The following is a 56,552-nucleotide window of genomic DNA, read 5'->3' on the forward strand; positions in this document are numbered from 1 at the left end:
CGCCGGTTCTGGTGGCATCCACAGCGGTATCGAGGCTGATTCGCGACGGATTCATGGACCAACCCTAGATCTCGTGGCGGTACGGTTGCCGCATGAACGTCTGGAAAGCTCTCGGTCTCGCCGGGATGGCCGGGGTTGCGGCCACCGGGGCGTTGGTGGTGCGGTCCGAGCGCAAGCGGCGCGCGTATGCGCCCGACGAAGTGCGCGATCAGCTGCACCGGCGGTTCGCCGCAATCTCCGCTGAGCCGGAACCCGAACCTGCTCCCCCGCTCTCGCGGGGGAAGCAGCTGTTGAGCAGACTCCGGTTCAGCCGAGCGCACTGAGGATGCGCGAGGCCATATCCTCGATCTCGGCGTCGGTCATGACGAACGCCGGCGAGATCTGCATTGCACCCTGTCCGGCCGCGCGGCCCGAAACACCATGAGCTCTCAACGTTTTCACGAACGGTAATGCCTCCGCCGGGTCGGCGAGCTGAACGGCAGCGACAGCGCCGATGCCGCTGCGGACTTCCGCGACCCGATCGTGGTCGGCCAGGGGCGCGAGGTGGGTGTGCAGTGCGGCTTCGATGCGCTTGGAGTGACTCAGCAGGTCCTCGCGCTCGATGATGTCGAGATTGGCCATCGCTGCGGCGGCTGCACCTGCGTGGCCACCGTAGGTGTAGCCGTGACGCCACCAGACTCCGCCTGCGAAGAACGGTTCGGCGATCTTCGGAGCGATGAACACGGCGCCCATCGGGACGTAGCCCGATGTCAACCCCTTGGCGGTCGTCATCAGGTCGGGTTCGAGCTCGAAGCGGGTGGAGGCGAACCAACTACCTCCGATCCGGCCGAATCCGGTCACCACTTCGTCGGCGACGAACAGCACGTCGTTGTCGCGGCAGATCTGCCGTACCTCACGTAGGTAGCCCTCGGGAGGCAAGTAGATTCCACCCGCTCCGATCACCGGTTCGCAGAAGAAGGCGGCGACGTTCTCGGCTCCGACCTCTTCGATCAGCGCGAGAAGCGATTTCGCGTCGTCCCACGCCACTGTTCTGGCGTCCGGCATCAGCTCGCCGTAGTTCTCCTTGTTGACCGGAATGCCGGCGAGCGCGGTGCCCGCGACGTGCATGCCGTGGTAGGCCTTCTGCCGGCCGACGATGATCTTCTTGGACGGCCGTCCCATTTCGACCCAGTAGCGGCGCGCAAGCTTCGCCGCGGTGTCGATGGAGTCCGATCCGCCCGAGGTGAAGAAGATCTTGCTGCCCGGCACCGGTGCGATGGCGGCGAGACGATCGGCCAGTGCCAACGTGGTCTCGGGCACGAAGTCGCCGAAGTTGGAGTAGTGCGCGATCGAGCTCAGCTGCGCGGCAACGGCGTCGGCGATCTCGCGGCGACCGTGACCGACGTTGGTGAACCACAGACCGGCGGTGGCGTCGAGGTATCGGTTGCCCTCGTTGTCGAAGATGTACGCACCCTCGCCTCGCGAGACGACGAACGGCCCATTGGCGGTGACGTTGCCCATGTCGGCGAAGCCGTGCCACAGCGCGGAGGTGTGTGTGGAGGCGGCTGGATCCAGGTCGGAAGACATGCGCTACACAGTAGTCACGTCGAATTCGGCGAGTGCATCGGTTCGTTCCCGGACGGAGTTCGGGTCAGTACCGCGTAACGGATATCCTGGTACGAGTATGTCTACCTCGAATTCGTCCGGTGATCGACGAGCACTCGCCGCACGTGTTGCACAGCTCACCATCCGCGACGAGAACCGGCTCCGACGACGTCTCGACAAGGCCCGCACCGAGGACGCCGTCGCCGCGCTCGAACGCGACGTAGCTCGCGCGGAAGCCGTCATCTCCACACGTCGAGCGGCAGTGCCCACCCTCGAATATCCGCAGGCGTTGCCCGTCAGCGCGCGCAAGGACGACATCGCCGCAGCGATCGCTGCCCACCAGGTCGTCATCGTCGCCGGTGAAACCGGGTCCGGCAAAACCACCCAGATTCCCAAGATCTGCCTCGAACTGGGGCGCGGAATCCGCGGCTCGATCGGTCACACGCAGCCCCGAAGGTTGGCGGCGCGCACCGTTGCCGAGCGCATCGCCGAGGAGGTGGGTCAACCACTGGGCGAATCGATCGGCTACAAGGTTCGATTCACCGACCAGTCCTCGGATTCGACCCTCGTCAAGCTGATGACCGACGGCATTCTGCTGGCCGAGATCCAACGCGACCGACTGCTCCGCCAGTACGACACCCTCATCATCGACGAGGCGCACGAGCGCAGCCTGAACATCGACTTCATCCTGGGATACCTCGCGCAACTGCTCCCCCGGCGACCCGATCTCAAGATCGTCATCACGTCGGCGACCATCGATCCGGAGCGATTCGCGCAACACTTCGCACGCGACGGGGTCGCAGCACCGATCATCGAGGTATCCGGCCGTACGTTCCCGGTCGAGATGCGGTATCGACCTCTGACGGTCGACGCGGGAGAAACGACGATCGACCTCGATCCCGTCGAGGCCACCTGCCAGGCCGTCGACGAGCTGATGTCCGAGGGTGACGGCGACATCTTGGTGTTCCTGTCCGGTGAACGCGAAATTCGCGATACCGCGGACGCGCTGGCCGATCGCAATCTCCGCAACACCGAGATCGTGCCGCTGTATGCCAGACTCTCTGCCGCCGAACAGCATCGGGTGTTCTCACCGCACTCGGGACGCCGGGTCGTGCTGTCGACGAACGTGGCAGAAACGTCGCTGACGGTCCCCGGCATCCGCTACGTCGTGGACCCGGGCACCGCGCGCATCTCGCGATACTCGTTGCGCACCAAGGTGCAGCGGCTGCCCATCGAACCGATTTCACAGGCGTCTGCGCGCCAGCGGGCGGGTCGCTGCGGACGCGTCGCCGACGGGATCTGTATCCGGTTGTACTCGGAGGAAGACTTCGAGTCTCGTCCGCAGTTCACCGAGCCGGAGATTCTGCGCACCAATCTGGCCTCGGTCATTCTGCAGATGACCGCGCTCGGATTGGGCAAGATCGACGCGTTTCCCTTCGTCGAGCCGCCGGATCCACGCAGCATCCGCGACGGTATCGGCTTGCTGGAAGAACTCGGAGCACTGAAGCCGGCCACGAAGGACGGCACTGCCGAGCTCACCCCGATCGGCCGCGAACTGTCCGCCCTTCCTGTCGATCCTCGAATGGCACGAATGTTGGTCGAGGCCAACGGCAACGGATCGCTTCGTGACGCGCTGGTGGTGGTGGCGGCGTTGTCGATTCAGGACGTGCGGGAGCGTCCCGCCGAGCACCAACAGGCTGCAGACGAGAAGCATGCCCGTTTCGCCGTCGAGAATTCGGACTTCCTGGCGTACGTGCAGCTGTGGAAGTACCTGCGGCAGCAGCGAGACGATCTGTCTTCCAATCAGTTCCGACGCATGTGCCGCACCGAGTTCCTGCACTACCTGCGGATCCGCGAATGGCAGGACCTGCACGGACAACTCCGCCAGATCACTCGCGGCCTCGGATGGACGGTGCCCGACGCAGAGTCGAGCGAGAACGCACTGCATCAGTCCCTGCTGTCGGGCCTGCTCTCGCACGTCGGCCTCAGAGAGGGCGACAAGCGTGAATTTCTGGGTGCCCGCGGAGCACATTTCGCGATCTTCCCCGGGTCAGGTCTGTTCAAGAAGCCACCGCGCTGGGTCATGGCTGCAGAACTGGTCGAGACCGGACGATTGTGGGGCCGGATGGCCGCCCGCATCGAACCGGAATGGGCCGAACGGTTGGCACCGCATCTGGTGAAGCGCACGTATTCCGAACCACACTGGTCGATCAAACGGGAATCGGCGCTGGCCTACGAACGGGTGACGTTGTACGGCATTCCGTTGGTGACGCAGCGCCCGGTCAACTATCACCGCATCGATCCCGAGGCGTCTCGAGAGCTCTTCATCAGGCATGCACTGGTTCAGGGCGAATGGAAGACCCAGCACGGGTTCTTTCACAAGAACAGGGCTCTGCTCGACGACGTCGGCGAGCTCGAACATCGTGCTCGCCGACGGGACATCGTCGTCGACGACGACGCACTGTTCGATTTCTACGACGCTCGCATCGCCCCGGAAGCCGTGTCTGCGCGACACTTCGACACCTGGTGGAAGAAGGCCCGCCGGCAAGATCCGTCCCTGCTCGACTTCACTACGGACACCGTCGTCAACTCGGACGCCGCGTCGGTACTGACGGGTGCGTATCCGGACGCGTGGCGACAGGGTGACATTCAATTCCCACTGACGTATCAATTCGAGCCCGGCACGGCCGCTGATGGCGTCACCGCGCGGATTCCCATCGCACTGCTCGCTCAGGTACAGCCGGTCGGCTTCGACTGGCTGGTGCCCGGGATGCGCGCCGAGCTCGTCACCGCCTTGATCAAGACTCTACCGAAGGCATTGCGACGCAACGTGGTTCCGGCTCCGGACTTCGCTGCGGCAGCGTTGGCAGTGATGAAACCGCGGGCCGAAACACTCGTGACGGCTCTGGCCCGAGAACTCTCACGGGCCGCACAGTGCCACATCACCGCGAAGGACTTCGACACTGCGGCGCTACCCGATCACCTGCGAATGACGTTCGCCGCGGTCGACCCGTCCGGGACCGTGCTCGGCAGCAACAAGGATCTGACTGCGCTGCGCGCCGGTCTGGCCGGTGAGGTCGGCCGACAGGTCGCACGTGCGGTCGGCGACGCGGAGCGCGCCCCGACGCTGGCGTGGACCTCGGGCACGTTGGGCCGCTTGGAACCCACGGTCACCCGAGACGTGGGCGGGCAGAAGGTCACCGGGTACCCGGCGTTGGTACCCGAGGGTTCGGGCGTGGCGGTGCGAGTGCTCAGTACCCCCGCCCAGCAACGAGCAGCCATGCGCGCGGGCACCCGCACTCTGCTGCTCGCTACGGCACCGAAGGGAACGAAGGCGCTGTTGGCCGGGCTGCCGACCGCCGAACGTCTTGCGCTCGGCCAGAACCCGTACGGCGGCGTCGATGCGCTGCTCGAGGAATGCCGTGCGCTCGCTGTGGAAGAAGCGATGGACGCGCACGGCGGACCGGTTCGCGATCCGGCCGAGTTCGACAAGCTCAGGGCACTGGTGGACGCGGAGGTTCCGCGGCGTACTGCTGCTGTTCTCGCACTGGTTCGACCGGTCCTGACGGCCGCGTTGGCTCTGTCGGCCCAGTTGCAGACCGCATCGGGTGAGCCGGCCGACGATGTCCGAGAACAGCTCGACGGCTTGATCTTTCGCGGTTTCGTCACCGAATTCGGTTCTCGACGGTTGGCAGATCTGCCACGCTATCTCGCTGCGGCGACGAAGCGGCTGTCCACTCTGCCGAGCAGCGCGGGCCGCGACGCTGCGGCGATGGACGTTCTCGACCGGGTGTACGGCTCGTACGGGCGGCTGTTGGATTCGCTTCCGGAGAGCAGGAAGAACAGCCCGGGTGTGCAGGAGCTGTTCTGGATGATCGAGGAGCTGCGGGTGGGGCTGTTCGCGCAGGGAATTCGTACCGCGTATCCGGTATCGGAGAAGCGCATCGAGAAGGCGATCGCCGATCAGTCTCGCTGATCGGCCCGCGGTTCACTCGACGTCGGCGGACTCTCGATGTTTGCGGAGTTCGTGAATTTCCTTCTCGAAGTCCTCTGCCGAACTGAACGAGCGGTAGACCGATGCGAAACGGAGGTAGGCCACTTCGTCGAGATCGCGTAGCGGTCCGAGAATGGCCAGGCCCACTTCGTTGCTGGGAATCTCGGCCGAACCGGCCGCGCGAATATTGTCTTCGACTTGCTGAGCCAGCAGGTTCAGCGCGTCGTTGTCGACGTCTCTGCCCTGGCAGGCGCGACGAACTCCTTTGACGACCTTCTCCCGACTGAACGGCTCGGTCACACCACTGCGTTTCACGACGGCGAGCACGGCAGCCTCCACGGTGGTGAAGCGTCGACCGCACTCGGGGCAGGACCGGCGTCGCCGTATTGCCTGACCCTCGTCCATTTCACGCGAATCCACCACGCGTGAGTCGGGGTGCCTGCAGAACGGGCAATGCATGAGGGAGCCTCCGTCGTAGCCGATACTCCGACGACGAATGTGCGCGTCGGGGCAGTCTTCGAGGATACTCAGCCACGCTGGGCACCATGGTGCCGGTGGTCATCTGCTGGGTGCGTACTCGACGAGCGCTCCGTCGTGAACCATGACCGCGCCGGCGGGCTGAGTGGACGCGTCGGGTGTGGTCGCGCTCAGATTCGCGATGCCGATCAGACCGCCGGCCACGACGACCACAGCCAACATCCACAGAACGAGAGAGCGTGGGCGCACGGTCTGGCTCGCGAAATGGGCCGAGGTGTCGTCGAAGTCTCGATCCGCCATCTCACGATCGGTGACGTCGGTCCAGGACTCGTCCACGACAGGCAAGCACGGGCCGTTCTGCGTCCGACGCGCGTGGTTCTGCAACACGGGCCGCGAGCGCCGACGACGCTCGACGACACCGGATCGCGAACGCATACCGGCAGTGGTGGGACGATCGGTGGTGATGGTCATCGGAACCTCGTCTTCGCTCGTTGGATCGATTGTTCGATCAGGCGTTCGATGGACGCTTGTTCGAAGTTCTATCACGCGCCTCCGACAAAGTCTGTAGAAAACGCGACACGAGTCGAACAGATGTTTGATTCAACAGCTGATACACGCTAGATTCGTGTCAGAAACCACACGCCACACGAGTCGACATCATCAACTCCAGTCCGCGTGGATCGATACCGCGTAGACCGAATCCAGCCGCATCAGCAGGAGGCCGACAGCATGAAGGACGAGACCTCGACGAGGTCCATCACCGGTTCCAGTACGACGGGTTCCACGAAAGCTGGTTCCACGCGAGCCGGATCCTCGACGGTCGGCAAGGCTGCAGCCGGAAAGCCGGCTGCCGAGCCGACCCCGAAGGCCATGGAGGTGGGCACCGACATCAGTGCAGGGCTCACCGAGCGCCAACGGAAGGTGTTGGAGGTCATCCGGGCCTCGGTCACCGAGCGCGGATACCCACCCAGCATTCGAGAGATCGGCGATGCCGTGGGCCTGACGTCGACGTCGTCCGTCGCACATCAGCTTCGCACCCTCGAACGCAAGGGGTTCCTGCGGCGCGACGCCAACCGCCCTCGCGCTGTGGACGTCCGCGGACTGGACGAGGTGCAGGCCGACCAGGCCGCGGCGGCGGTGGACGGTTCGGCAGCGTCCGACGAGCAGGATCGGTTGCCGACGCCGACGTTCGTGCCGGTTCTCGGACGGATCGCCGCGGGTGGACCGATTCTGGCGGAGGAAGCCGTCGAGGACGTGTTCCCACTCCCCCGCGAGTTGGTCGGTCAGGGATCGTTGTTCTTGCTCAAGGTCGTCGGCGAGTCCATGATCGACGCGGCGATCTGTGACGGCGACTGGGTGGTGGTGCGTCAACAGTCCGTGGCCGACAACGGCGACATCGTCGCGGCGATGATCGAGGGTGAGGCCACGGTCAAGACGTTCAAGCGTTCCAAGGGTGAGGTATGGCTCATGCCGCACAACCCACTGTTCGAGCCGATCCCGGGCAACAATGCCGCCATTCTCGGCAAGGTCGTCACCGTGATGCGCAAGCTCTGAACTCTGTTCGGACACAACGAAGAAGGGCCGCAGCACAGATGCTGCGGCCCTTCTCTTCGGTCCTGAACGATGGAAAGAATCAGAGATTCAGTCCGCGACCGATGATCTCCTTCATGATCTCCGTGGTGCCGCCGTAGATGGTCTGTACCCGAGAATCCATGTACGCCTTGGCAATCGGGTACTCCTTCATGTAGCCGTACCCACCGTGCAGCTGAAGGCACCGGTCGATGAGCTTGACCTGGTTCTCGGTGGTCCACCACTTGGCCATGGCAGCTTCCTGCACGGTCAACTTGCCGTCGTTGAGCAGTTCGATGAATTTGTCGACCATGATGCGGGTGGCGGTGGTTTCGGTAGCGAGTTCCGCCAACACGAATCGCGTGTTCTGGAACTTTCCGATCGACTTACCGAATGCCTTGCGGTCACGGCAGTACTGAATGGTCATTTCCAGTGCCGATTCCATGGCCGCAGCGGCGACGACGGCAATCGAGAGCCGCTCCTGAGGCAAGTTCTGCATCAGGTAGATGAAGCCCATACCTTCTTCGCCGAGCAGGTTGGCGGCGGGAACCCGAACGTCGGTGAAGCTGAGTTCCGCAGTGTCCTGGGCCTTCATGCCGATCTTGTCGAGGTTGCGACCACGCTCGAATCCGGGCATGTCGCGCTCCACGACCAACAGGCTGAAGCCCTGGGCACCTTTCTCGGGGTCGGTGCACGCTACGACGATGATCAGATCGGCATTGATGCCGTTGGTGATGAACGTCTTCGAGCCGTTCAGTACCCAGTCGTCGCCGTCCCGAACGGCCTTGGTCTTGATGCCCTGCAGGTCGCTACCGGTACCCGGCTCGGTCATGGCGATCGCGGTGATCAGCTCACCGGAGCAGAATCCGGGCAGCCACCGCTGCTTCTGCTCGTCGTTGGCCAACTCGATGAAGTACGGCGCGACGACGTCGTTGTGCAGGGTGAAGCCGATGCCGCTGTAGCCGCCGCGGGTGGTTTCCTCGGTGACGATGGCGTTGTAGCGGAAGTCCTTGACGCCGCCGCCGCCGAACTCCTCCGGTGCGGCAGTCCCGAGGAAGCCCTGCTTGCCGGCCTCTACCCAGACGCCGCGGTCGACGATGTTCTGCTCTTCCCACTTCGCGTGATTGGGGGCTACGTGCTGTTCGAGAAACTTCCGGTACGACTCCCGGAACAGCTCGTGCTCGGGCTCGAAAAGTGTGCGTTCCACGCGGGTCTCCTTGTTCGGTGCGCACCGTCGTCGACCGCGAGAAAGGGGTGTCACAGCGCGGTCGTCGGTGCGACTGACGTCACGGTTCAACAGTACGTTCGCGGTGCACCGAGGGTCGATGACCAAAACGCGCGCGATCCGTGACCGCCCCTGCTAGCGTCGTCGAGTCGTTCTCCCTCGGGCCAACGCCGAGACGATCGGGTATCCCACGAGGATGCCCAGCGATCCCCACGCGATACCACCGAGTTCGACCGATCCGACGGAGAGCGTCAGGTCGCCGATTCCGGCGACGAGTGCGGCGGCGACGACGGTGAGGTTCACGGGATCGGTGAAATCCACCTTGGCATCGGTCCAGATTCGAACGCCGAGCAGTCCGATGAGTCCGTAGAGCACGAGTGTCGCTCCACCGATGACACCGTCCGGGACGGTGAAGATCAGCGCACCGAACTTGGGCGAGAACGCCAACACGATCGCGGTGATCGCGGCAACCCAGTACGCGGCGGTCGAGTACACGCGGGTAGCGGCCATGACGCCGATGTTCTCCGCGTACGTGGTGGTTCCCGATCCACCGGCGGCCCCGGCGAGGGTGGTCGCCAACCCATCGGCGATCAGAGCGTCACCGGCAACGTCGTCGAGGTTCTTTCCGGTCATCGCCGCGACGGCTTTGACGTGTCCGACGTTCTCGGCGACGAGGACGATCACCACCGGCAGCGCCACCAGAATCACCGACAGCTGGAAGGACGGGCCACGGAACTCGGGTAACCCGATCCAGCTCGCGGCGCTCAGAGCATCGAGTCGTGGTTGCGCGATACCGCCGGTGACGGCAGCGAATACCCAGCCCACGACGACGCCGAGCAGGATTCCGAGCCGACCCACCAGACCGGGACCGACGGCCGTCGCGAGGAGAATCGCCACCAGGGTGACGGCCGCGACGAGCGGTTGCGCCTCGAACGAGGTCGTCGCGGCAGGGGCCAGATTGAGCCCGATCAATACGACCACCGCACCGGTGACGACGGGCGGCATCGCTGCGTCGAGTACCCGCGCTCCGGCGAACTTCACGACGAAGCCGATCGCAGCCAGCACGACGCCGACACACAGAACGGCACCGAGCTGCGCGGCGGGTCCGTCGGCTGCGGTCGCACCGAGCGGGGCCAGGAAGGCGAACGACGACCCGAGGTAGCTCGGCACCCGCCCGCGCGTGATGATCAGGAACAGCGCAGTACCGATGCCCGAGAACAGCAGCGTCGTCGAGACCGGGAACCCGGTGATGGTCGGAACCAACAGTGTGGCCCCGAACATCGCGACGACGTGCTGCATCCCGATGCCGACAGTGCGTGGCCACGACAACCGTTCGTCCGGTGCGACCACCGCCCCCGCGTCGACGGTTCGTCCGTTTCCGTGCAGCGTCCAACCCATAGTTCTCATGATGGGAAGAGACTATTGCGTCACCCGAGGATCGCGCTCACTGCCTCACGGGCTGCGGCCGTGCTGTCGGTCTTCAGTGCAGCGGCAGCAGCGGCCTTGCACTGATCGAGGGTCACGGTCGCCAACTTGGACCCGACGTGGGCGACGGCGGCGGAGGCCGCGGACAACGACGTGATGCCCATTCCTACCAGCACACAGGCCAGCAGGGGGTCGGCGGCAGCTTCGCCGCAGACACCGACGGGCTTGCCCACCTTCGCGCCGGCCGCGGCCGTGTGCGCCACCAGTGCGAGCACGGCCGGTTGCCACGGATCGGTCAGACCGGCCAGCTGCGCCGACATCCTGTCGGCGGCCATCGTGTACTGAGCCAGATCGTTGGTGCCGATGGACAGGAAGTCCACGTGCTCGAGGATGTGCTCGGCGAGCAGAGCGGCAGCGGGAATCTCGATCATGACGCCCGGGGTCAGTCCGCGTTCGCGCACATCCGCGGCGAAGTCCTGTGCCTCCTGCGCGGTGGCGATCATCGGTGCCATCACCCACGGGGACGAATCGGTCGCCTTCGCTGCCGCGGCGATGCCGTCGAGCTGGCGGTACAGAATGCCGCGGTCGGCTTCGGCGATACGGATACCGCGGATGCCGAGCGCCGGATTGGCCTCGTCGGGGTGGTTGGCGAATCGAAGGGGCTTGTCCGAGCCGGCGTCCAGGGTGCGGACGACGACCTTCTTGCCTGCGAAGGCGTCGAGGACCTGGCCGTAGATCTCCGCCTGCTCGTCGACGGTCGGTTCGGAATCGCGGTCCAGGAAGCACAGTTCGGTGCGGAACAATCCCACCCCGTCGGCTGCGCTGGAGCGCGCTGCGCGGGCACCGGCACCGTCCTGAACGTTGGCGAGGATATCGACGGAATGCCCGTCGGACGTCGCGCCCGGCCCGATCCACCGAGACACTCGGTCCAATTCGTCCCTGGCCGAGACGACTGCCGCGCGGGCGGTGTCGGCATCCGGTTCCAGTTCGATGCGTCCGCTGGTTCCGTCCACGGATGCATGCGTGCCGGCGGCGATGTCGTCGAGACCTGCGACGGCCACGATGCAGGGAATCCCCAGCTGCCGCGCGATGATCGCGGTGTGACTGGTCGGGCCGCCCAGTGAGGTGGCGAGGCCGACGATGAGGGTGGGGTCGAGGCCCGCGGTGTCGGCGGGTGCCAGATCGTCGGCGAACAGTACCGACGGTTCGGCCGGCACGGGAACACCCGGCTCGGGCACACCGAGAATTTCGGCGATGACGCGATCGCGAATGTCGCGCAGATCGGTCACTCGTTCGGCCATCAATCCGCCGAGCTGGGTGAACATGGCGGCGAACTTCTCGGTCGCGGCAGCAGTGGCGGTGACGGCGGTGCTGCCCTTGGCGATCGAGGATCGTGCGGCCCCGAGCCAACCACGGTCCGATGCCATGGCCGCATTCGCCGACAGCACCTCCGACGCTGCCCCGGTCGCCAACTCTGCACGGCCGCGCAGCCGCGTCGCGACGGCGTTCGCGGCCGAGTCGAAGATGTCCTTCTCCGCATCGCGATTCGCTTCGGCCACCTCACCGGTGTCGGCCGGGATGGCCGGACGTGCCCCGGGACGGATGACGGGTCCGTAGCCGACTCCGGGCACGACGGGTGTGCCGCGCAGTGTCGTGGACTCCCCTCCGATCGACGACATCCCATCTGCAGCAGGTGCTGCATCGGTGTGTCCGGTCGATGCGGTGCTGACCGATCCCGTCATGTGGTCCTCCTCGGATCCTGCGTGTACGTCTGTCGTCCCGGATGTCAGATGAGTGTGCCGCACCTGGCTTCCCGATGATGTTGTGACCGAGATTACTCCAAACCCTTGACATGTCAACACACACGGGCGTAAAACAACATAAAGCAACATCAACCGGGAAGGAGACGCAGGTGTACGCAGAAGAAAGACAGCACGCCATCGCTGAGCTGATCAGCACGCAAGGACGCGTCTCCGTCAACGACCTGGCCGCCAACTACGGCGTCACCACCGAGACCGTGCGACGCGATCTGGCCACCCTCGATCGACTCGGAGTGGTACGCCGCGTGCACGGTGGAGCGGTACCCGCCTCGGCGCTGACCACACTCGAGCCGGGCGTTTCGGAGCGGGAATTCACCCGCGCAGACCAGAAGGACGCGATCGCAGCTGCTGCGTTGTCGTTCCTCCCACCCGTCGGCGGCAGCGCCGTCTTCGATGCGGGCACCACCACCGGCCGCCTGGCGGGACTGCTACCGCACGATCGCGAACTCACCATGGTCACCAACTCCGTACCGATCGCAGCCCGGGCCGCAACCATGCCGAGCATCAGTCTTCGATTGCTCGGCGGGCGTGTTCGAGGAACGACACAGGCCGCTGTGGGCGACGAGGCACTGCGCGCCCTCGAATGGCTACGGGTGGACGTTGCGTTCATCGGAACCAACGCCATCAGCGTCGGACATGGACTGTCCACCCCCGACAGCGACGAAGCCGCGGTCAAGCGCGCCATGGTCGAGGCCGCAAATCATGTTGTCGTGCTGGCAGATTCGTCCAAGATCGGCCGCGAGCACCTGGTGAGTTTCGCCCGAGTCGACACCATCGACGTCATCGTCACCGACAGCGACATCTCGAACGAAGACCGTAAACAACTCAGCAACAAAGGAATCGAGGTGGTGATCGCATGATGGTCACGCTCACGGCCAATCCGAGCATGGACCGCACGGTCACGCTCGAGACGCCACTGACCCGCGGCGGCGTGCACCGGGCGTCGTCCTCGGCCGTCGACCCGGGCGGCAAGGGCGTCAACGTCGCTCGCGTCATCGGCGGATCGGGAGTAGAGGCGCTGGCCGTCCTGCCGGCCAACGTCGGCGATCCATTACTCGACGCGATGTCCGCCAAAGGAGTTCGATACTCGGCAGTTCCGACGTCCGGACCGGCGCGCACCAACATCACCGTCAGCGAAATCGGTGGCACGACCACCAAGATCAACGAGCCGGGTGCAACGGTGTCGGAGCAGACACGCGCCGAGCTGCGAGACCGGATTCTCACTCTCGCTGTCGATGCCGAGTGGGTGGTGCTGTCGGGTTCGCTTCCTCCCGGCCTGCCCGTCGACTGGTACGCGGAACTGGTTGTCGCCCTTCGCGCTACCACGGCCAAAGTTGCGGTGGACACCTCCGACGAGCCGCTGCTCGCTCTCGCAGATCGGTTTCCGGAATCGGCACCCGACCTGATCAAGCCCAATTCGGAGGAACTCGCCCAGCTCACCGGGCACGATTCCGAGGAGTTGGAAAGCGCTGCGGCACAGGGTGATCCATCGGCCGCTGTCGCCGCCGCAACCATTCTTCTCGGCCGAGGAGTAGGTGCCGTACTGGCGACGCTCGGCAGCGCCGGAGCAGTCCTGGTCACCCAGGGCGGTGCCTGGTACGCCAGCCCACCTCCGATCACTGCCGTCAGCACCGTCGGCGCAGGAGACTCCTCGCTGGCCGGCTACATTCTGGCCGACGTCGAGAACTGTTCCGACGCAGACAAACTTCGCCGCGCCGTCGCCTACGGAACGGCAGCCACCGCACTTCCAGGCACCACGCTTCCCCTGCCCGAGCAGACCCATCCGACTTCGGTGACGGTTCGCGCGCTCGACATCTCCACGTCCGTCACCCCGTCCACGCTCTCCCCTTCTTCGAACCGTCTCTAGGAGCCCCCATGTCCAGCCCCACCGAAGATCAGCCGATCATCGCCGAGGATCTGATCCTCCTCGACGCCGATCTGGGCGAATCCAAAGCTGCCGTCATCGAACGCCTCGCAGGCGTGCTGTCCCACGCGGGTCGCGCAACCGACACCGACGCCCTGCGCGACGCAGCCCTTGCTCGCGAAGCTCAGTCGGCCACCGGCCTGCCCGGCGGCATCGCAATTCCGCATTGCCGTTCCGAGGCGGTCACGAGCGCTTCGCTCGGCTTCGCCCGCCTGAACCCCAAGGTCGACTTCGGTGCCCCCGACGGCCCCGCCGATCTCGTCTTCCTCATCGCTGCACCGGCCGGAGCCGGTTCGGCGCACATGAAGCTGCTCTCGAGCCTGGCTCGGGCACTGGTCAAGCCCGAGTTCGTCACCTCACTGCGTAACGCGTCCTCGCCCGCCGAGATCGTCTCGCTGGTCGACGGAGTCATCAACCCGGCCGCCAAGCCGGTTGCCGCAACCGCTGCAGCAGCGCCGGTCGACACCGCGAAACACAGTGCGCCTGCAGCCACCCCCGAGACGGCAACAACCGCCTCGCCCAAGCACATCGTGGCAATCACCGCCTGCCCCACCGGAATTGCGCACACCTACATGGCTGCCGATTCACTCGTCGCCGCAGGTGAGCGCGCGGGCGTCACGGTGCACGTGGAGACTCAGGGCTCGAGCGGCAGCACGCCCCTCGACCCCGCACTCATCGCCGGTGCCGAGGCCGTCATCTTCGCCACCGACGTGGGCGTCAAGGGCCGTGAGCGATTCGCCGGTAAGCCCGTCATCTCTTCCGGTGTCAAGCGCGCCATCAACGAGCCCGACGTCATGGTCACCGAAGCGCTCCGCGCAGCTCTCAATCCGGATGCTGCCCGCGTCGGCGGCACCGCCGTCGCGGCCGGCTCCACCGACTCTGCCGGTGAGCTCGGATGGGGCACCCGCCTGCGTCAGATCCTGCTGACCGGTGTCAGCTACATGATTCCGTTCGTCGCCGCCGGTGGACTCCTGATCGCCCTCGGATTCCTGCTCGGTGGGTACGAAATCAAGGATGTCGCCGAAGACATCGTCGTCAACAACTCCATCACCTCGCTGCCCGAAGGCGGAATCGCCGCCTACCTCGGTGCCGTGCTGTTCCAGATCGGCGCGCTGTCCTTCAGCTTCCTGGTGCCCGCGCTGGCCGGTTACATTTCCTATGCCATTGCCGACAGACCAGGTCTGGCACCAGGTTTCACCGCCGGCGCAGTGGCTGTATTGGTGGGCGCAGGCTTCATCGGCGGTCTCGTCGGTGGCCTCATTGCCGGCTTCGTCGCACTGTGGATCAGCAAGTGGAAGATCCCCGCAGTTCTGCGTGGCCTGATGCCCGTCGTCATCATCCCGCTGTTCGCCACCCTCATCGTCGGCGCGATCATGTTCCTGCTGCTCGGCAAGCCGCTCGCCGCGATCACCAGTGGACTGACCGACTGGCTCAACGGACTCAGCGGTTCCTCGGTCATCATCCTCGGCATCATTCTCGGCCTGATGATGTGCTTCGACCTCGGCGGACCGGTCAACAAGGCGGCCTACGCCTTCGCCACTGCAGGCCTGTCGGTCACCGACACCGCATCACTGCGCATCATGGCAGCGGTCATGGCGGCCGGAATGGTGCCGCCCCTGGCCATGGCACTGGCCTCCACCGTTCGTTCGCGTCTGTTCACCGAGGCCGAGCGCGAGAACGGTAAGGCTGCATGGTTCCTCGGAGCAGCATTCATCTCCGAGGGCGCCATCCCGTTCGCCGCGGCCGATCCGTTCCGCGTCATCCCCTCGATGATGGCCGGCGGCGCAGTCACCGGTGCCATGATCATGGCCTTCAACGTCACCCTCAGCGCGCCCCACGGCGGGATCTTCGTGTTCTTCGCCATCGGAAACATCCTGTGGTTCATCGTCTCGCTGGCCGTGGGCACCATCGTCTCCGCATTCCTGGTGGTCTCCGCCAAGCAGTTCATCAAGGGCAAGAACGCACCGACCGACGCCGAACTCGACCCGGCACTCGCCACCGTCTGACGCTCGATACGATCCAACGAACCCACTACGCAAGGAGCAGCACATGCCCAGCACCACAGTCGCAGTCGGATCCTCGATCGGCCTGCACGCCCGCCCCGCAGCACTGATCGCCGATGCCGTCGCCGAAGCCGGAGTCGACGTCACGCTGGCAACAGCGGACTCCGAGCCGGTGGACGCCGGTTCGGCCCTGATGATCATGACCCTCGGCGCCACCAAGGGCACCGAAGTCACCGTCACCAGCGACGACCAAGCAGCACTCGACAAGGTTGCAGCACTCGTCGAAGCAGACCTGGACGCCTAACCGGAGCGCATCGATCGCCGGACGGTGAATCCCACCGCTCCGGCGATCAGCACCACCCCGGCAGCGACGGCAGCTCGGAATTCCCATTCCGAGTCCGTCGCTGTCGTCGTCTGTGCAGGAGCCGCAGGAGCAGCAGGATCGCGGGTCGGCGACGCCGGCGCAGCTGAGACGGATGCGGGTGTCGACAGCTCCACCGACGTCAGGTTCGGAATCTTCAGAATGGGCGGCAGCGTTCCGTCGGTCGGTCCGAACCCGGCTTCCGACGCGAGCAGAAGGGAACCGTCGTCCAGGAACGCCACCGCCTCGCCCTGTGGCTGAGCCGGCAGCGCGAAAACGGCTCGGGGTGAGGTGGGGTCGACCAGCGCCGACGCGACGTCCCCCGCTGGCGGACGGAATACGTACGCATCGGTGTACGTGCGCACCACGGCGGTCGAGCCGTCTGCACTCACCGCGCCACCGGTCGCCAGGATCGAGCCGACCACGAAGGGCGGCCCACCGGCCGTCTCGGTGGCCGTGAAGGCCAGTTCGCCGACCTTGCGCAGCGGCGTCGGACCGGGACTGCTCAGATCGGTGACGGATTCGTCTCCGGCAGGGACGTACACGCCGCTGATACCGGAGAGTTCCTTCGTGACCACGATGGGTCGACCACCGGGTTCGATGAGCAATGTCTCGGCGTCGTGTGCGCCGTCCGGGTAGGTCAGTCGATACAGCTCGCCCGCGCCTGTTTCCGGGTCCATTCGCGTCAGTGCCACAGTGTCGCGGCGCAACTGATTGTCGCCGATGTCGGCCAACCACAGTGAGCCGTCGTACGACGCCATGTCCTCCACGTCGTACGGGTCGACGGGAACGTCGATCCAACGCTGCACCGCACAGTTCGCGTCGAGCACCGCGACCCGATCGTCGGCACCGCTGTCGCCGATCCCGTACACGGTGCCGTCGAGCACCGTCGCACCGGACAGCTCTTCGAGTCCGGGATCGGTTGGTAGACAGTGGGTTACAACGTCGACCGGCGCGGCCAGGGCGGTCGAAGCACAAGTCAGCACGATCGCCGTGCCGACCACGGCCGCGGCGCCACCACGCACCACTGCGCGCGGATTCACCGAACTCAGGCGCTGGGTACGGTCGCGGTGAACTCGACGAGGGCGGCCGCAAGTGATTGCGGCACACGAGCTTCGACGCGCGTGCCGTCCGCCTCGTGCGTCGATTGCACTATTCGGCCGTCGGTGTGGATCCGGGCGACCAGGTCGCCGCGGGTGTACGGGACGAGGACGTCGACCAACACATCGGGCTCGGACAGAATGTCGCCGAGGTGATCCCGCAGTGCATCGATGCCTTCACCGGTCTTGGCCGAGACGAATCGTGCGCCGTCGAGCAGGCCACGCAACTGCGTCAGCTGGACCGGATCTGCGGCGTCGATCTTGTTGACCACCAACAACTCCGGTGGCATCTTCGCGTCCTGCTCGCGGACCACCTCGGTGATCACTTCGCGTACTGCTTTGATTTGATCGATCGGTAGCGGATCGGAACCGTCGACCACGTGCAGCAACAGGTCGGCGTCGGTCACTTCCTCCAGCGTGGAGCGGAAGGCCTCGACCAGCTGGGTCGGCAAGTGCCGGACGAATCCGACGGTATCGGTCAGCACGATGGCGCGGCCGTCTTCGAGCGTCGACTTCCGGGTCGTCGGATCGAGGGTTGCGAACAGCGCATTCTGAACCAGCACACCGGAACCGGTCAGCGCGTTCAACAGACTCGACTTGCCCGCATTGGTGTATCCGACGATCGCGATCGACGGCACCGTGCCACTGAGCCGCTGCTCGCGTTTGGTGTCGCGAGCCTGCTTCATGCCTTTGATCTCACGGCGGAGCTTGGCCATGCGCTCACGGATGCGTCGGCGATCGGTCTCGATCTTCGTCTCACCCGGTCCACGAAGACCCACGCCGCCGTTGCTACCGGCGCGTCCACCCGCCTGACGCGACATGGATTCACCCCAGCCGCGGAGCCTGGGCAACATGTATTCCATCTGGGCGAAGGCGACCTGTGCCTTGCCTTCTCGTGACGTCGCGTGCTGCGCGAAGATGTCGAGGATCAGTGCGGTTCGATCGATGACCTTGACCTTGACGACCTTTTCCAGCGCATTGAGCTGGGCGGGCGTCAGTTCGCCGTCGCAGATCACGGTATCGGCCCCGGTCGCGAGCACGATGTCGCGCAGTTCCTTGGCTTTGCCCGAGCCGATGTAGGTTGCAGCGTCGGGTTTGTCCCGGCGCTGCATCAGCGCCTCGAGTACTTCGGAGCCTGCAGTCTCGGCGAGCGCGGCCAGTTCGGTCATGCTGGATTCGGCCTGTGCCGCAGTACCGGTGGTCCATACTCCGACCAGTACGACGCGTTCGAGGCGCAACTGCCGGTACTCGACCTCGGTGACGTCGGCGAGCTCGGTCGACAGTCCGGCGACTCGTCGCAGCGCAGTCCGCTCCTCGAGTTGCATATCGCCCGAGGACGGGGAGTCATCGTCGAGGGGTGAGCGCGCCATCCGCCTCGACCATGCGTCGGACTCCTCGCGGGTCCATGCAGATGCGGTATCGGGTGAACGGTCGGCATCATGGTCGACCGGTTCGCCCGCAGGTGATGTTTCATGTGAGTTCGTCATACAACTCCCATGATCCACGAAAAGCCCAGCGTGTGCACGCGGGTTTCGCTCGGAGCCGGCGCGACGGTCAGGACTGACCGGCGAACCAACGGTCGTCGACCTCTCCCCGGGCGAGCAGTACCGACGGTCCGCGCAGGGTTGCACCGACGTGGTCGATGGCCACTCGGACCCGACCGCCGAGCACACCGACACTCACGTCTCCGGTCTCGAGCCCCTCGTAACTGAGCGCGGCAGCGGCGGCAGCGACGGTTCCGGTGCCACACGAGCGTGTCTCTCCGACGCCGCGTTCGAAGACGCGCATCTCGACTGCACCGTCGTCGAGCCGGGTCAGAATCTCGACGTTCGCACCGTGGGGAAAGAACTCGGAATCGAGAGTCGGCGAAGCGGTGAAGTCCAGCGCCCGCAACGCGGTGCGGTTCAGCGTGGGATCGACGCAGGCCAGATGCGGGTTCCCGACATCGACGCCGATCCCCTCGTACGCTGCACCGGCCAGGGTCGTCGCGCTCGAACCCAGCAGGGTGACGTCGCCCATGGCCACGGTCACGTCGGCATCGGTCTCGTCGTACGAGTGCACCGTCACCGCACGTGCGCCTGCGCGAGAGCCGACCACGAATTGATCGCGCTGCTCGAGATCGTGGACTCGCAGGTAGTGCGCGAAGACTCGGACCCCGTTTCCGCACATCTCGGCGATGGTGCCGTCACCGTTGCGGTAGTCCATGAACCAGTCGTCGGCCTCGACACCGGCCGGGATTCGATCGAGTACACCCGCGTCCCGCAGCACCCCGGCGCGCGCGACACGCAGTACCCCGTCGGCGCCGATCCCCTGCCGTCGATCACACAGCACCGTGACCGCCGACCTGGTGAGTTGGAGCTCGGCACCGGGATCCGGCAGCACGACGAAATCGTTCTGCGTTCCGTGGCCCTTGGCGAATTCCATGTCGGCGAGTCTACGGGGACCGACCTAGCCGAGTTCGATCGCGGACAGCGCATCCGACCGCAGGGTGGGCGATGCGCCGTCGAGCCACCGCACTCGTTCGTCGCGGCGGAACCACGACCGCTGGCGGCGCACATAGCGCCTGGTGCCGATGAACGTCCGCTCACGTGCATGGTCGACGTCGTACTCCCCGGCCAGCACATCGAGCGCCTGGGCGTATCCGATCGCCCGTGACGCCGTCACTCCGTCGCGCAGGCCGAGATCCAGCAACGCTTCGACCTCGTCGAGCAACCCGGAATCGAACATGCGCCGAGTACGCAGATCGATCCGCTCGTCCAACTCTGCGGTCTCACGGTCGACGCCGAGCACCACCGTGCCCCAGCGCGGTTCACCGATGACGGGGGCCGAGGCCGCGAAAGGCCGACCGGTCAATTCGACCACTTCCAAGGCCCGCACCATTCGCCGTCCGTCCGTGGGCAGGATCGACGCGGCAGCGTCCGGATCGACCTCCGTCAGAGCGCGGTGGATCGCGTCGACTCCGTCGCGTTCGAGCACCGCCTCCCACTTGGCCCGGACGACCGGGTCCGTGGCGGGAAAGGCCCATTCGTCGAGCAGTGATTGGACGTACATCATCGAGCCGCCGACGATGATCGGCCGACGGCCACGGGATCGAATGTTCTCGACGTCGGCGACGGCAGCCGATTGGTAACGCGCCACCGTCGCGATATCGGTGACCTCGAGCACATCGAGCTGATGGTGCACGATGCCGCGGCGCTCCGGCACGGTCACTTTCGCGGTACCGATGTCCATCCCCCGGTATTGCTGCATCGCGTCGATGTTGACGATCTCCCCGCCCAGCTCCTCGGCCAGGTCCAGCGCCAGGTCCGATTTGCCCGCAGCGGTCGGTCCGATCACTGCCACCGGTGTCGTGGCCGAATCCTCGGCGGTCGCCCCGGTTTCGTCAGCCACGGGACCAGACTCCGACGAAGTATCCGACACCGAACGGTGCGCCCCGATACAGCTCGGTCGTCGAGACGTCGTCGGTTCCCACGAGTGCGGCGAGCATCTGCACGGCCGGTCGGCCCCGAACACCGACGGCTGCGCAGAGGCCCTCGTCGAGCTCCGCGAGGGCGTCGACGTCGGCGGTGGCAAGAGCATCGTCGATGCGACGCTGCACGTCCGCGGCGCGCGAATCGAACGACCCCGGTGCCTTCGGGGTGAGGGTGTTCGCGCCGTCTGCCAGCACCAACACTCCCCACCTGTCGTCGGACGCGTCGAGTTCGCGGCGCAGTTCCATCCCGGTGTGCGAGCACCACCGTGCGCTCGCGTCCGCGGGTACCGTGCGGACCTCGATTGCCCTGTCGGCCGCCGCCGCACCGCGCAGCCAGCCGGCGAGGAGAACCGCCAGCGGCAACTCGGGGTCCGGCCCGGACCGTGCCGGCGAACCGGACAGCCGCACCTCCACATCGACGCCGTACCCACGCAGGGTGCCGACCGTTGTCGCGTCGTACCGCCCCTCGCCGTCGTCGACGCCGACCGCGAGCCACCTGTCGGCCACCGCGGACAGCTGCTCGACAGCAGACACAGCAGCTGCCCGAAGCTCGGTTGCCTCGGCTGCTGCCCGGCCCATCAGTTCGGGGACCAGTAACGGCGGAGAGGGCACCAGGGCCGCGGCACAGAACACACGTATCACGCTAGTCGGTGACGCGACTTGGCCCGACGAGTCCACCTCGAACCGTCTGAGCTGTTTCAATGGTCCGATCGGTCGTCACCGAGTTCAATGGTGTCCAGATCGCGATCGTAGGCAGCCGTGACGCGCGGCAGAGATGAGGAACAATGACCGACCCGAACGCCGGTACCCCCACCACCCCCGACGCCCCGTCGTCGGTTGCACCCGCCGATCACTCCGGCGGTGACGCGACCGGTACACCTCCGACCGGAGGACCCAAGCCAGGTGGCGGCCCCAAGCCCGGCGGCGGACCGAAGCCCGGCGGCCCGAGTTCTGCTTCTCCTCGTCCCGGCGCACCCCGCCCCGGTGGCTCCTCGGCAGCCAAGCCACACCCGACGGCCGCGCATGTGCCCACCGTGGTCGCGCCGGCGAGCGATCCGAGCAAGTACGGCCGGGTCGACGACGACGGCACCGCGTGGGTGAGCACCTCGGACGGCGAGCGTCAGGTCGGCTCCTGGCAAGCGGGCGACGCAGCGGAAGGCCTCGCGCATTTCGGGCGGCGCTACGACGATCTGGCCACCGAGGTCGGACTGCTCGAAGCCCGGCTGACGTCGGGTACCGGTGATGCCAAGAAAACCAAGGCTGCGGCCTCGGCGCTGCTGGAGAGCCTGCCGACGGCTGCGGTGATCGGCGACCTCGATCTGCTGGCTCGCCGACTCCACGCCGTCGTCGAGCACTCCGACGCAGCAGCGGCGGTCGCCAAGCAGGAGAAAGAGCTCGAACGCGCCGAGCACACTGCCCGCAAGGAAGCCCTCGCCGCCGAGGCCGAGCAGATCGGCAGTGAATCGACGCAGTGGAAGCATGCCGGGGATCGGCTGCGCGAAATTCTGGACGAATGGAAGACGATCCGCGGGGTGGATCGAAAGATCGACGATGCGCTGTGGAAGCGGTACTCGAAGGCCAGGGAGAACTTCAACCGGCGTCGTGGAGCGCATTTCGCCGATCTCGATCGGGAGCGAGGAGCAGCCAAGACCCGCAAGGAGGAGCTGGTCGAGCGCGCAAAAGCGTTGTCCTCGTCCACCGATTGGGGTCCCACTGCAGCCGCATTCCGAGACCTGTTGGTGGAGTGGAAAGCGTCGGGCCGAGCTCCGCGGGACGCCGACGACGCATTGTGGAAGAACTTCAAGGCCGCCCAGGACGTGTTCTTCGCGGCACGCAACGCCGCGGCGTCGGAGCGGGACGCGGAATTCGAGGCCAACGCCGAGGCCAAGGAAGCGTTGTTGGCGAAGACACATATCGATCCGAGCAAGGACCTGGACGCTGCTCGTGCGGCGCTGCGCGATCTGCAGGACAAGTGGGACGCCATCGGCAAGGTTCCGCGCGAGAAGATGCAGGAACTCGAAGGCAAGCTCCGGGCGATCGAGAAGTCCGTCCACGACGCCGTGGAGTCTCAGTGGCGTCGTTCCGACCCCGAGGCGGTTGCCCGCGCGGCCCAGTTCCGTGAGCGAGTGGCCCAGTTCGAGGATCAAGCGGCCAAGGCGACGGCGGCGGGCAAGACCAAGGACGCCGAGCGGGCGCGTGCGCAGGCCCAGCAGTGGCGTGAATGGGCCGATGCCGCGGAAAGTGCCGTCGACGAGTTGTGACCTGCAGTGCGGGCGGCCACACGAACTCAGGGGTTCGAGTGGCCGTCCCACAGGCGTAGCTTCTGCTCGCCCGACGCCGCCGCGATACGGCGCTGTTCCTGAGCGGCGAGCTGAGAGTTGGTCTTGTTCCATACGGCTTTGAGCCAATGGAACGTCAGCACCATCACCGCGATCCACGCAATGACGAGACCGATGCCCGGTCCGCCGCCCTGCAGGTTGTCCGGCACGGTCTGCCGCGTCCAGATCGAGAGCATCCCGTACACCGACGACACCGCACACCCGGCGAGGGCGGCCCAGGCCAGCGCCCAGACGCGGGTGACCAGCGCGAGCACCGACATCACCACACCGAACGTCAGCACCAGCACGACGAAAACGCGCGACGGCAGGGCAATCGATTCCGCGACCGCTGCGTCGCTGCCCGTCAGCACGTCGAATCCGGTGGCCGATCCGGTGTGCGGCAACGCGAACGTGACCAACAGAACCAGCACAAGACCGGCCACCACCATGGCTCGCGCTCCCGGATCCAGCTCGGTCATCACCGCTCGCTCGGTTCGTCCGAGTTCCTCGGCGGTTCGCGAGGGTACGACGCGATCGGGTCCATCTGTGTCTGTCATACGGTGCATCCTGTCTGAACCGGAAGCGGTGCCGGGGCACCGATCGAGGGAAGTCCGAGACCGACCCCGATCGGGGCCGTCTTCGGCATGATGCCGCGTTCGCGGGCGTCGCCTGCCGCGGTCCGTCGGTGCGTCAGCACTCCGGCGTCGGCGATCAGGTGGTACGGGGCCGCGGCGGTCAGGGTCGTCGTGACGACGTCGCCCGGGCGAATGTCGCCCGCCCGCTCGGCGTCGACGGCGAAGTGCACCAGTCGGCCGTCCCTGGCGCGTCCGCTCATCCGATGAGTTGCGTTGTTCTTGCGCCCCTCACCGGTGGCGACGAGCAATTCGACCTCGGTGCCGATCAGGGCCTGATTCGCGGCCAGGACGATCTCCTCCTGCAACGCGATCAACCGCAGATACCGTTCCTGTACAACCTCTTTCGGTACCTGATCGGGCATGTCGGCCGCCGGGGTGCCCGGCCGCTTGGAGTACTGGAAGGTGTACGCGTTGGCGAACTTCGCACGCCGCACCACCTCGAGCGTCTGCTCGAAGTCTTCTTCGGTCTCACCGGGGAAACCGACGATGATGTCGGTGGTGATGGCCGCGTGCGGCATGGCCGCGCGAACCTTGTCGATGATGCCGATGAACTTCGTCTGTCGATAGGACCTGCGCATCGCCTTGAGGATTCGGTCCGAGCCGGACTGCAGCGGCATGTGCAGAGTGGGACAGATGTTCGGGGTCGATGCCATCGCCTCGATGACGTCGTCGGTGAACTCGGCCGGATGCGGAGACGTGAACCGCACTCGCTCGAGTCCGTCGATGGATCCGCACGCGGTCAGCAGCGCGGCGAACGCCCCGCGGTCGCGAGGCAGATCGGGGTCGGCGAACGAGGCACCGTAGGCGTTGACGTTCTGCCCCAGCAGCGTCACCTCGAGCACGCCCTGGTCCACCAAAGCCTGTACCTCGGCGAGGATGTCGCCCGGCCTGCGGTCGATCTCCTTGCCGCGCAGCGCCGGAACGATGCAGAACGTGCAGGTGTTGTTGCAGCCCACCGAAATCGATACCCAGCCGGCGTACGCGGACTCCCGCTTGGCCGGCAGGGTGGACGGGAAGGCGTCGAGAGACTCGAGTATCTCGACCTGAGCCTGCTCGTTGTGCCGGGCGCGCTCGAGCAGTACCGGCAGCGACCCGATGTTGTGCGTACCGAAGACCACGTCCACCCACGGAGCCCTGTCCACGACGGTGTTGCGGTCCTTCTGAGCCAGGCAACCGCCGACGGCAATCTGCATGTTGGGGTTCCGCGTCTTCGCGGGCCGGAGCATGCCGAGGTTTCCGTACAGCTTGTTGTCCGCGTTCTCGCGTACAGCGCACGTGTTGAACACGACGAGATCTGCGTCGGTACCGGCGTCGGCGGGCACGTAACCGGCCTCTTCGAGCAGCCCGGACAGGCGTTCGGAATCATGAACGTTCATCTGGCAGCCGTGTGTGCGCACCTCGTAGCTGCGGGCACCTGCCGCAGATGGGGCACTGGCCGTCTCGGGGTCGACGCTCCCGCGATCGGTCACGTCCACGGTCGAAAAAACACTCGTTTGCACCTCTTCAGGGTACGTCCATCGCACGGGCGGACACGCCGGGGTCACGGGGCCCTCCGCGGACTGTGCAGGCGCTATGCGTGCCGACAGTAAAGTTTCCATTACATAATCGAAGACTGCGGGCGAAAACGCCGGTCGGCGAGGAAACTACGCATAGGGTTTCCACCTATGACGCACGCCACCGACGCCCCGGCAGCGACACCACCGCCGGGCGCCCCTTCGATGATCTCGCTCAAATCCGTCGACAAGCACTTCGGTGATCTGCACGTACTCAAGGACATCAATCTCGAAGTGCCGGCCGGCCAGGTCGTCATCGTCGTGGGTCCGTCCGGATCCGGCAAGTCGACGCTGTGCCGGACGATCAACCGGTTGGAGCCGATCGATTCCGGTGCCATCGAGGTCGACGGGGATCTACTCCCCGCCGAGGGCAAGGCCCTCGCTGCACTGCGTGCGGATGTCGGCATGGTGTTCCAGTCGTTCAACCTCTTCGCACACAAGACCATTCTGCAGAACGTCATGCTGGCACCGATGAAGGTGAGAAAGCTCAAGAAGGACGAGGCCGAGAAGAGCGCACTGGCTCTGCTCGAACGCGTCGGCATCGCCAACCAGGCAGACAAGTACCCGGCTCAGCTGTCGGGTGGTCAGCAACAGCGTGTGGCCATCGCCCGCTCACTCGCCATGAACCCCAAAGTGATGCTCTTCGACGAGCCCACCTCGGCCCTGGATCCGGAGATGGTCAACGAGGTACTCGACGTCATGACCTCGCTGGCCAAGGAGGGCATGACAATGCTCGTCGTCACCCACGAGATGGGCTTCGCCCGCAAGGCAGGCGACCGAGTCATCTTCATGGCCGACGGTGCCGTCGTCGAGGACACCGATCCCGAAACCTTCTTCAAGTCCCCGAAGTCCGAACGCGCCAAGGACTTCCTCGGCAAGATCCTCGGTCACTGATCAGATTCACCGCTCGTCCCCGTACGTACGACCTATCCGAAGGACATTCACTGTGAGAATCACCCGACCGCTTCGCCTCGGTGTCGCCATCGCCGCTCTGTCCATCGTCGCCACCGCCTGTGGCGGCGGCGAAGAAGCGCGCACCATCTCGAGCAGCGCCGAGAACGGCAGCCTCATCGTCGGCATCAAGTTCGATCAGCCGGGCCTCGGCCTCCGCAATCCGGACGGCTCGTTCAGCGGCTTCGACGTCGAGGTGGCCAAGTACGTCGCAGGCAAGCTCGGTGTCGACGAGGCGAACATCGAATTCAAGGAATCCCCGTCCGCGCAGCGCGAGACGCTGATCCAGAACGGTGAGGTCGACTACATCGTCGCCACCTACTCCATCACCGACACCCGCAAGGAGAAGGTCGGCTTCGCCGGACCGTATTTCGTGGCAGGTCAGTCGCTCCTGGTGAAGCAGGACAACACCGACATCACCGGTCCCGATTCACTCGAGGGCAAGAAGCTGTGCTCGGTCACCGGTTCCACCCCGGCACAGAACATCGCCGACGAGTACCCGGGAGTCCAGCTTCAGCCGTTCGACACCTACTCCGCCTGCGTCGAAGCACTGCGCAACGGCACCGTGGACGCCGTCACCACCGACGACATCATCCTTGCCGGTTACGCCGCTCAGTCCCCCGGTCAGTTCAAGGTGGTCGGTGAGCCCTTCACCACGGAGAACTACGGCATCGGCCTGAACAAGGACGACACCGACGGACGCAACAAGATCAACGACGCCATCGAAGAGATGGTGACCAGCGGTGCCTGGGAGCAGGCGTTCAACGACACCGTCGGCGCGTCGGGCTACCCGCTGCCGAGCCCGCCCACCGTCGACCGCTACTGATCGACTGCTACTGATCGACCACGCCGTCGTGTCCCGCTCGTCGCGGGCGGGACACGACGGCTCGATCTCGCCGAGCCGTGAGGATCAACAAGCACCGTGAACCTATTGAGCAAGTACGGCGATCAACTGATCGACGCGTTCCTCTCGACCATCTACCTGACGTTGGCATCCCTCGTCGGTGCATTGGTCATCGGAACGATCATCGCCGCGATGCGCGTATCACCCATTCCGATTGCGCGCGGCATTGCGGCGACGTACGTCACCATCTTTCGTAACACCCCCTTGACCCTGATCATTCTGTTCACCTCGTTCGGGCTGTATCAGACAATGGGCGTTTCTCTGGCGTCGGAGTCCTCACCGACGTCACTCGACGACAACAACTTTCGATTGGCAATCCTCGGGCTGAGCATCTACACCGCGTCGTTCGTGGCCGAGTCACTGCGATCGGGCATCAACACCGTCCCGGTGGGGCAGGCCGAAGCGGGCCGCTCGCTGGGAATGACGTTCACCCAGAACATCTCGATCGTCGTTCTTCCTCAGGCGTTCCGCGCGGTGGTCGGCCCGCTGGGAAGCGTCGTGATCGCGTTGACGAAGAACACGACCATCGCATCGGTCATCGGCGTCGCCGAGGCGTCGTTCCTGATGAAGAACATGATCGAGAACGAGGCCGCGATCTTCGTCGTCGGCGGAATCTTCGCGCTCGGCTTCATGATCTTGACGCTCCCGACCGGGTTGCTGTTCGGCTACATCAGCAAGCGATTGGCGGTGTCATGATGAGTGATGCAGTAGCAGTTCTGTACGACGTTCCCGGACCCAAAGCGGTACTGCGATACCGCATTCTGACTGTCGTCGTCGCGGTGATCTCGATCGGAATCGCATTTCTGATCTACCGCGCCCTCGACTCGAAGGGGCAGCTCACTGCCGAGAAGTGGGACCCGTTCCTCGAATCGACAACGTGGACCACGTACCTGTTGCCCGGTATTCAGGGAACTCTGGTCGCGGCGGCATTGTCGATCGTGTTCGCCCTGATTCTCGGTGCCGTCCTCGGCATCGGCCGCCTCTCGGATCACCGCGCTGTACGAATCGTCAGCGGTGCGATCGTCGAATTGTTCCGTGCAGTTCCCGTGCTGATCCTGATGATCTTCCTGTACGCGGTGTACGCCGATTACGAGGTCTTCAAGGTCAAGTACCTGGCGTTGGCCGCGGTGGTCACCGGCCTCACTCTGTACAACGGATCGGTGATCGCCGAGATCGTACGTGCCGGAGTCAATTCACTGCCGAAGGGTCAGCGCGAAGCCGCCTCGGCGCTGGGCATGCGCAAGAGCCAGGTCATGACCCTGGTACTGCTCCCCCAGGCCGTGACCGCGATGCTGCCCGCCATCATCTCGCAGATGGTGGTGGCACTGAAGGACTCGGCGCTGGGATACATCATCGGGTACGTCGAAGTCGTCCGTTCCGGTCAGCAGGTCGGCGCGTTCTACAGCAACTACCTCCCGTCGCTGATCATCGTCGCCGTCATCATGATCATCATCAACTCGGCGTTGACGAAACTGGCGACCGTGGTCGAGCGGCGTCTGCGATCGCGAAAGCGTAAGGGCGGCACCGCCGCTGTCGTGCCTGCACTCGACGGCGGTCAAGCGGCCTGAGCTCCGCACCGTTCGGCTACATAGCAGTATGGCCCGCAACACCGATGGTGTTGCGGGCCATACTGTTTCTCGACTACCTGGACTCGATGTGGACGATCACATCGAATCTGGGCCGTCGAAGTCTTCGGTGTCGGCTCCCACGCGATCGAGTTGTTCCTTGACCACGGCGAATGCCATTCCCTGCGAGTAGCCGCGGCGGGCCAGCATCCCGACCAACTTGCGCACCACTTTGTCGCGTTCGGCTCGTGCGTCGGGCCCGTTCGGATCCGGCAGATGCAGCGTTCGGAATCGTTTGCGCACCAACTCCGCAGCACGCTGCCGCTCGTCTTCGGCATCGATCAGATCCAGGGCGTTCACGGCCAACTCGTTGCTGACACCTTTGTTCCGCAGCTCCATGCTCAGGGCGCGTTTGCCCTTGCCGGAGTACTTGTGCCGAGATTGAACCCACTGCTCCGCGAACGACTCGTCGTCGACGAGTTTCGCCTTCTCGAGTCGGTCGAGCACTGCGGTGGAGACCTCGTGGGTGAAACCCTTCTTGGACAAGCTGGCTTCGAGTTCGTGTCTGCTGCGTGCCCGGTCGGTCAGCAGCCGAAGGCAGACGTCTTTCGCCTGCGCTTCGGTGCCGCCGCCGTTGTCTCGCTGCTGCACAGCGAACCCAGGTTAGAAGTCGACCGGAGCAGCTGCGGGCTCCTCTGCGGTGACGTCCGCACCGATCTGCAGCTTCTCCATGATCTTCTTCTCGATTTCGTCACGCACATCGGGATTCTCGAGCATGAACTTACGGGCGTTCTCCTTGCCCTGTCCGAGCTGATCGCCTTCGTAGGTGAACCACGAGCCCGACTTGCGGATGAACCCGTGCTCGACACCCATGTCGATCAACGAGCCTTCACGGCTGATGCCCTTGCCGTAGATGATGTCGAATTCGGCCTGCTTGAAAGGCGGGGCGACCTTGTTCTTGACGACCTTGACACGGGTGCGGTTACCGATGGCCTCGGTTCCGTCCTTCAGCGTCTCGATCCGACGGATGTCCAGACGTACCGAGGCATAGAACTTCAATGCCTTACCACCGGTGGTGGTTTCGGGGGAACCGAACATGACGCCGATCTTTTCGCGCAACTGGTTGATGAAGATCACGGTGGTGCCGGAGTTGCTCATGGCACCGGTGATCTTGCGCAGCGCCTGGCTCATCAGACGAGCCTGCAGACCCACGTGACTGTCACCCATCTCGCCTTCGATCTCGGCGCGCGGTACCAGTGCGGCCACCGAGTCGACGACGAGGATGTCGAGGGCACCGGAGCGAATCAACATGTCGGCGATTTCCAGGGCCTGCTCACCGGTGTCGGGCTGCGAGACCAACAGTGCGTCGGTGTCGACACCGAGCTTCTTCGCGTAGTCGGGGTCGAGCGCGTGCTCGGCATCGATGAACGCGGCGATTCCGCCGGCACGCTGAGCGCTGGCCACCGCGTGCAATGCGACGGTGGTCTTACCCGAGGACTCAGGACCGTAGACCTCGATGACTCGGCCGCGGGGCAGACCTCCGATGCCGAGTGCCACGTCGAGCGCGATCGATCCCGTGGGGATGACGGCGATGGGCTGACGGACCTCGTCGCCGAGGCGCATCACCGAGCCCTTACCGAAATTCTTGTCGATCTGCGCGAGTGCGAGATCGAGCGCTTTGTCGCGGTCGTATGCAGCCATCGTGAGCTCCCTGTGTCGTTTCGTTCAGCTGTGTCTGTCGATCAGCTTGTTGGCGGTAACGCTAGAACGGGGTACCGACAAGAAGTTCTTCGAGACCGGCCAGCAACCGTTGACATCAGCATAGGCGAACACGTGTTCGAGTCAACTACCACGGCTTTCGACACGCCGAGCGACTCGAGCCGATGCGGTGGAGCTACCAACGTTCCTTGGGCACATCGAACTCGTAACAGATCGACCGCCATACTTCCCGCGGGTCGACACCGTCTTCGATGGCCTGCGCGCCCGTCCGTCCGATACCGGACAGCACATGATCGGCGAGCAGGGAATTGCCTCGAACGGAGCCGAACTCCTCGGTGAGCAGTTCACGAAATTCGGTCAGACGCACATCGATCAGCCTAACGCCCGCCCTCGGCGTCGCTACCGGCGAGCACCTCGCGGCAGACCGAGACAGGATCCTCGACGTGATGCGCGCCTGCAGCCGCCGAGGTCGCTGCCGCCGCATGACGAGGGTCGGACAGCACGGCGGACACGGCGTCGGCAATTGCACCCGCGGTGGCGGGACGCACCAGTACGGCACTCCCCTGCCGAGCGGCCCGGTTCGCCAGCTCCCATTGATCGCCGCCGCCCGGCACGGTGACCACTGGAACTCCGTGGATGAGCGCCTTGGCCAACATGCCGTGACCACCTCCGCACACCACGACATCGGCGCGGCGCAGCAATTCGTCCTGGCGACCGAGTCCGGCATTCGCCCATTCCGGCACGTCGTCGGGCCCCCCGTCGAGCACCGAGGCCACTACCCGGACGCCTGTGCCGTCCAATCCCTTCAGAGCCATCTCCAACATTCCCTCGGCCCCGGTGAACGCCGTCGACGGGGCCACCATCACCAGCGGCGTATCGCCGGCGGGGACGTCGAGCAATTCGTCGGTGGGCTCCCACAGCAGTGGGCCCACCACATGGGCATCCCCCGGCCAGTCGGGCCGCGGCACTTCGAGTGCGGGAATGGTGGCGATGAGCCGAGCAGCCGGCCCGGGATCGCGTGCGGGTAGTCCGATGCTCACTCGGGCGTCGGCGCGCTGTTGCTGCCCGCGGGCGATAGAGCGCGCCGTCAACGCGCGCATCACCGTATCGCGAAGACGACCCCGAACACCGCGTCCGGGCGCGAGCCCACTTCCGATGGGCGGCAACCCCTTCGATGGCGAATACAGCGGGTGGGGCGAGAGCTCGACCCAGGGAATTCCCAATCGCTCGGCAGCCATTCCGCCTCCGGCCGTGAGAATATCGGAGACCACCAGATCGACGTTCTCGCGCTCGAGGTCCGGCAACAGTTCTGTCGCGACAAAGGCTGCGCGCGAATGAATGCGCTGCCCGGCATCGAGATCGTCGTCCTCCGGTCGCGGCAGCAGGCCACCCAGTGGGAGCGTGCGAAGACCGGCCGCTCTGGCGTCGCCGACCCACCGGCTTCCGGTGAACAGGACCGGATCGTCACCCGCCCGCTCGAACAACAGCGACAAGGCGATAGCGGGAAACGCATGTCCTGGGTCCGGGCCGGCCACCACTGCTACTCGCACGCGCTCAGCGTGCCACATCGCCGCGCTGGACGATCACCGATCGTGCCGGGCAGCGGCACCGACGGTCAGGCTTTGTCGGGACGAAGGTAGGCGTCGACGGCGTCCGCCATCTGGCGTACCACCTCGCCACCCGGAACCCGTTCGGACACCATCTCGGCGGACTGGACGGCGGACTGGACCATGAGCAGGACGAGCGTCGCCAGGGTATTCGGATCCCCGTCGCGGATCGACGAATCACGTTGTCCCGCTTCGACAAGACGCGCAACCGCATCGATGATCAACGATTGGCTGGTACCGAGGCGGTGCAGAATGTAGGTCGCGAGCACGTCCGAGTCCGACCGCAGAATCTTGACGAACAGCGGATGCTGCCTTATTCGATCTCCCGCCTGAACCACAGCAACGACGATCTGCTCGCGTCCGGACGCGGTGGCGTCGAAGTCGGGAATCAGGGCAGCGATCTCACGGGTGAGCAGGCTCGACACCACTGCTCGGGTATCGGCCCACCGCCGATACACCGTGGGCCTGCTGACTTTGGCGCGTCGTGCGATCTCGGCGAGGGTCGTGCGCTTGACTCCTCGTTCGAGGATGCACGAGCGTGCGGCGTCGAGAACGGTGTCCTCCACCGACTTCTCGGGTGCTGCCTCCAGGGAGGACTCGACCGAGGCGGGAGTCGACACCTGCTGCTCGATCACAGATCACCCTTCGCACAACGGTCGGAAGTAAAGTACTTCACTCGGAAACATTTCGTGTCGTTACTATACCTCACAGTAACAGCGACACCGTGTTGCACAGTGACCGTCGGCCCGTCCGTCCGTATTCTTCGGTGCCATTGTCGGGTGCCGATCACGCCGCCGACCTGCGCAGGAAACCTCGACCCTGGCAAGCTGATCGAGTGACCGACGAATTCGAGCTTGCATGACGCGATCGGTGACCGTTCTGACCAATCCCACGGCCGGCGGTGGTCGAGCAGTCCACGCAGCACGGCGCGCCGTGACGCGTCTGCGCGAGCGTGAACTCGACGTCTCGACCGTCGAGGGCCGAACGGCGGGTGATGCGCTGGAGTTGTTGAAGCGAGCCGTCGGGTGCGGGACGGATGCCGTCGTTGCCGTGGGCGGCGACGGGGTCGTCAATCTCGCGTTACAGGTGATCGCGGAAACCGACACTCCGCTCGGACTGATTCCTGCGGGCACAGGCAACGATTTGGCCCGGACGCTCGGGGTCCCCCTCGACGATCCCACCCGCGCAGCGGATCTCGTGGTCGACGGAGTCGTGACGTCGATAGATCTCGGTAGGGTCGGGACGCGCTGGTTCGGTACGGTCCTGTCGAGCGGCTTCGATTCACTGGTCACCGAGCGCGCCGGCCGCCTGCAGTGGCTTGCCGGCCCGGTGCGGTACAACGCGGCCATGATATTGCAGTTGGCTGCTCTCCGAACACTTTCTTACACAATAGAATTGGATGACGCCGAGCTGCACCTGGATGCCGTTCTCGTCGCCGTCGGAAATGGCAGCAGCTACGGCGGCGGCATGGCCATCTGCCCGACCGCACGAGTGGACGACGGGCTGTTCGCCATCACTGTCGTCCGGGATGTGAGTCGAACGCGATTGCTTGCGCTGTCGCCGACGTTGTATCGGGGTGCCCACGTCGACCTTCCGGAGGTCGAGGTCTACAGCGCCCGGAACGTGACAGTGCACTGCGACGACATGGTGGCGTACGCAGACGGCGAACGCATCGCAGAATTACCCGTCACGATCGAATGCGTGCCGCGTGCGTTGCGAGTGTTCGTCGGAGCGGATTCCCCACTGCGCACGTAACGCGGTCGGCAGTCAGTATTTCAGCGACGAACGGTCGTGACCGGAGGAGATGGCCTTGTACAGCCACACCAGCCCGAAGACGATGGCCCCGGCCACGACCAACCAGAACAAGCCCTTGATGATGCTGCCCAGCAAGGCAAGTGCGATCCAGACGAGAACGATGAATCCGAGAATTTTCCAGAACATGAACGGCTCCTACCGTGTGACGCGCACCGGGTCGTATCGCGTTATGTCGATACTGGCAGCCGATCACGGCGAACACATCGGGGTGAACCCTGATCTTCTCACCGGTGTCGTGACCGGATTTCGTCGAGTTCGGTGAGCGCGTCGGCCCACCCTTGCAGTCGATCGGTGGCAGACAACAATTCTCGGCGATGAGATTCCACCACGTTCTTCGACGTGGACCCGGCCGGTCCGGTCATCCGTGCTGCAGCGGCGACGAGATCCTCGTACTGATCCACTCCGGCAGCGAGATCGCTTGCCGCAGCCTCGATTCCGGGCCGCAGATGCGTGCGTGTCGACGAGCTTGCCGCTCCCGCACGTTCGAGGGCCGCAATATCGACGGCAACACCTTCCAAGCCCCTCACCGCATCCGAGGCAACGCCGATCATCTCTTCGACGTCCTCGGCGGCGATGGTGCCCGATCGCGCCAGAATTCCGAGCAGCTCGAACAGACTCTGCTCTGCGCCTGCCAAACGTGACATCGGCTCGAAGGCGGCAGATCCACGCTGCGGTAACGAACGCCTGCCGGGCAGTCCCACCGGAACCGGTTGACCTCGCAGTCGCCGCAAACGACCGAAGGCGAACACAGCAGGAACGGCCAAGAGCGCGGCAGAACCACCACCGACGAACAGAGTCCATTCCGGAGCCGACAAGGCTGCGATCCCCGCAGTACTCACCGCAGTGGTCGTCGACGCGGCCCCGAACCTGATACTTCGCCGGCGAGCCCGTCGAATCTTCTTCAGGTGCTTGGCACGTGGATCCTTACGACGGCCGGCGGCATCGAGCAGTGAGGTTCCTGCGGCCCGCGCTGTCTCGGCCAGAGACCGGACCACCGCTCCGGATTCGGCAACGGCGGCTGTCACCGTCTCCCTGTCCAGCGAAACGGCCGGCCGCTTACGCGACCGGCCGGGTTCGTGATTCTTGTTGCTCATGCGTCGGAACTACTGTCTACTCGAACGAACTTCGCGTTCGGTCGATCACGCCTGTGCCGGCGGCTCGGGCGTTGCGTCCGGGGCCTTGGCGATCGACGGCTTGGCGGCGGAATTACCCGTGGGCAGGGAGTCACCGGCCATGGAGGCACGGATCTGCTCGAGCCGGCTGTGACCGGCCATCTGCACAGATGCCTGCTGAACCTCGAGCATGCGTCCGGACACGGAGTTCTGAGCGAGCTCGGCGGAACCGAGCGCGTCTGCGTAACGACGCTCGATCTTGTCGCGTACCGCATCGAGACTCGGGGTGTTTCCCGGTGCCGACAACGTGCTGTCCATCGAGCGCAGCGATTCGCTGACCTTCTCCTGCATCTTCGCCTGCTCGAGCTGGCTGAGCAGTTTGGTGCGCTCGGCGACCTTCGATTGCAGGGCCATCGCGTTCTGCTCGACGGCTTTCTTGGCCTGTGTAGCAGCCTGCAGAGACTGGTCGTGCAGAACCTTGAGGTCCTCGACGCTCTGCTCGGCGGTCACGAGCTGAGCCGCGAACGCCTCGGCCGCGTTGGTGTACTGCGTGGCCTTCTCGACGTCACCTGCAGTGGCGGCCTGATCGGCCAGCGTCACGGCCTGACGAGCGTTGGCGTTGAGCTTCTCGACCTCGTCCAGCTGCCTGCTGAGCTTCATCTCGAGCTGACGCTGATTGCCGATGACGGACGCCGCCTGCTGCGACAGCGCCTGGTGCTGCCGCTGCGCGTCTTCGATCGCCTGCTGAATCTGAACCTTGGGGTCGGCCTTCTCGTCGATCTTGGAATTGAAGAGCGCCATCATGTATTTCCAGGCCTTGACGAAAGGATTAGCCATGGGGTGGTCCTGCCTCCATCTGTTGCGCCGCGGTGGCCGCGTACGGGTCGGCTGCTGTCGCAGTGACCGAAATGAACCTGTCAGTGCAGTGATGTTCGGGTGATTCGGTGGGGCCGGCAGCCGACTTCGGCTACTCGTTCGATCTTAGGCGGCGGCGAGAGCTCTGGCAGCAGGTGCCGGAATCACGACTCGTGTATCTCCGTCGATGCGGGTGGCCACAGCCGATTCCTCGGCACGCACAGCGGCGGTGGATGCGTCCGACAGCGTGATACTCACGTCGCTCATCACGTCGGAGAGAGGAACGGCGAGAGCATCGCAGATCGCTGCGAGCAGTTCGCTCGACGCTTCCTTGCGACCACGCTCCACCTCGGAGAGGTAGCCGAGGCTCACACGCGCGGTGTTCGAGACTTCACGCAGGGTGCGGCTCTGTGCGACGCGAGTACGCCGCAAACTGTCGCCGAGTGCTTCACGCAATAGCAGCGCCATCTCGCTCCTCCTCGTTGGTGCTTTTGCCGACGACTGTGCCGTCGAGACGACCACGTTCGTATCGTTCGTTCGGAGCCGTCGTAGGGTCAACGTCCCAGCCGGCCCGATTGGTTCCCGACCCTATATGCCCGTCGCCTCCGACACGTGCCGAAGGGGCTCCGACACGGCTGTCAGAACTGTAACTTCCCGCATCGCCTCGTGGACGCCCGTCGAATGCACTCACACCGAGGACACACCCCGGCGCAACCGAATCGCCTGAACCACGTAGTCCAGGCCGGTGTACACGGTCAGCAGAACCGCCAGAGCCATCAGCGCGACCGCCACTGGATCGACCGCGCTGGGCAGCGGACACAGATACACGCCGATCGCGAATGTCTGGACCAGTGTCTTGACCTTGCCGCCACGACCGGCCGGAATGACTCCGTGACGAATGACGGCGAACCGGACAGCGGTGATGCCTATTTCGCGTACCCCGATGATCGCCGTCACCCACCAGGACAGATCGCCCAACATCGACAGCCCGACGAGGGCAGCGCCGATCAGCGCCTTGTCGGCGATGGGGTCGGCCATCTTCCCGAAATCGGTGACGAGTCCGTACTTGCGGGCGAGTTGGCCGTCGATCCGGTCGGTGATGGCCGCTGCGGCGAAGATCGCCGTCGCCGCCAACCGCCACGAGGTGTCGTGACCGTCTCCGACGAAGAGTGCCGCAAGAAAGACCGGAACCAGAGCGATGCGCAGCACGGTCAACACATTGGCGATGTTGAGCAGCGGGACGGCGTCCGATCCGCCCGGAGCAGCGTTGCCGTGCGGCAGCCCCGGACTGCGCGAGGCACCGCCGGACGGAACACCGTGGCCCGGCGCTGTCGGGCCGGTCACGAAGCCGCTTCTCGGCCGCGGACCGGGCCTTCGATGGTGTGTCGGCGTTCGGGCAGCACCGACCCGTCGAGACGGGGACACTGCTCGCTGAACGACACACGGAAAGTTTATCGGTTGCATCGGTGACTACTGTTCACCACATGACTTCTGGGCCGAATCGGGCGAGTCGCGACACTGCCGATCCCGAATCCGACGAGTATTCCGACACCGTGGACGGCACGTCCATCGGCGACGCCACCCTGGTCGTGCGTCGAGCCCGAACCTCCGACATTCCCGAGATCAAGCGGCTGATCGACATCTACGCGGGCCGAATCCTGCTCGAGAAGAACCTGGTGACGCTGTACGAGGCAGTGCAGGAGTTCTGGATTGCCGAGCGCGCAGGCGAAGTCATCGGATGCGGAGCTCTGCACGTGCTCTGGGCGGACCTGGGTGAGGTACGCACGGTGGCAGTCGACCCCGCAGCCAAGGGGCACGGAGCCGGCCACCTGATCGTCGCCAAACTCATCGAGGTGGCACGCGAGCTCGCGCTGCAGAAGGTGTTCGTGCTGACCTTCGAGGTGGATTTCTTCGCCCGGCACGGCTTCTCCGAAATCGAGGGAACGCCCGTCACTGCCGAGGTGTACGCGGAGATGTGCCGGTCCTACGACACCGGCGTCGCAGAGTTTCTCGACCTGAGCTACGTCAAGCCGAACACATTGGGCAACACGCGCATGCTGCTCTCGCTCTGACAGAATTCTCCGGACACCCCTCGAATCCGGAAGTGAGCTCCATGCCCCTGATCGCCGTCACCTACACGTACTCCCCCACGACCACCGAGGGCCGCGACACCCATCGCGCCGCACACCGGGCGTGGCTGGCCGACTTGTTGGAGAAGAAGACGCTCGTCTCCAGTGGCCCGTTCGCCGACGACAGCGGCGCTCTGCTGCTCGTGGACGGCCCGGACGCCGCATCCGTGGAATCACTGTTCGCCCAGGATCCCTTCGCGGTCGAGAACCTCATCGAGTCGGCAGACTTCCACGAATGGACACCGGTGATGGGCGCGTTCACGGCCTGAGTCTGCTCGCCCACCCGTTCTGCGTGAATGGACCATTGCACCGCCCAGACGGCTGCAATGGTCCATTCACGCAGGTGTAGGGCCCGTCAGAACTCCTCGGACGCCGGCTGCTCGTCCGGGTCCCCGCCCTTGATCGACCACAGCAGTCCGTCGAGTTCGTCGGGCTTGACGAGAACTTCACGGGCTTTCGAGCCCTCGCTCGGACCCACGACGCCGCGGTTCTCCATGAGGTCCATCAATCGTCCTGCCTTGGCGAATCCGACGCGTAGCTTGCGCTGCAGCATCGACGTGGAACCGAACTGGCTGGTGACGACGAGTTCGACGGCTTGCAGCAGCACGTCGAGGTCGTCACCGATGTCGGGGTCGACGTCCTTCTTGTCCGAGACCTTCGCGGCGGTGACGGTGTCGTTGTACTCGGGCTCGGCCTGATTCTTGGCGAAGTCGACGACGGCCGAGATTTCCTCGTCCGTGATGAACGCACCCTGCAGACGCGTCGGCTTGCCCGCACCCATCGGCAGGAACAGCGCGTCGCCCATGCCGATCAATTTTTCGGCTCCGGGCTGATCGAGGATGACTCGCGAGTCGGTCAACGACGACGTGGCGAATGCCAGACGTGAGGGCACGTTCGTCTTGATCAGACCGGTGACGACGTCGACGGACGGACGCTGCGTGGCGAGCACCAGGTGGATACCTGCGGCGCGCGCCTTCTGGGTGATGCGGACGATCGCTTCCTCGACGTCGCGAGGAGCGGTCATCATCAGGTCGGCGAGCTCGTCGACGATGGCCAGGATGTAGGGGTACGGCCGGTAGACGCGTTCGCTGCCCAACGGTGCGGTGATCTCGCCGGACCGCACCTTCTTGTTGAAGTCGTCGATGTGCCGGACCTTGTTGATCTGCATGTCCTGGTAGCGCTGCTCCATCTCCTCGACGAGCCAGGCCAGGGCCGCGGCAGCCTTCTTCGGCTGCGTGATGATCGGCGTGATGAGGTGCGGGATGCCCTCGTACGGCGTCAACTCGACCATCTTCGGGTCGATCAGAATCATCCGGACCTCGTCGGGTGTCGCCCGTGCCAGCAGCGACACGAGCATCGAGTTCACGAAGCTCGATTTACCCGAACCGGTGGATCCCGCCACCAGCAGGTGCGGCATCTTCGCCAGGTTGGCACTGACGAAATCGCCTTCGATGTCCTTGCCGAGGCCGATCACCAGGGGGTGGTGATCCTTGCGGGTCGACGGGGCGGTCAGCACATCGGCGAGGCGGACCATCTCGCGATCCGAGTTCGGCACCTCGATACCGACGGCGGACTTGCCGGGGATCGGGGCGAGCAATCGCACGTTGTCGGTCGCGACCGCGTAGGCGATGTTGCGAGCCAGCGCTGTGATCTTCTCGACCTTGACGCCCGGTCCGAGCTCCACCTCGTAGCGGGTGACCGTCGGTCCGCGGGTGAATCCGGTGACCGCAGCGTCGATCTTGAACTGCTCGAGGACCTCGGAGATGGCCTCGATCATCGCGTCGTTCGCCTGGCTGCGCGTCTTGGGCGGATCGCCGTCGATGAGCAGCGACAACGACGGCAGCGTGTAGTCGCCGTCGACGACGCGATCGACGACGATCTTGTCGTCGTCGGCAGCCGGCTTGGGTTCGGCGGCCTTGACGATCGGCTTGGGCTTCGGCCGCGGGGGCGCGGCAGGCTCGGGCACCGGGACCGGCGCGGCCGCGGCAGGCGTCATGACCTCGGTGGGGGCCTCCGGTGCCGGTGCAGGGGTCTTGCGAGCGCGTGATGGCTTGACGACCGGGATGTACTCCTCGGTCGGGTAGTTGTCGTACGGGTCGGTGGTGCCGTGCACCGGGTATCCGTCGGCGTCGAAGTTCGAGTCGTAGTCTCCGTAGCCCTCGTCGCCGAATTCCGAACCGAAATCGGCCGGGTCGTACTCGTCGTATTCGTCGCCTCGACTGTCGGTACCGAACAGTGCCCGCATCCGGTCCGGTACGTCTCGTACCGTGGTGCCGGTGAGCAGCAGCACGCCGAACAGGCCGGCGAGCAGCAGCAACGGTACGGCGAGCCACACCGTCAGGCCGTCGGCGATGGGTCCGCCCGCAACGTAGCCGACGAAGCCCGCGCCTTCGGACCGACCGGTGGCGTCGGTCGGTGACCCCGCCGCCATGTGCCACAGCCCGACAACGGGCAAGCCCAGCAGTATCGAGCCCAGAACCAGGCGTGGTCTGACCTCGGGGCGAGGCTCCGAACGCATCAGTACGACGGCGATCGCGACCCCCAGCACGGGTGCGACGTAGCCGGCGTCGCCGATGACGGCACGGATCCCTACCTCGATCCACTCACCGACCGGGCCGCCGGCACTGAACCACACGCTTGCGGCGACGACGACGCTGACGGCGATGAGCCCGAGAGCGATTCCGTCACGTCGGTGACCGTGCTCGATGTCCGCGGCCTTGCTGACGGTGCGTGTGGTGGCACCGACACCTCGTGCCGCCATCGACCACGTGGACGCGATTCCGCGACCGATCGCGTCGAGCGCACCGCGGGACTTCTTCTTCGTGGGGGGCCGCCGCGACGCAGCACCTCTCGCGGGTGCCTTACCGCGAGACGATGCGCTTGCCCGCGTGGTGGCCGGGTTGCGCGGTGCGGTGGGCTTCTTGGGTGTCGTGACGGTTCGAGCCGTGCGGCCGGTACCGGACTTACGAGAGGTACCGGACGCGCGCGAGGAGCCGGATCCGCTGGATCCGGCCCTGGCGGTGGAGGTGCTGGTCTTTCCTGCCATGCCCCCAGGCTAGTCGCAACAGCCCCGTCGAAACCATCCGCAACACCAGTAACAACGACGGATGTGTTTCAGAAACTCAGGTCGAGCGCCTTCACGGCGGCGACATCGTTCGCAGAACCTTCGTACACGACCTCTACCTGGTCCCGACCGAACGCATAGAGAAGGAGTTCGGAGGGCTCCCCCACCACCGTCACACCCGGGCCCGAGCCACCCTTGAAGGTGGCCTGTCGGCCGTCCGGGGTGCGGACATGCACCGGGACCGGTGCCGAGCGGTGCCCTGCTCGTCCGATCAACCGCACCTGGGGCCACAGTCGGGACTCGACCGCGCTGGGCAGAACCCGTCGGGTCCAGTTCCCTACCGCGCGGCGCAGATCCTCGTGATGCACGAACATCTCACCGAGGTTGATCAGTGGATCCAGCAGAGCGAACGGCGACCACATCGGCGGCCCGGTGCGAACGTCCTCGACCACCGACGCGAACGGTCGATTCGCGACGGAACGCTGAACCCGCTCCGTGTATCCGGACAACGGACCGAGAAAGATACCCGGCGACGCATCGAGCCGCCGTTCGCGAACGACGAGGTGCGCGGCCAGATCGGCAGCAGTCCACTCACCACACAGTGTCGGCGCATCGGGACCGACGTCGAGAAGGGTCCGAACAAGCTGGGAACGTTCATCCTGGGCAAGGCTCACGTACTCCAGGCTACGGCTACACCGAAGGAGCGGCATCCTGCCGGGAGACCTACTCCTTCGTCTGGGTAACCTCCCAACAGTGCCGGTATCGGAAATTCTCGTCATCCTGCTCGCCGGCCTCGGGGCCGGTGCAATCAACGCCGTCGTCGGTTCGGGCACGTTGATCACGTTCCCCACCCTGGTTGCGTTCGGCTATCCCCCGGTGGTCGCCACGATGTCCAACGCCATCGGACTGGTGGCGGGAAGCGTCTCGGGTACCTGGGGGTATCGCCGGGAACTTCGCGGACAATGGCACCGACTGCGTTGGCAGCTTCCCGCCTCTTTCTTCGGCGCACTCGGTGGCGCGTGGCTGCTGTTGCATCTGCCCGAAAAAGTATTCGCCTCTGTCGTTCCGGTGTTGCTCATCGGTGCGTTGATTCTCGTTGTCGCACAACCGAAGATCCAGGCCTGGGCCAAACGTCGGTCCGAGGCGGCCGGCAAGGCGGCCGGCCACATCGGCCGCGGCCGCATGGCACTGGTCACCGTCGGCACTCTGCTGGTCGGAATCTACGGCGGCTATTTCACTGCAGCACAAGGAATCCTGCTCATCGGAGTGATGGGCGCACTGCTCCCCGAATCCATGCAGCGCATGAACGCTGCCAAGAACTTGCTCTCGCTGGTGGTGAATGTCGTTGCAGCAGTTGCTTTCACGATTTTTCGATTCGACGACATCAGCTGGCAGGCCGCCGGTCTGATCGCGGTCGGCTCCCTCATCGGCGGAGCGGTGGGAGCACGCTACGGCCGCCGGCTGTCGCCGGCGGCCCTGCGCGGTGCCATCGTCGTCCTCGGCCTCATCGGCCTGTGGCGACTGCTCGTCTGAACTCTAGGACTGCGGTTGCGGCTTGACCGCGATGATCGTCGGAACGATCATCGGCTTACGCCGGTACTTGTCCGCTACCCACCGGCCCACGACGCGGCGGACGGCCTGAGCGATCCGGTGGGTGTCGGACACTCCGTCCGAGGCCAGCCGCTGCAGCTCGGCCTCCACGAGCTGGCCGGCCTCTTTCAGGGCCGCCGGGTCGTCGGAGAAGCCGCGACCGGACACCTCGGGCGCGGTCACTGCACGACCGGTGGCCGAATCGACGGCAACGCTGATCGCGATGAAGCCGCCCTCGCCGAGCACCAGACGATCCGACAGCGTCGAATCTCCGACATCGCCGACCGACAACCCGTCGACGTAGACGTGACCGACCGGGACCTGCCCGACGATCTCGGCGAGCCCGTCGACCATGTCGACAACGACGCCGTCCTCGGCAAGCACAATCCGGTCCTCGGATACACCGGTCGCCTTTGCCAGAGCGGCATTGGCCCGCAGGTGACGCCACTCGCCGTGTACCGGCATGGCGTTGGTCGGCCGCACTGCGTTGTAGAGGTACAGCAATTCGCCTGCCGATGCGTGACCCGAGACGTGCACCTTCGCGTTCTGCTGCGTCACGACGGTCGCGCCACGCTTGGCGAGGCCGTTGACCACTGCGAACACGGAGTTCTCGTTGCCCGGGATCAGCGACGACGCCAGCACCACGAGATCGTTGGCTTTGACGTTGATCTGACGGTGCTCGCCGCGCGCCATCCTGGACAGCGCCGACAACGGCTCGCCCTGCGAACCGGTGGAGATGAGTACCAACCGGTCGTCGGGAAGCGTTGCGGCGGTATCGACATTGACCTCGAGGCCGTCGGGCACCCGCAGGTAGCCGAGATCCTGGGCGATCTGCATGTTGCGCACCATGGAACGACCGACGAATGCCACTCGGCGGTTGTACCGCTCGGCCACGTCGATGACCTGCTGGATGCGGTGCACGTGACTGGCGAACGACGCGACGATGACCCGCTGCTTCGCCTTGCCGATGACGGTGTCGAGCACTCCGCCGATCTCCCGTTCCGGCGTGACGAATCCGGGCACTTCGGCATTGGTGGAGTCGACCAGGAAGAGGTCCACGCCCTCGTCACCGAGCCGTGAGAAACCGGCCAGGTCGGTCAGACGACCGTCGAGCGGCAGCTGATCGAGCTTGATGTCTCCGGTGTGCAGCACCAGTCCCGCGTCGGTTCTGATGGCGATCGCGAGGGCGTCGGGAATGGAGTGGTTGACGGCGAAGTACTCGCAGTCGAACGGCCCGTGCTGTGTGTGTTGACCCTCGATCACCTCGACGAGATTCGGCCGAAGCCGGTGCTCACGGCACTTGGCCGCGACCAGCGCGAGGGTGAACTTCGATCCGACGACGGGCAGGTCGGGACGCAGTCGAAGCAAGAACGGGACTGCGCCGATGTGGTCCTCGTGACCGTGCGTCAGCACCACCGCCTCGACATCGGCCATGCGGTTCTCGATGTGCCGGAAGTCGGGCAGGATCAGGTCGACGCCCGGCTGCTGATCCTCGGGGAACAGGACGCCACAGTCGATGATCAGCATCTTGCCCTGATGCTCGAAGACGGTCATGTTGCGACCGATTTCGCCGATTCCGCCGAGCGCGACCACTCGTAGGCCCTTGAACGGCGCCTTCGGCGGTGTGCCGAGACGCTCGGTCGGGTCGAACTCACGACGCTTGTCGGGACGCTGCGTCCGAGCGGAATTCTGCACCATCGGCTTGCCCTGGCGGGCACCCGAAGGTTGGCCCTGCTTGGGAGCGGGACGCTCGGACGGCGGTCCGGCGTTTCGGGTTGCGCGTCCGCGCGATCTGTTAGGTCGTGTCATACAAGAACTCCTGCCGCCCGCAGCTCGGCTGCGAGCAATTCGATGTGATCGATGCTCGGTGGCACCTGGGGAAGTCGTGGTTCGCCGACATCGAGTCCGATGAGGCGCAGGCCTGCCTTCGATGCGCTGACGCCGCCGAGGCGTGCCACCGAACGGATGACCGGGATGAGGCTGACGTTGATCGCTTGGGCGCGGGCGATGTCGCCCATCATGAATGCTGTGTGCAGTTCGCGCAGACGGGCCGGGACGAGGTGCCCGATGACACTGACGAACCCGGTGGCACCCACGGAGAGCCAGGGCAGGTTCAGCGGGTCGTCTCCCGAGTAGAACTGCAGACCGGTCGACGCGATCAGCTCGGCACCGGCGTTGAGATCGCCCTTCGCATCCTTGACGGCAAGAATGCGGGGGTGCTCGGCGAGCCGACGCAGCGTTTCGGTCTCGATGGGGACGACCGATCGAGGCGGAATGTCGTAGAGCATCACTGGCAGATCGGTGGCGTTGGCGACCGCAGTGAAGTGGGCGTAGAGGCCCGTCTGCGGTGGCCTGGAGTAGTACGGGGTGACCACGAGCAGGCCGTGCGCACCGGCGCGAGCGGCATCACGGGCCAGTTCGACGCTGTGTGCGGTGTCGTTGCTTCCGGCCCCGGCGATGATTCGAGCCCGATGTCCGACGGCCGCGATCACGGCGCGCAACAGCTCGAGCTTCTCGTTCTCGGTGGTGGTGGGCGACTCACCCGTCGTCCCGGCCAGCACCAGCCCGTCGTTTCCCTGTTCGACGAGATGATGCGCGAGCCGAACGCCTGCGTCGATATCCAACTTCCCGTCGGCCGTGAACGGGGTCACCATTGCGGTGAGCACCGTACCGAACACAGGCGCAACGGAAGGAGCGGCGTCACCGTAGGTCATGGCAGCAGATTACCCGGTGCTTTACCCACTCCTACGCAGCGGGACTCCCCGCTGACACCGGTGGTCCGCGCCGGTCCGTTCGAGCCTCGAACGCGATTCCTAGACCTCGGTGACGAAGGGGCTGCGTGCGACTTCCGTTCCGTCCGGCTGGGTCGTGATCTCGAAGTCGCCGAACACGTCGGGTGCCACGTCCACGAGCTTACGCAGACATTCGACGGCGACGCGGCGGATTTCGACGTCCGCGTGCTCCGAGGCCCGCATCGACACGAAATGCCGCCAGGCGCGATAGTTACCACTCACCACCACGCGTGTCTCGGTCGCGTTCGGCAGAACCGATCTCGCGGCCTGCCGCGCCTGCTTGCCCCGCAAGGCAGCATTGGTGACCGACTCCAGTTTGCCGTCGAGGGCAGCGAGCAACTCGCTGTACGCGGCCCGACTCGCCTCTGTCGCCGATGCGAACAGGGCCTCGAGCTCGGGATCGCCCTCCACGGCCGGCGGAAGCACCACGTTGGCATCGTGTTCGGGCACGAAGCGCTGCGACAACTGCGAGTACGAGAAATGTCGATGCCGAATCAACTCGTGTGTGCACGACCGGGAGATACCGGTGATGTAGAAGCTCACGCTCGCGTGCTCGAGCACCGACAGGTGTCCGACGTCGAGCAGATGACGCAGATACGACGCATTGGTCGCAGTGCGAGGGTTCGGTTTCGACCAACTCTGGTAACACGCTCTGCCTGCAAATTCCACCAACGCCTGCCCACCGTCCGCGTCGGTCTCCCACGGGATGTCGGCGGGTGGAACGAACTCGGTTCGGGCCACCAACTGCACGTTCAGCGCGACTGTTCGAGGCGCAGCTCGACCTCTGATTTCTGACGACACCGCCCAACCCTAAACGGCGACGACCGCACCCTGCCGCGCACGACGCCACCGCTGGTGCCTTCGTGACGTCGACCTGACATCACCCGACGCCTTGACTGACGCCATCCAAGACGTCACACTGGCGTCATGGAACTGAGCCAGTACACCGACACGCTGCGCACCGATTTGATGGCCGCGGCGGCGTTGGGCGATGAACACACCCGGCAGACAGCCGAGGCCCTCGGCAAGACCGCGGAAGCGTCGGCGCGGTTGATGCTGCTGACCGCCCTGTCGGACTTCGCGGCCGAGGTGTCGAACGCACTGGAAGATCGAACCGTGGTCGTCCGCCTGGACGGTGGGCAGGCACACGCAGACGTTCGACGCAACGATTCGACATCGGACCACGACGGCGAGCCCAAAGAGCCTGTTGCCGAGGAGTATCCGACCATGGACGACGTCTCGGGCGAGGTACGACGCGTCACGCTCCGACTCGTCGAGCAAATCAAGGAACGAGCCGAGGACGCAGCGAACAACAGCGGGGTGTCCCTGAACTCGTGGCTCTCCCAAGCAGTTCAGGGCGCGCTACGAGATCAGATGCGCAAGGACCGCGGCTGGAACAACTGAGGGCTCACTCCCCTGTTTCTTTTCGCGCCTCTACTTCTTCTCTCTCCACTGTCGCTCGAACGGCAGCCGCCAGGCATGCGGCGCGATGAGTTGATGAATTGCGTTGGGGCCCCACGACCCCGGTGAGTACAGGCGCACCGGCGGTGGATCGGCCAGCAACGGCTCCGATACCTGCCACAGTCGTTCGATACCCTCCGCCGTCGTGAACAGCGTGTGGTCGCCGTACATGGCGTCGAGAATCAACCGCTCGTAGGCCTCGAGCACGTCGCCGGCGCGTTCGGTTTCGTGAGTGGCGAACTGCATGCTCAGTTTGTCCAGCCGCATCCCGGGCCCGGGCCGCTTGCCGTAGAACGACAGCGACACCTTCGATGCGTCCGCCAGGTCGAAGGTGAGGTGGTCGGGACCTTGCGCTCCGACGCCCGAACCGGCAGGGAACATGCTCTTCGGTGGCTCTCGGAACGCTATCGAAATGATGCGTTGGCCTTCGGCGAGACGTTTCCCGCTACGGAGGTAGAACGGCACACCGGCCCAACGCCAGTTGTCTATTTCGCATTTCAGTGCGACGAACGTGTCGGTGTCGGAATCGGGGGCGACACCTTCCTCCGAGCGGTAGCCCGTATATTGTCCGCGCACAACATTTTTCGGGTCCAGCGGGACCATCGATCGAAACACCTTGTTCTTCTCTTCACCGATCGCACGCGGTTCGAGTGCCGTCGGCGGTTCCATCGCCATGAACGCGAGCACCTGGAACAGGTGAGTGACGACCATGTCCTTGTACGCACCGGTGGACTCGTAGAACCCGGCCCGACCGTCGAGGGCGAGCTCCTCCGGGATGTCGATCTGAACGTGATCGATGAAGTTGCGGTTCCAGATCGGCTCGAACAGCCCGTTGGCGAAACGGAACGCCAGGATGTTCTGCGCCGGTTCCTTGCCGAGGAAGTGATCGATTCGATAGATCTGTTCTTCGTCGAAGGTCTCGTGCAGGCGAGCGTTCAGGTCGATTGCGCTCTGCAGATCGGTTCCGAACGGCTTCTCCATGATGATGCGCGATCGCTTGACCAGGTCTGCGGAGGCGAGCGTATCCACTACGGCCAGTGCAGCTCTCGGCGGAACCGACAGGTAGTGCAACCGCCTGGCGTTGCCTCCGAGTTCGATCTCGGCCTCGGCTACCGCGGCACCCAGCGCCGCCGGCCCGGCTTTCTGCGAGACGTACGTCAGCCGCGACGCGAACTGCCGCCACTGTTCGTCGCCGACTTTACGGCTGGAGTACGCATTGATCGATTCGCGAGCGAGGGCTCGAAATGCGTCGGTGGACATCTCTTCGAGCGAGGTACCCACCACGCGGATGTTCGGTGCCAGCTCGGACAACGCCAAATGCATCATCCCGGATAGCAATTTCCGTTTGGCCAGATCTCCGGTCGCCCCGAACAGGACGACGACCTGGGGTGGAAGTTCGGTGTCGATGCCTGTCGGAAAAGTGGTCATGCTCGAAAATACTGGCATCGATCCGGATCGAGCGCACGCCGGATCATGTCATCGCAGCGCAGCGACGAGATCACCTCGGGTACCCACCACCACGCGTTCGAGTTCGAGCCACTCCGCCATCTCGTGCAGGACGTCGCGCAACCGGGGTGCGATGTCGCGTGGATCGCGGTCGCCTTCGACGTACGCCGCTATGACGTGTAGTTCCGAGTTGGCCCGCACGGCCTTGAGATCGACGCGCGCCACGAGATGGCCGTCCAGCAGGAAGGGAAATACGTAGTACCCGTGAATTCGCTTGTGCTGCGGGGTGTATATCTCGATGCGATAGTGGAAATCGAAGATTCTCTCCACACGCGGCCGATAGAAGATCATCGGATCGAACGGGCACAACAGGGTTGCGACGGTGGCAGTCCTCGGTGTTCTGGCGTCGCGGTGCACATAGGCCGGCGCGTTCCACCCTCGGACGGATACCTGCTCCAGGACGCCGTCTTCCACGAGGTCGGCGATTGCGGCCTTGGACTGCTTCTGGGAGAGCCGATAGTAGTCCCGCAGATCCGGCTCGGTGCCGATTCCCAGTGCACGAGAGGACTTTTCGATCAGGGCCCGCACCGCATCCGCTTCGTCGACCTGCCTGCGGAGAACAGCGTCGGGAAGCACCCGTTCGCTGAGCTCGTACTGCCGAACGAACCCGGACCGTGCCGGCACGCTGACCACTCCGGCAGCGAAGAGTTGCTCGCACACGACCTTGACGTCGCTTCGATCCCACCAGGGACCCTTGCGCCCGGGCTTCTCGACGTCGAGATGCTTCTCGATCTCACCCGCACTGGCCGCGCCGTGCTCTGCGATCACGGCGAGAACATCGTCCACCAGTGTGGGTTCACGATCGAGAATGCGGGCGGCTCCACCCCATCGACCGTGTCGGTACAACTCCATGCGCCACCGCATCAGCGGCCAGTCCTCCACCGGGAGCAACGCTGCCTCGTGCGCCCAGTATTCGACCAACCGCCTCGGGCGTCGGGTGGTGTCGGTCCAGGCGGCGTCGTCGAGGATTTTTCTGTCGTAGGCACCGACGCGACTGAACACCGGCGCGTAGTGCGCGCGCACCACCACCGACACCGAATCGATCTGCAACAACCCGGTGGTGTCGATGGCTCCGTGCACCGCGCTCTTGCTCGCCGGCCGCGTGCGCGATCGGGCCGACGCCAGTCCTTGGGCGGCCAAGGCGGTGCGGCGCGCCATGGCAGCGCTCATGTCTCGCATCGGGCCACCCTGTCACGATCCACCGACACGGTGGTTCAGGTGCTGAAGAGATTCTTGGCCTTGAGGATCAGCTCGTACAGTCCGTAGGCGAACGGCACGGACACCCAGAGCCATGCGATCACCATCGTTCCCTGCATTCGCGCGGTGGTCATGCCTTGGCTCCTGTCGAGGTCGTCGAATCGGCGGCGTCGGCCGAATCGGATTCATGGAATTTCGACGCCACCGGTTTGATGGCTTCGTTGGCCAGGAACCCGACGACCAACAATCCGATCATCACGTAGAAGGCCGGGAGGTACCGGCCGGTGGTTCCCGCCTCGCCGGCGTCGGCGATGGCGTTGACGATCAGTGGTCCCAGAACACCTGCCACCGACCATGCGGTGAGCAGTCGCCCGTGGATTGCGCCCACCTGGTACGTACCGAAGAGGTCCTTGAGATAGGCCGGAACGGTTGCGAATCCCGCGCCGTAGAACGACAGGATCAACAGCGCCGACACCATGAAGAGGATCTTGTTCGTGTTCGTGAACAGGGCGATGTACAGGTACAGGAGCGCGCCGACACCGAGGTACAGACGATAGATGTTCTTGCGACCCACCACGTCCGAGACCGAGGACCAGACGAAGCGACCGATCATGTTGGTCAGAGACAGGAACGCGACGAAACCAGCGGCCGCCGCGGCCAACGATTCTGGGGAGGTGGCGTCCGGAAAGAAGTCTTGGTAGATCCCGGAGCCGCGTTCGAGGATGCCGATGCCGGCAGTGACGTTGAAGCACAACACCACCCACAGGAGCCAGAACTGCGGAGTCTTGACGGCGTTGGCCGCGGAGACGTTGTGGGTCGAGATCATCGCCGACGCCGCGGGAGGCGTCCAGCCTTTCGGTGTCCACCCCTCGGCCGGGACTCTGATCAGCACGACTCCCAGCGCCATGAACACCGCGTACCCGACGCCGAGGGTGAGGAACGTCTTGGCGATCGAACCATCGGTGAAGCCGCCGAAGTTCACCATCAGTTGGCTGGTGAGAGGTGACGCGATCAGGGCGCCGCCGCCGAAGCCCATGATGGCGATACCGGTCGCCATTCCCGGCCGGTCCGGGAACCACTTCATCAGCGTCGACACGGGCGAGATATATCCGATTCCGAGGCCGATACCGCCGATGAAGCCGTATCCGAAGATCACCAGCCAGAACTGGCCGAGTGCCATGCCGAGTGCGGAAATGAGCAGTCCCGATACGAAGAAGACAAGTGAGACGGCCATCGCCCACCGCGGGCCGTTCTTCTCCACTCTGGTGCCGAAGATCGCGGCCGACAGGCCGAGCATGACGATGGCGAGCTGAAACGGTATGGCGGTGACCGTTCCGCTGAGCCCCAGGGCGTCGGGCTGTGAGATGGCGTTCTTGAAGACGCTCCAGGCGTACGCAGATCCGATCGCCAGGTGTATCGAGAGGGCTGCCGGGGGTATCAGCCAGCGACTCCACTCGGGCGTAGCAACGATTCTGGAGCGGTCGAGAATGGGGAGGGTCATCGAAATCCCTTGATATGGAGAGCGGTACAAATGCCGACTGTCCCCTGCAGTCAAACACGAGCACGACCCTGCCTGCTCACAATCGGACATAGTTTCTTCACCGAACTCACTACATCGAGCCGCGTATCCTCGCGTGAGTGGATGTCGAGCGGTGGCGTAGCAGATTGCCGGTGAAACGAGCCTCGGACGGCGAGGTGATCGGATGGACCGTCGCACACAGCGCGGGTGAATCGGCCCCGTACGACGAACACGACGAGGGATACCTGGTCGATGCCGTCAATCCGGTGGGTATCACTGTTGCGCTGGGTGTGTCGCTGGAGGACGCGATTGCCGCCCTGGAGGAACGCGGACTGGCTTCCCTGTCGTTGCCGCACTGGACGAAAGCCCCACTGCCGTTGCAGCCCGAGACCGATCTGCTGACACCGCAGGACGATTGGCAGTGGCGCCGGGTGTTGATGACTCAGCTCGACGACAACCGTGTCTGGATCAGACCCGCGTACCCGAGTTGGCCGGAACGACTTCTGGAAATTCCGTTGTCGATCCCAGCCGACGACGTGCTGCGATCCCACTCCCCTGTCGAGTCGGACTGAGTCGGTACTCGCGCGGCCGCAGCGTGCCGAGACGTACACGCCGACTCGGGCCGCAGTCAGTCGGACAGACCGGCCGCGATCGTCCCGCCGAGTTCGTAGCAGCGCTCCCGCGACTCCTTGCCGCTGTCCACCAGGTGAGCGGTCTCGGCAACCTTGTCCAATCCCCAACCCGCTGCAATACTTTCGATTGCCCGCCCGGCACCAGCGGTGTCACTGTTTCCGTACACCCACGCACCGTAGGGCTTTCCGGATACCGCATCGAGACTCGGGTAGTAGACGGTGTCGAAGAAGTGTTTCAGGGCACCGCTCATGTAACCGAAGTTCGCCGGGGTACCGAAGAGAAAGCCATCGGCGGCAAGCACATCCGGGACTGTCGCGCCGAGCGCAGGCACACTGCGCACGTCCACACCGCTGATCTCCGGGTCACGGGCTCCGGCGAGGACCGATTCGAGCAGTTCCCGCATCGGCGGGCTCGGTGTGTGGTGAACGATCAGCAGAGTGCGCGCCATGTCCGTCAGCTCTCGGCACGTTCCAGTGCCACAGCACGTTTCATGGTCTCGCGAGCTCGCCCGCGATCACCCGCGTAATCGTAGGCCCGCGCCAGCCGATACGAATTTCGCCAGTTGTCGGGATCTTTTTCCCATTCGGCCTTGACCTGCTGGAAGAGTTCGTCGGCTGCGTCTCGTTCGATGCGCCCCGACGGCCTCCTCGGCAGATCGTCGACGTCGAGTTCGAGGCCTTCCTCTCGGATGCGCGACGCCAGCCGCTGATGGTCGAATCCTGCTTTGAGCGTCGCCCACACGATCCACAACCCGACGATCGGCAGCAGGATGACCCCGATCCCCAGGGCAGTACTGGCCACCCCGCCGTTCTGGATCAACGTCACTCCGCGCTGTCCGAGCAGGAAGAAGTAGAAGCCGAGGATCAACACCATCACTGCAATGATGGCGACGACTTTGGTCGCTTTGTTCACTGTCGATCAGCTCACAGATCCAGAAGCGGATCGAGGCCGACGGTCAGCCCCGGCCGGGCAGCGATCTCTCGGACTCCGAGCAGTACACCGGGCGCAAAGGACGTCCGGTCCAGCGAGTCGTGTCGGATGCTCAGCGTCTCGCCCTGTGTCCCCAGCAGAACCTCTTGGTGCGCAACGAGGCCCGCCAGTCTGATGGAGTGCACGCGCACTCCGTCCACGTCGGCTCCGCGAGCACCGTCGAGCTCCGTCGTCGTCGCATCGGGACTCTTCGGGGTGCCCGCTGCCGCCCGCGCTTCGGCGATCAGCGCGGCGGTACGGTACGCGGTCCCCGAGGGTGCATCGGCCTTATTCGGGTGATGCAGCTCGATCACCTCGACGGAATCGAAGAATCGGGCTGCCTGCTGAGCGAAGCGCATCGACAGCACCGCTCCGATGGCGAAGTTCGGTGCAATCAACACACCCGTCTGTGGGGATCCGGCCAACCACTCACGAACCTGCTCGAGCCGCTGCTCGTCGAAACCCGTCGTGCCGACGACAGCATGGATGCCGTGCTCGACCAAGAACTGCAGGTTGTCCATGACCACATCGGGATGGGTGAAATCCACGACCACCTGCGCACCGCTGTCGACGAAGTTCGCCAGCGGATCGCCCTGGTCGACAGTTGCCACGAGCTCCAGATCGCCGGCTGCGTCGACTGCGGCGCAGATCGCCTGACCGACCTTGCCGCGTGACCCCAGTACCCCTACTCGAACAGGTGCCGTTGCACTCACGTCGTTCCCACACTCGTTTCGTCGTCGTCTTGTCGTCCTACCGAAGACCGAGCCTACTTCCAGGCCCCCGACACCGGCAGCTACGGTCGGTCGGTGAAGTCCAGCGTTCTGTTCGCCGACCGCGTCGATCTCGTCCGTGGCGGCCGATATCTCCTCAGCGATGCGACCGTGCGGGTCGACGAGGGCGAGCACTGGGTGTTGCTCGGTGCCAACGGTGCCGGCAAGAGCACCCTGCTCAGCTTGCTGGGAGCCGTCGTCCATCCCACGCGGGGCGCGGTGCACGTACTGGGCCACCGCCTGGGCCGAGTGGACATGCGCGAATTACGCACGCACATCGGACACGTCGATCCTCGTCTGAAGATCGAGGCCCCGCTCACTCTGCTCCAGGTCGTCCTGACAGGACTGACCAACACGCCCGATCTGATCCCGAGATGGTCGGCCACCGAGGACCAGGTCGCTCGCGCCCACCGGCTCGTCGAGTCGCTGGGAGTTGCCCACCGCGTGGACGCGTCGTGGCACACCCTCTCCCAGGGCGAGCGGGGCCGGGCACTGATCGCTCGCGCACTGCTGCCCGATCCGGCGCTGCTGCTACTCGACGAACCCGCCACCGGTCTCGATCTCGCTGCCCGCGAACAACTCCTGACGGCGCTGGACTCGCTGCGTGCCGAACATCCCGGGCTCGCCAGCATCCTGGTCACCCACCATCTCGAGGAAATCCCGACCTCGACCACCCACGCGTTGCTGATCCGTGACGGTCGCGTGCACGCTCAGGGGCCTGTCGACACGGTGCTGACCACGGACAACATCAGCACGTGCTTCGACCATCCGATCGACATCTCTCACCGTCGCGGGCGGTGGGTGGCCACCGCGGCCCACCGCTGACGGTCAGTCGAAAACGATGACCTGACGGATGGCGTTGCCGTCGGCCAATTCGTCCATGCCGCGGTTGATCTCGTCCAACGTGATGCGCGAGGAGATCAGCTTCTCGACGGGCAGTCGACCCTCGCGCCACATCTGGGCGTAGGTCGGAATGTCGCGCGCCGGGACGGCCGAGCCGAGGTAACTGCCGATGATCGTGCGCGCCTCGGCTACCAGACCGAGAGGTGAGATCGACGAACGGGCGTCGGGAGCAGGCAGGCCCACGGTGATCGTCTTTCCACCGGGAGCCGTTGCCGCGACTGCAGTTTCGAATGCACGGGCGTTGCCCGCTGCCTCGATGACGATGTCCGCCTTGATCCCCTTCTCAGCGAGATCTGCAGGTGAATAGACCTGTGTTGCACCCAGATCGGTTGCGGCGACGAGCTTGTCGGGGACGCCGTCGACACCGATGACCTCACCCGCACCGATCGATACCGCGGTCAGTACGGCCGCCATGCCCACTCCGCCGAGGCCGACCACCATCACCGACTGCCCCGGCTTCGGAGTTCCGGCGTTGAGGACAGCGCCGCCGCCGGTGAGCACTGCACAACCGAGGACCGCTGCGATGTCGGCTGGGATGTCGTCGTCGACCGGTACCACCGACTTTCTACTGACCACTGCGTGTGTGGCGAAGCCGGAGACTCCGAGGTGATGCTTGATCTCGGCACCGTCGCGGTGCAATTTGATGTCTCCGCCGAGCAACGTGCCCGCATTGTTCGACGCGCTTCCCACGACGCAGGGCATCTGGCCGTCGGTGGCGCACCCCGCGCAGTCACCGCAGCGCGGCAGGAACGTCATGACCACACGGGTTCCGACTGCTATGTCGTCGACGCCCGCGCCGACTTCCTCGACGCGGCCCGCGGCCTCGTGGCCGAGCAGCATCGGTACCGGACGAACGCGATTACCGTCGACCACCGACAGATCCGAGTGGCACAGTCCGGCGGCTTCGATCCGGACGAGCAGTTCCCCGTCACCCGGTGAGCCCAGTTCGAGATCGGAGACGGTGATGGGTTGCGAGTCCGCGAAGGGACGAGATCGGCCGATTTCTTCGAGTACTGCGCCGCGAATCTTCATCCCGCCAGACTATGCGGCTGCGCCGCATGTGCGTGGATTTGGAGTGGAGCCCGCGGAACGACCCGAAAACACTTCGTAGCCCACTACGAAGTTCCACTCACATGGGCCGCAGGCCATCACAGCGGCAGACGTGGCCTGAGCAGGTGCGCAACCAACGCCGTCCAGCCGGTTTGGTGTGTTGCTCCGAGTCCCTCGCCGGTGTCTCCGTCGAAGTACTCGTTGAAGGTCGGGTGCTCACTCCACAGTGGATCGGAACTCGATTCGATCCGCCGACCGTCGGCAGGCCGCTTGCCGTCGACAGGACGGAACAGTCCTGCCAAGCCGTTGTCGATCAAGTCTGCGGCATCGGTGAGAGTGCGATGGTTTCCCGAGCCGGTGGGAATTTCGATGGTGAACGAGTCGCCGTAGTAGCGCCCGTAGGCGCGCAGCTTGTCCGCCAACAGCACGTTCACCGGGAACCACACCGGCCCTCGCCAATTGGAGTTGCCCCCGAACATTCCGGTCCGTGACTCCCCCGGCTCGTACTCGATGGACAGGCTTCGACCGTCGACGTCGAACGTGACCGGCTCGCGGTACGAAGCCGACAAGGAACGAATACCGAACTCCGACAAGAACTCTTCCGAGTCGAACATGCGAGAGAGGATCCGCTTGAGACGTTCGGGCTGCACGAGGGTGAGCAGAAGGCGCACCTCATTGCCTTCCCGACGCGCCAGCAGCGGTGAGACCATTTCCGGCCGACGGTGCTGAACCCACCGCAGCCGCGCCGCGAGGTCCGGGCACTCCGCCTCGACCCAGGGCGGAATTTCCGTGGCCCCGAGAATGGGAAGCAGACCGACCATGGATCGCACTCGCATCGGTACCGCGTCGCCCTCTGGTTGGACGAGGACGTCGTAGAAGAATCCGTCTTCCTCGTGCCACAGCGAGATGTGCTGGGAACCGAACGAGTTGACCGCCTTCGCGATCGAGAGGAAATGCGAGAAGAACTTGGTCGCGACGTCG

57 protein-coding genes (2 of these 57 only partly in view) are annotated in these 56,552 nt (G+C 65.0%); 19 read left to right on the forward strand and 38 right to left on the reverse strand.

The genetic code is table 11. The features are described 5' to 3' along the window. Positions 1 to 55 carry the 5' end (the start) of a hypothetical protein gene (locus ASH04_RS16150; RefSeq protein WP_027496861.1) on the reverse strand. Its footprint begins 620 nt before the window's first position, so only the first 55 of its 675 coding nucleotides appear in the window; the start codon lies at positions 53 to 55; the stop codon falls past the left edge of the window. 37 nt (positions 56 to 92) lie between these two features. Here ASH04_RS16150 and ASH04_RS16155 point away from each other — a divergent pair, with 37 nt between their 5' ends. Next, complete coding sequence (locus ASH04_RS16155; protein ID WP_027496860.1) at positions 93 to 323, forward strand: hypothetical protein; 231 nt, start codon at positions 93 to 95, stop codon at positions 321 to 323. On the opposite strand, the gene ASH04_RS16160 is transcribed toward ASH04_RS16155, so the two are convergent. Then, entirely contained in the window at positions 307 to 1,566 is a 1,260-nt protein-coding gene (locus tag ASH04_RS16160) for an aminotransferase family protein (RefSeq protein WP_032391489.1), read from the reverse strand. The two genes, ASH04_RS16155 and ASH04_RS16160, sit on opposite strands and share 17 nt — an antisense overlap. A 97-nt stretch (positions 1,567 to 1,663) precedes the next feature. On the opposite strand from ASH04_RS16160, the gene hrpA reads away from it, so the two are divergent. Beyond that, positions 1,664 to 5,560: an ATP-dependent RNA helicase HrpA gene (gene hrpA / locus ASH04_RS16165; protein WP_057474053.1), complete on the forward strand. Its 3,897-nt coding sequence runs from the start codon at positions 1,664 to 1,666 to the stop codon at positions 5,558 to 5,560. Positions 5,561 to 5,572: 12 nt separating this feature from the next. On the opposite strand, the gene nrdR is transcribed toward hrpA, so the two are convergent. Together nrdR and ASH04_RS16175 are read right to left on the reverse strand one after the other, a co-directional pair. Then, a complete protein-coding gene (gene nrdR, locus ASH04_RS16170; RefSeq protein ID WP_027496857.1) occupies positions 5,573 to 6,037 on the reverse strand; it encodes a transcriptional regulator NrdR in 465 nt (154 codons plus the stop codon). A 99-nt stretch (positions 6,038 to 6,136) separates the two neighbouring features. Next, positions 6,137 to 6,526 (reverse strand): hypothetical protein, encoded by a 390-nt coding sequence (locus ASH04_RS16175; RefSeq protein ID WP_032383680.1) that lies wholly within the window; start codon positions 6,524 to 6,526, stop codon positions 6,137 to 6,139. A gap of 399 nt (positions 6,527 to 6,925) precedes the next feature. Here ASH04_RS16175 and lexA point away from each other — a divergent pair, with 399 nt between their 5' ends. Next, positions 6,926 to 7,609 (forward strand): transcriptional repressor LexA, encoded by a 684-nt coding sequence (gene lexA, locus ASH04_RS16180; protein WP_027496855.1) that lies wholly within the window; start codon positions 6,926 to 6,928, stop codon positions 7,607 to 7,609. A 79-nt stretch (positions 7,610 to 7,688) separates the two neighbouring features. Here the strand turns inward: lexA and ASH04_RS16185 are convergent, their stop codons facing one another. The 3 genes from ASH04_RS16185 to ptsP form a co-directional block, all read right to left on the reverse strand. Further along, on the reverse strand, positions 7,689 to 8,831 hold the full coding sequence (locus ASH04_RS16185; protein ID WP_027496854.1) for an acyl-CoA dehydrogenase family protein: 1,143 nt from the start codon (positions 8,829 to 8,831) through the stop codon (positions 7,689 to 7,691). A 153-nt stretch (positions 8,832 to 8,984) separates the two neighbouring features. Next, on the reverse strand, positions 8,985 to 10,256 hold the full coding sequence (locus ASH04_RS16190; RefSeq protein ID WP_032400221.1) for a uracil-xanthine permease family protein: 1,272 nt from the start codon (positions 10,254 to 10,256) through the stop codon (positions 8,985 to 8,987). Between the two features lie 20 nt (positions 10,257 to 10,276). Continuing rightward, positions 10,277 to 11,953, reverse strand: coding sequence for a phosphoenolpyruvate--protein phosphotransferase (gene ptsP, locus ASH04_RS16195; RefSeq protein WP_057474165.1), 1,677 nt, complete (start codon positions 11,951 to 11,953; stop codon positions 10,277 to 10,279). 233 nt (positions 11,954 to 12,186) lie between these two features. Here ptsP and ASH04_RS16200 point away from each other — a divergent pair, with 233 nt between their 5' ends. The 4 genes from ASH04_RS16200 to ASH04_RS16215 are packed head-to-tail and all read left to right on the forward strand — an operon-like array spanning position 12,187 to position 16,325. Next, entirely contained in the window at positions 12,187 to 12,954 is a 768-nt protein-coding gene (locus tag ASH04_RS16200; protein WP_057474054.1) for a DeoR/GlpR family DNA-binding transcription regulator, read from the forward strand. Beyond that, positions 12,951 to 13,961, forward strand: a complete 1,011-nt coding sequence (locus ASH04_RS16205; RefSeq protein WP_057474055.1) for a 1-phosphofructokinase family hexose kinase — start codon at positions 12,951 to 12,953, stop codon at positions 13,959 to 13,961. Before ASH04_RS16200 ends, ASH04_RS16205 begins: the two co-directional genes overlap by 4 nt. Positions 13,962 to 13,969: 8 nt before the next feature. Next, a complete protein-coding gene (locus ASH04_RS16210; protein ID WP_048318369.1) occupies positions 13,970 to 16,024 on the forward strand; it encodes a PTS fructose transporter subunit IIABC in 2,055 nt (684 codons plus the stop codon). A gap of 43 nt (positions 16,025 to 16,067) precedes the next feature. Then, on the forward strand, positions 16,068 to 16,325 hold the full coding sequence (locus tag ASH04_RS16215) for an HPr family phosphocarrier protein (RefSeq protein ID WP_027496848.1): 258 nt from the start codon (positions 16,068 to 16,070) through the stop codon (positions 16,323 to 16,325). On the opposite strand, the gene ASH04_RS16220 is transcribed toward ASH04_RS16215, so the two are convergent. The 5 genes from ASH04_RS16220 to ASH04_RS16240 form a co-directional block, all read right to left on the reverse strand. After that, positions 16,322 to 17,425: a hypothetical protein gene (locus ASH04_RS16220; protein WP_057474056.1), complete on the reverse strand. Its 1,104-nt coding sequence runs from the start codon at positions 17,423 to 17,425 to the stop codon at positions 16,322 to 16,324. The genes ASH04_RS16215 and ASH04_RS16220 overlap by 4 nt on opposite strands. Before the next feature lie 5 nt (positions 17,426 to 17,430). Beyond that, a complete protein-coding gene (gene hflX, locus ASH04_RS16225; RefSeq protein WP_051365137.1) occupies positions 17,431 to 18,852 on the reverse strand; it encodes a GTPase HflX in 1,422 nt (473 codons plus the stop codon). Positions 18,853 to 19,036: 184 nt separating this feature from the next. Continuing rightward, positions 19,037 to 19,906, reverse strand: coding sequence for a diaminopimelate epimerase (dapF, locus tag ASH04_RS16230; RefSeq protein ID WP_057474057.1), 870 nt, complete (start codon positions 19,904 to 19,906; stop codon positions 19,037 to 19,039). Positions 19,907 to 19,930: 24 nt separating this feature from the next. Beyond that, complete coding sequence (gene miaA / locus ASH04_RS16235; protein ID WP_045841802.1) at positions 19,931 to 20,872, reverse strand: tRNA (adenosine(37)-N6)-dimethylallyltransferase MiaA; 942 nt, start codon at positions 20,870 to 20,872, stop codon at positions 19,931 to 19,933. Beyond that, entirely contained in the window at positions 20,865 to 21,587 is a 723-nt protein-coding gene (locus ASH04_RS16240) for a class III extradiol dioxygenase subunit B-like domain-containing protein (protein WP_057474058.1), read from the reverse strand. The genes miaA and ASH04_RS16240 overlap by 8 nt, the downstream gene beginning before the upstream one ends. A 152-nt stretch (positions 21,588 to 21,739) precedes the next feature. On the opposite strand from ASH04_RS16240, the gene ASH04_RS16245 reads away from it, so the two are divergent. After that, the gene (locus ASH04_RS16245) at positions 21,740 to 23,215 is read left to right on the forward strand and encodes a DUF349 domain-containing protein (RefSeq protein WP_032389872.1); all 1,476 of its coding nucleotides are present in this window, start codon (positions 21,740 to 21,742) and stop codon (positions 23,213 to 23,215) included. A 26-nt stretch (positions 23,216 to 23,241) separates the two neighbouring features. On the opposite strand, the gene ASH04_RS16250 is transcribed toward ASH04_RS16245, so the two are convergent. Both ASH04_RS16250 and miaB read right to left on the reverse strand, forming a co-directional pair. Beyond that, positions 23,242 to 23,829 carry an Rv2732c family membrane protein gene (locus tag ASH04_RS16250; RefSeq protein ID WP_032366619.1) on the reverse strand — a complete coding sequence of 196 codons (588 nt, stop codon included), beginning with the start codon at positions 23,827 to 23,829 and terminating at the stop codon, positions 23,242 to 23,244. After that, positions 23,826 to 25,376: a tRNA (N6-isopentenyl adenosine(37)-C2)-methylthiotransferase MiaB gene (gene miaB / locus ASH04_RS16255; RefSeq protein ID WP_082519320.1), complete on the reverse strand. Its 1,551-nt coding sequence runs from the start codon at positions 25,374 to 25,376 to the stop codon at positions 23,826 to 23,828. Before miaB ends, ASH04_RS16250 begins: the two co-directional genes overlap by 4 nt. A gap of 249 nt (positions 25,377 to 25,625) precedes the next feature. On the opposite strand from miaB, the gene ASH04_RS16260 reads away from it, so the two are divergent. The 4 genes from ASH04_RS16260 (at position 25,626) to ASH04_RS16275 (ending at position 28,883) form a co-directional block, all read left to right on the forward strand. Beyond that, positions 25,626 to 26,354: an amino acid ABC transporter ATP-binding protein gene (locus tag ASH04_RS16260; protein ID WP_174557262.1), complete on the forward strand. Its 729-nt coding sequence runs from the start codon at positions 25,626 to 25,628 to the stop codon at positions 26,352 to 26,354. A 52-nt stretch (positions 26,355 to 26,406) separates the two neighbouring features. Continuing rightward, complete coding sequence (locus tag ASH04_RS16265; protein ID WP_027496838.1) at positions 26,407 to 27,237, forward strand: glutamate ABC transporter substrate-binding protein; 831 nt, start codon at positions 26,407 to 26,409, stop codon at positions 27,235 to 27,237. Positions 27,238 to 27,333: 96 nt separating this feature from the next. After that, on the forward strand, positions 27,334 to 28,011 hold the full coding sequence (locus ASH04_RS16270) for an amino acid ABC transporter permease (protein ID WP_027496837.1): 678 nt from the start codon (positions 27,334 to 27,336) through the stop codon (positions 28,009 to 28,011). Next, positions 28,011 to 28,883: an amino acid ABC transporter permease gene (locus ASH04_RS16275; protein ID WP_057474167.1), complete on the forward strand. Its 873-nt coding sequence runs from the start codon at positions 28,011 to 28,013 to the stop codon at positions 28,881 to 28,883. Before ASH04_RS16270 ends, ASH04_RS16275 begins: the two co-directional genes overlap by 1 nt. Before the next feature lie 96 nt (positions 28,884 to 28,979). Here the strand turns inward: ASH04_RS16275 and ASH04_RS16280 are convergent, their stop codons facing one another. From ASH04_RS16280 to ASH04_RS16300, 5 genes are all read right to left on the reverse strand, one after another. Further along, positions 28,980 to 29,531 carry a regulatory protein RecX gene (locus tag ASH04_RS16280; protein WP_032370124.1) on the reverse strand — a complete coding sequence of 184 codons (552 nt, stop codon included), beginning with the start codon at positions 29,529 to 29,531 and terminating at the stop codon, positions 28,980 to 28,982. Between the two features lie 12 nt (positions 29,532 to 29,543). Beyond that, positions 29,544 to 30,581 carry a recombinase RecA gene (gene recA / locus ASH04_RS16285; RefSeq protein ID WP_027496834.1) on the reverse strand — a complete coding sequence of 346 codons (1,038 nt, stop codon included), beginning with the start codon at positions 30,579 to 30,581 and terminating at the stop codon, positions 29,544 to 29,546. Between the two features lie 193 nt (positions 30,582 to 30,774). Continuing rightward, positions 30,775 to 30,966, reverse strand: coding sequence for a DUF3046 domain-containing protein (locus tag ASH04_RS16290; RefSeq protein WP_027496833.1), 192 nt, complete (start codon positions 30,964 to 30,966; stop codon positions 30,775 to 30,777). Between the two features lie 10 nt (positions 30,967 to 30,976). Then, positions 30,977 to 32,149 carry a glycosyltransferase gene (locus tag ASH04_RS16295; protein ID WP_032366617.1) on the reverse strand — a complete coding sequence of 391 codons (1,173 nt, stop codon included), beginning with the start codon at positions 32,147 to 32,149 and terminating at the stop codon, positions 30,977 to 30,979. Positions 32,150 to 32,214: 65 nt separating this feature from the next. Then, complete coding sequence (locus tag ASH04_RS16300) at positions 32,215 to 32,796, reverse strand: TetR/AcrR family transcriptional regulator (RefSeq protein WP_032372827.1); 582 nt, start codon at positions 32,794 to 32,796, stop codon at positions 32,215 to 32,217. 268 nt (positions 32,797 to 33,064) lie between these two features. Here ASH04_RS16300 and ASH04_RS16305 point away from each other — a divergent pair, with 268 nt between their 5' ends. Next, positions 33,065 to 33,961, forward strand: coding sequence for a diacylglycerol kinase (locus tag ASH04_RS16305; protein WP_057474059.1), 897 nt, complete (start codon positions 33,065 to 33,067; stop codon positions 33,959 to 33,961). 12 nt (positions 33,962 to 33,973) lie between these two features. Here the strand turns inward: ASH04_RS16305 and ASH04_RS26965 are convergent, their stop codons facing one another. The 5 genes from ASH04_RS26965 to pgsA all read right to left on the reverse strand — a co-directional run bounded on the left by ASH04_RS26965 (position 33,974) and on the right by pgsA (position 37,269). After that, complete coding sequence (locus ASH04_RS26965) at positions 33,974 to 34,147, reverse strand: hypothetical protein (protein ID WP_027496829.1); 174 nt, start codon at positions 34,145 to 34,147, stop codon at positions 33,974 to 33,976. 98 nt (positions 34,148 to 34,245) lie between these two features. After that, the gene (gene pspM / locus ASH04_RS16310) at positions 34,246 to 35,115 is read right to left on the reverse strand and encodes a phage shock envelope stress response protein PspM (protein WP_230591973.1); all 870 of its coding nucleotides are present in this window, start codon (positions 35,113 to 35,115) and stop codon (positions 34,246 to 34,248) included. 45 nt (positions 35,116 to 35,160) lie between these two features. After that, the gene (locus ASH04_RS16315) at positions 35,161 to 35,970 is read right to left on the reverse strand and encodes a PspA/IM30 family protein (protein ID WP_027496827.1); all 810 of its coding nucleotides are present in this window, start codon (positions 35,968 to 35,970) and stop codon (positions 35,161 to 35,163) included. A 144-nt stretch (positions 35,971 to 36,114) separates the two neighbouring features. Beyond that, positions 36,115 to 36,456, reverse strand: coding sequence for a helix-turn-helix domain-containing protein (locus tag ASH04_RS16320; protein WP_027496826.1), 342 nt, complete (start codon positions 36,454 to 36,456; stop codon positions 36,115 to 36,117). Positions 36,457 to 36,675: 219 nt separating this feature from the next. Beyond that, positions 36,676 to 37,269 (reverse strand): CDP-diacylglycerol--glycerol-3-phosphate 3-phosphatidyltransferase, encoded by a 594-nt coding sequence (gene pgsA, locus ASH04_RS16325; RefSeq protein ID WP_027496825.1) that lies wholly within the window; start codon positions 37,267 to 37,269, stop codon positions 36,676 to 36,678. Positions 37,270 to 37,472: 203 nt separating this feature from the next. Between pgsA and ASH04_RS16330 the strand changes: the two genes are divergently transcribed. Further along, positions 37,473 to 38,060 carry an amino-acid N-acetyltransferase gene (locus ASH04_RS16330; RefSeq protein ID WP_228139205.1) on the forward strand — a complete coding sequence of 196 codons (588 nt, stop codon included), beginning with the start codon at positions 37,473 to 37,475 and terminating at the stop codon, positions 38,058 to 38,060. A 41-nt stretch (positions 38,061 to 38,101) separates the two neighbouring features. Beyond that, positions 38,102 to 38,386, forward strand: coding sequence for a YciI family protein (locus ASH04_RS16335; protein WP_027496823.1), 285 nt, complete (start codon positions 38,102 to 38,104; stop codon positions 38,384 to 38,386). Positions 38,387 to 38,472: 86 nt separating this feature from the next. Here the strand turns inward: ASH04_RS16335 and ASH04_RS16340 are convergent, their stop codons facing one another. Both ASH04_RS16340 and ASH04_RS16345 read right to left on the reverse strand, forming a co-directional pair. Then, positions 38,473 to 41,163 carry a DNA translocase FtsK gene (locus ASH04_RS16340; RefSeq protein ID WP_200937333.1) on the reverse strand — a complete coding sequence of 897 codons (2,691 nt, stop codon included), beginning with the start codon at positions 41,161 to 41,163 and terminating at the stop codon, positions 38,473 to 38,475. Positions 41,164 to 41,231: 68 nt separating this feature from the next. After that, on the reverse strand, positions 41,232 to 41,855 hold the full coding sequence (locus ASH04_RS16345) for a TIGR03085 family metal-binding protein (protein ID WP_156394582.1): 624 nt from the start codon (positions 41,853 to 41,855) through the stop codon (positions 41,232 to 41,234). 79 nt (positions 41,856 to 41,934) lie between these two features. Here ASH04_RS16345 and ASH04_RS16350 point away from each other — a divergent pair, with 79 nt between their 5' ends. After that, positions 41,935 to 42,714, forward strand: coding sequence for a sulfite exporter TauE/SafE family protein (locus ASH04_RS16350; RefSeq protein WP_032366467.1), 780 nt, complete (start codon positions 41,935 to 41,937; stop codon positions 42,712 to 42,714). A gap of 3 nt (positions 42,715 to 42,717) precedes the next feature. Here the strand turns inward: ASH04_RS16350 and ASH04_RS16355 are convergent, their stop codons facing one another. The 3 genes from ASH04_RS16355 to thyX form a co-directional block, all read right to left on the reverse strand. After that, positions 42,718 to 44,469: a ribonuclease J gene (locus ASH04_RS16355; protein WP_032366466.1), complete on the reverse strand. Its 1,752-nt coding sequence runs from the start codon at positions 44,467 to 44,469 to the stop codon at positions 42,718 to 42,720. Positions 44,470 to 44,576: 107 nt separating this feature from the next. Beyond that, on the reverse strand, positions 44,577 to 45,485 hold the full coding sequence (gene dapA, locus ASH04_RS16360) for a 4-hydroxy-tetrahydrodipicolinate synthase (protein ID WP_057474061.1): 909 nt from the start codon (positions 45,483 to 45,485) through the stop codon (positions 44,577 to 44,579). Positions 45,486 to 45,584: 99 nt separating this feature from the next. Then, positions 45,585 to 46,364: an FAD-dependent thymidylate synthase gene (gene thyX, locus ASH04_RS16365; RefSeq protein ID WP_228139203.1), complete on the reverse strand. Its 780-nt coding sequence runs from the start codon at positions 46,362 to 46,364 to the stop codon at positions 45,585 to 45,587. A 126-nt stretch (positions 46,365 to 46,490) separates the two neighbouring features. Between thyX and ASH04_RS16370 the strand changes: the two genes are divergently transcribed. Beyond that, complete coding sequence (locus ASH04_RS16370) at positions 46,491 to 46,967, forward strand: hypothetical protein (protein WP_057474062.1); 477 nt, start codon at positions 46,491 to 46,493, stop codon at positions 46,965 to 46,967. Between the two features lie 30 nt (positions 46,968 to 46,997). Here the strand turns inward: ASH04_RS16370 and zwf are convergent, their stop codons facing one another. From zwf to ASH04_RS16385, 4 genes are read right to left on the reverse strand one after another with little or no spacing between them, the layout of a single operon-like run. Further along, a complete protein-coding gene (gene zwf / locus ASH04_RS16375; RefSeq protein ID WP_032372574.1) occupies positions 46,998 to 48,452 on the reverse strand; it encodes a glucose-6-phosphate dehydrogenase in 1,455 nt (484 codons plus the stop codon). A 48-nt stretch (positions 48,453 to 48,500) separates the two neighbouring features. Beyond that, the gene (locus tag ASH04_RS16380; RefSeq protein ID WP_032372575.1) at positions 48,501 to 49,709 is read right to left on the reverse strand and encodes a winged helix-turn-helix domain-containing protein; all 1,209 of its coding nucleotides are present in this window, start codon (positions 49,707 to 49,709) and stop codon (positions 48,501 to 48,503) included. Between the two features lie 35 nt (positions 49,710 to 49,744). Next, entirely contained in the window at positions 49,745 to 49,861 is a 117-nt protein-coding gene (locus ASH04_RS27570) for an MFS transporter small subunit (RefSeq protein WP_420030340.1), read from the reverse strand. Continuing rightward, the gene (locus ASH04_RS16385) at positions 49,858 to 51,228 is read right to left on the reverse strand and encodes an OFA family MFS transporter (RefSeq protein ID WP_027496813.1); all 1,371 of its coding nucleotides are present in this window, start codon (positions 51,226 to 51,228) and stop codon (positions 49,858 to 49,860) included. Before ASH04_RS16385 ends, ASH04_RS27570 begins: the two co-directional genes overlap by 4 nt. 170 nt (positions 51,229 to 51,398) lie before the next feature. Between ASH04_RS16385 and ASH04_RS16390 the strand changes: the two genes are divergently transcribed. Then, positions 51,399 to 51,818, forward strand: coding sequence for a hypothetical protein (locus tag ASH04_RS16390; protein ID WP_176458535.1), 420 nt, complete (start codon positions 51,399 to 51,401; stop codon positions 51,816 to 51,818). Between the two features lie 56 nt (positions 51,819 to 51,874). Here ASH04_RS16390 and ASH04_RS16395 read toward each other — a convergent pair whose 3' ends face one another. From ASH04_RS16395 to dapB, 3 genes are read right to left on the reverse strand one after another with little or no spacing between them, the layout of a single operon-like run. Continuing rightward, positions 51,875 to 52,327 carry a flavodoxin family protein gene (locus ASH04_RS16395; RefSeq protein WP_032366463.1) on the reverse strand — a complete coding sequence of 151 codons (453 nt, stop codon included), beginning with the start codon at positions 52,325 to 52,327 and terminating at the stop codon, positions 51,875 to 51,877. A 5-nt stretch (positions 52,328 to 52,332) separates the two neighbouring features. Next, a complete protein-coding gene (locus ASH04_RS16400) occupies positions 52,333 to 52,752 on the reverse strand; it encodes a hypothetical protein (protein WP_052053358.1) in 420 nt (139 codons plus the stop codon). 50 nt (positions 52,753 to 52,802) lie between these two features. Next, a complete protein-coding gene (dapB, locus tag ASH04_RS16405; protein ID WP_027496797.1) occupies positions 52,803 to 53,561 on the reverse strand; it encodes a 4-hydroxy-tetrahydrodipicolinate reductase in 759 nt (252 codons plus the stop codon). 93 nt (positions 53,562 to 53,654) lie between these two features. Between dapB and ASH04_RS16410 the strand changes: the two genes are divergently transcribed. Then, positions 53,655 to 54,443: an ABC transporter ATP-binding protein gene (locus tag ASH04_RS16410; RefSeq protein WP_057474064.1), complete on the forward strand. Its 789-nt coding sequence runs from the start codon at positions 53,655 to 53,657 to the stop codon at positions 54,441 to 54,443. 3 nt (positions 54,444 to 54,446) lie between these two features. Here the strand turns inward: ASH04_RS16410 and ASH04_RS16415 are convergent, their stop codons facing one another. Both ASH04_RS16415 and ASH04_RS16420 read right to left on the reverse strand, forming a co-directional pair. After that, entirely contained in the window at positions 54,447 to 55,553 is a 1,107-nt protein-coding gene (locus ASH04_RS16415) for an alcohol dehydrogenase catalytic domain-containing protein (protein ID WP_057474065.1), read from the reverse strand. A gap of 116 nt (positions 55,554 to 55,669) precedes the next feature. Further along, positions 55,670 to 56,552: the 3' portion of an MGH1-like glycoside hydrolase domain-containing protein gene (locus ASH04_RS16420; RefSeq protein WP_235580029.1), read on the reverse strand. 1,796 nt of this gene lie beyond the right edge of the window; 883 of the gene's 2,679 nt are visible here — the last part of the coding sequence; its start codon lies beyond the right edge, outside the window; it ends in the stop codon at positions 55,670 to 55,672.

This window comes from Rhodococcus sp. Leaf233 (assembly GCF_001426165.1).
GTDB classification, from domain to species: Bacteria; Actinomycetota; Actinomycetes; order Mycobacteriales; family Mycobacteriaceae; genus Rhodococcoides; species Rhodococcoides fascians.

What these genes read in the sequence shown, in the direction of transcription:
- ASH04_RS16260 (WP_174557262.1), top strand. Translation starts at nt 25,626, where the DNA reads ATGATCTCGCTCAAATCCGTCGACAAGCACTTCGGTGATCTGCACGTA.
- ASH04_RS16205 (WP_057474055.1), top strand. Translation starts at nt 12,951, where the DNA reads ATGATGGTCACGCTCACGGCCAATCCGAGCATGGACCGCACGGTCACG.
- hrpA (WP_057474053.1), top strand. Translation starts at nt 1,664, where the DNA reads ATGTCTACCTCGAATTCGTCCGGTGATCGACGAGCACTCGCCGCACGT.
- ASH04_RS16370 (WP_057474062.1), top strand. Translation starts at nt 46,491, where the DNA reads ATGGAACTGAGCCAGTACACCGACACGCTGCGCACCGATTTGATGGCC.
- ASH04_RS16155 (WP_027496860.1), top strand. Translation starts at nt 93, where the DNA reads ATGAACGTCTGGAAAGCTCTCGGTCTCGCCGGGATGGCCGGGGTTGCG.
- ASH04_RS16380 (WP_032372575.1), bottom strand. Translation starts at nt 49,709, where the DNA reads ATGCGAGACATGAGCGCTGCCATGGCGCGCCGCACCGCCTTGGCCGCC.
- ASH04_RS16330 (WP_228139205.1), top strand. Translation starts at nt 37,473, where the DNA reads ATGACTTCTGGGCCGAATCGGGCGAGTCGCGACACTGCCGATCCCGAA.
- dapA (WP_057474061.1), bottom strand. Translation starts at nt 45,485, where the DNA reads ATGACCTACGGTGACGCCGCTCCTTCCGTTGCGCCTGTGTTCGGTACG.
- ASH04_RS16210 (WP_048318369.1), top strand. Translation starts at nt 13,970, where the DNA reads ATGTCCAGCCCCACCGAAGATCAGCCGATCATCGCCGAGGATCTGATC.
- nrdR (WP_027496857.1), bottom strand. Translation starts at nt 6,037, where the DNA reads ATGCATTGCCCGTTCTGCAGGCACCCCGACTCACGCGTGGTGGATTCG.
- recA (WP_027496834.1), bottom strand. Translation starts at nt 30,581, where the DNA reads ATGGCTGCATACGACCGCGACAAAGCGCTCGATCTCGCACTCGCGCAG.
- ASH04_RS16340 (WP_200937333.1), bottom strand. Translation starts at nt 41,163, where the DNA reads ATGGCAGGAAAGACCAGCACCTCCACCGCCAGGGCCGGATCCAGCGGA.
- ASH04_RS16160 (WP_032391489.1), bottom strand. Translation starts at nt 1,566, where the DNA reads ATGTCTTCCGACCTGGATCCAGCCGCCTCCACACACACCTCCGCGCTG.
- ASH04_RS16245 (WP_032389872.1), top strand. Translation starts at nt 21,740, where the DNA reads ATGACCGACCCGAACGCCGGTACCCCCACCACCCCCGACGCCCCGTCG.
- hflX (WP_051365137.1), bottom strand. Translation starts at nt 18,852, where the DNA reads ATGGCGCGCTCACCCCTCGACGATGACTCCCCGTCCTCGGGCGATATG.
- ASH04_RS16275 (WP_057474167.1), top strand. Translation starts at nt 28,011, where the DNA reads ATGAGTGATGCAGTAGCAGTTCTGTACGACGTTCCCGGACCCAAAGCG.
- ASH04_RS16385 (WP_027496813.1), bottom strand. Translation starts at nt 51,228, where the DNA reads ATGACCCTCCCCATTCTCGACCGCTCCAGAATCGTTGCTACGCCCGAG.
- ASH04_RS16395 (WP_032366463.1), bottom strand. Translation starts at nt 52,327, where the DNA reads ATGGCGCGCACTCTGCTGATCGTTCACCACACACCGAGCCCGCCGATG.
- dapF (WP_057474057.1), bottom strand. Translation starts at nt 19,906, where the DNA reads ATGGAATTCGCCAAGGGCCACGGAACGCAGAACGATTTCGTCGTGCTG.
- ASH04_RS16400 (WP_052053358.1), bottom strand. Translation starts at nt 52,752, where the DNA reads ATGGTGTTGATCCTCGGCTTCTACTTCTTCCTGCTCGGACAGCGCGGA.
- ASH04_RS16315 (WP_027496827.1), bottom strand. Translation starts at nt 35,970, where the DNA reads ATGGCTAATCCTTTCGTCAAGGCCTGGAAATACATGATGGCGCTCTTC.
- lexA (WP_027496855.1), top strand. Translation starts at nt 6,926, where the DNA reads ATGGAGGTGGGCACCGACATCAGTGCAGGGCTCACCGAGCGCCAACGG.
- ptsP (WP_057474165.1), bottom strand. Translation starts at nt 11,953, where the DNA reads ATGTCGTCGATCGGAGGGGAGTCCACGACACTGCGCGGCACACCCGTC.
- ASH04_RS16355 (WP_032366466.1), bottom strand. Translation starts at nt 44,469, where the DNA reads ATGGTGCAGAATTCCGCTCGGACGCAGCGTCCCGACAAGCGTCGTGAG.
- ASH04_RS16305 (WP_057474059.1), top strand. Translation starts at nt 33,065, where the DNA reads ATGACGCGATCGGTGACCGTTCTGACCAATCCCACGGCCGGCGGTGGT.
- ASH04_RS27570 (WP_420030340.1), bottom strand. Translation starts at nt 49,861, where the DNA reads ATGACCACCGCGCGAATGCAGGGAACGATGGTGATCGCATGGCTCTGG.
- ASH04_RS16250 (WP_032366619.1), bottom strand. Translation starts at nt 23,829, where the DNA reads ATGACAGACACAGATGGACCCGATCGCGTCGTACCCTCGCGAACCGCC.
- zwf (WP_032372574.1), bottom strand. Translation starts at nt 48,452, where the DNA reads ATGACCACTTTTCCGACAGGCATCGACACCGAACTTCCACCCCAGGTC.
- pspM (WP_230591973.1), bottom strand. Translation starts at nt 35,115, where the DNA reads ATGAGCAACAAGAATCACGAACCCGGCCGGTCGCGTAAGCGGCCGGCC.
- ASH04_RS16335 (WP_027496823.1), top strand. Translation starts at nt 38,102, where the DNA reads ATGCCCCTGATCGCCGTCACCTACACGTACTCCCCCACGACCACCGAG.
- ASH04_RS16320 (WP_027496826.1), bottom strand. Translation starts at nt 36,456, where the DNA reads ATGGCGCTGCTATTGCGTGAAGCACTCGGCGACAGTTTGCGGCGTACT.
- ASH04_RS16415 (WP_057474065.1), bottom strand. Translation starts at nt 55,553, where the DNA reads ATGAAGATTCGCGGCGCAGTACTCGAAGAAATCGGCCGATCTCGTCCC.
- ASH04_RS16175 (WP_032383680.1), bottom strand. Translation starts at nt 6,526, where the DNA reads ATGACCATCACCACCGATCGTCCCACCACTGCCGGTATGCGTTCGCGA.
- ASH04_RS16215 (WP_027496848.1), top strand. Translation starts at nt 16,068, where the DNA reads ATGCCCAGCACCACAGTCGCAGTCGGATCCTCGATCGGCCTGCACGCC.
- ASH04_RS26965 (WP_027496829.1), bottom strand. Translation starts at nt 34,147, where the DNA reads ATGTTCTGGAAAATTCTCGGATTCATCGTTCTCGTCTGGATCGCACTT.
- ASH04_RS16190 (WP_032400221.1), bottom strand. Translation starts at nt 10,256, where the DNA reads ATGAGAACTATGGGTTGGACGCTGCACGGAAACGGACGAACCGTCGAC.